Here is a 56,325-nt window from a genome sequence, read left to right as displayed (position 1 = left end):
CGACCGGCTCTCAGCCGACCTGCTCGTCGGTCGCCTGGACATGGTCGGCGATGCCGACGACGAGGACCCGGGTGCCCGGTTCGATGGGGCGCCACCGGTGGACGAGGCCGCCCGCGCAGTAGAGCGTGTCGCCCTGTTCGAGGCGGTAGAAGCTGCCGTCCGCCTCGACCTCGGCCGAGCCGTCGGCCACGTACAGGATCTCGTCGTTGCGGTGCCGGAACTCCCGGCCCCAGTCGTGGGCACCGGTGAACTCCAGGGCGTGCAGCCGTTGGTGGCCCCGGACCAGGGGGCGCATCCGGCCGTCGCTCTCGCCCTGTGCCCCGGTCTCGCGCACCGCGGCGGAGGTCCGGCGCACCACGTCGACGGGTCTCGGCGCCTCGGCCGTCGACAGCAGCTGGACCGCGCTGGTGTCGAGCGCGTCGGCGATCCGCTGGAGGGAGCCCATGCTCGGCCGGGAGCGGCCGTTCTCGATCTGGCTGAGGAAGGGGACCGAGAGCCCGGCCCGCCGCGCCACCTCCGCGAGGGTCATCTCCAGGGCCCGGCGCCGTCGGCGGATACCCGGGCCGACCAGCGGGGTGTCCGCCTCGCTCATCTCACTCACTCCGTGTCCTGAGTGCCGCACACCACAACCGGCGGGGCAGGGAGCAGCCTACCGGGCCGGTTAACCTCTTAAGTCCCACCTAAAAAAGTTAACCGGGAGGACCGACCCATGCCCCTCGTGGACCAGAACCAGCGACGACGCCGCGGCACGGGGCTCATGGCCCTGGACGAGGACGCCAGCTACGGCGGGTACACCCTGTTCGCCCCGCTGACCGGCAGCGGCGAGGTGTACCTCGTCGACATGCGCGGCACGGTCGTCCACCAGTGGAACCTCCCCTACCGCCCGGGGCGGCACGCCCGCATCCTGCCCAACGGGAACCTGGCGTACAGCGGCGTCCTCCCCGACGAGCCGGCCCTCTTCCCGATGTGGCACAAGTACCGCGGCGGGATCATGCAGGAGATCACGCCGGACGGCACGGTGGTGCGCGAGCACCGCGACCGCTACCAGCACCACGACGCGTACCACTACGGCGACGGCCGCCTCCTCTACTCCGCCCTGGAGCCACTGACCGGCGAGGCCGCCGCCGCGGTGCGGGGCGGGGTGCCCGGCTCGGAGCCCGGGGGCACGGTGTGGGCGGACACCATCGTGGAGGTGGACGCCGAGGGCAATACGGTGTGGGAGTGGAAGGTCTCCGAGCACCTGGACCGGGAGGCGTTCCCGCTCCACCCGGACTACTCCCGCGAGCACTACCCGCTGATCAACAGCGTGCTGCCGACCAGCGACGGCAACATCCTGGCGAGCTTCCGCTCCGTCTCGGCCGTCGTCGTCATCAGCCGTGCGACCGGCGAGATCATCTGGCGCAGCGAGCCGGGCACCGTCTCGCAGCAGCACTGCCCGACGGAGCTGGAGAACGGCAACTTCCTGGTCTTCGACAACGGCGTCTTCCGCCCGCACTGGGACGTCCCGTTCAGCCGCGTCATCGAGATCGAGCGCACGAGTGGCACCATTGTCTGGGAGTACCACGACCCGGCGCGCGAGTCGTTCTTCGCCCCGTTCATGGGCAGTGCCCAGCGCCTGCCCAACGGCAACACGCTCGTGACGGACTCCCCCGCCGGCCGCCTCTTCGAGGTGACCGCGGACGGCTATCTGTGCTGGGAGTACGTCGTGCCGTTCTTCGGCGGCTACCAGGAAGAAGAAGTGCGCAAGCTGTTCCCGTCGGAGCCCAACGCCGTGTTCCGGTCCTACCGCTACTCGGCCCAGGAGCTTCCCTGGCTCGACGTCCCGAAGGGCTGAGCCGGACCATGGCCTCCCCCGACACCGCCGCCCCCGTCGCACCGGTCGCGTCCGTCGCACCGGTCGACGAGCGGCTCCCCCTCCCCCGGCTGGCGCCCCTGGCGTTCCAGCATCTGCTCGCCGGGATCGCCGCCCCCGTCTCCTCGGTGATCCTGATCGGCACCACGCTCTCGCTGTCGGCGGCCCGGACGGCCTCGCTGCTCAGCGCGACGCTGGTGCTGTGCGGTGTCGGGGCGCTGCTCCAGTCGCTGGGGATCAGGGCGCTGCGCATCGGTGCCCGGCTCCCGTTCCTGATGCTGCCGGGCGGCGCGGCGGTGGCGATCTTCCTCCAGGTGGCGAAGGAGCACGGTCCGGCCACCGCCTCCGGTTCGGTGCTGATCGCCGCGGTCTTCCTGATCCTCGTGCTGCCGCTCTACGGGCGTCTGGTGCGGTTCTTCCCGCCGCTCGTGATGGGCACGACGGTGGTCCTGATCGGCATCAACATGATCAAGATCACCGCGCCGATGATCGCCTCGGGGCCGGGGCTCGGCTTCGCGACGCTCGGCATCACCGCACTGTTCTTCCTCGTGCTGCGCGGTGTGTGGCGTCAGATGTCGGTGCTCTTCGGCCTGGCCGGGGGCACGGTCGTCGCCGCGGTCGGCGGAACGGCGTTCCACATGGCGCACGGCAGCACCTTCGCGCTGCCCGAGCCGTTCCCGTACGGCACCCCGCGTTTCGACCTGCTGGCCGCCGTGCCGCTGCTGGTCTTCGCGCTCGCCTCGCTCGCGGAGGCCACCGGCCAGACCGTGCTCAACAGCGAGGCCGTGGGCCGGACGCCGGACGCCGCCCGTGACGTTCCGCGGATCTCGCGGGCCGACGCGGTGGCCTCGCTGGGCGCCGGGGTCTTCGGCACCTCGCTGATGGTGACGAGCGCCGAGAACATCGGCATCGTCCAGCTGACCCGGGTGCGCAGCCGGTTCGTCACGGCGGGGGCGGGGGTGCTGCTGATCGTGTGCGGTCTGATCACACCGCTCACCCGGCTGCTCGCCGCGATTCCGGAGCCGGTGGTCGGCGCCGCCGGGCTGATCATCTACGCGGTGATCGCCACGATGGGCTTCGGCATGCTCAGCCGGGAGAACCTGGGCCAGGGCACCAACGGCATCGTGGTCGCGCTCGCGCTCTGCGTCGGCCTGCTGCCGGTCTTCGCCCCGGAGATGTACGCGGGTCTGCCGGTGTGGGCCCGTACGGTCTTCGGCAGCGGCGTCGCGGCCGGGGCGCTGGCCGCGGTGGTCCTCGCCGCCGTGTTCGGCCGGCTCGGGCCGAAGGGGGAGAAGGCCGGTCCGGAGAAGGCCGGTCCGGAGAAGGCCGGTCCGGAGGAGGCCGGGGCGGGGGCGGCCCGGTAGGCCGCCGCTCGCCGCACGGTCGGACGCCCCCTCGCACGGATGGTCGTGCGAGGGGGCACGTGTATCCCGTCCACCTCTCATTGAAAGTTCACACACCGGTAGGATGACGGGATGGACGGAGTGGGCGGACGGATACGGCGGGGCGGGCGGGGTCTTCGCGCGTCGGCGGTGCTCGGCCCGCTCTTCGTCCTGCTCGCCATGGTCTCGTGCTGTTCGATCACGATTCCGGCCGCGCACGCCTCCGACGGCCTCACGACGACCGTCGTCCGGACGTTCACGCCCGCTCATGAGGCGCTCCCCCGGGTCGTGGTGGCCGACGCCCCCGACGACCGGGGGCCGGGCAGTTCCTGCCACGGGACCTCCGAGCACGCGGCCCCGGTCGTACTGCCCGGCCAGAGCGCGCCCGCGGCCCTTCCCGGTACGACCGCCACCGCGCCCGTCGCCCCGCTCACCGGCGCCGCCGCGATCCGCGGCCCGTCCAACGACGCCGTGCGGGAAGTCGACCGTCTCCGTCTGCAGGTTCAGCGGATCTAGAGGCAGGCCCCGTTCCCCGGAACACACCGGGGGACGGACTCCGCATGCCTCGAACCCGTCCGTCCTGATCTCCTGATCGAACCGAAGGACTCCCCCATGGCTTCCGCCAAGCAACAGAACACCCCTGCCTCCGCACGCCGCGCCAAGCTGGAGGAGGCCCGCCGCAAGGAGCGGGCCCGCGAGCGGCGCAGCCGCGTCATCACCCTCACCGCCGCCGTCGCCGTGGTCGCCGCGCTCGTCGCGGGCGGCGGCTATCTGATGTCCGCCGCCGACGACAAGGAGAAGGCCGAGACCGAGGCCAAGTCCTCGCCCGTGAAGGGCGAGCGGACCTGGGACAAGCTCACCCAGAACCATGTCGAGAAGAAGGTCGACTACCCGATGAACCCGCCGGTCGGCGGCGATCACAACCCGGTCTGGATGAACTGCGACGCCGATGTCTACACCAAGGCGATACCGAAGGAGAACGCCGTCCACTCCCTCGAACACGGCGCGGTCTGGGTCACGTACACCAGCAAGGCGAAGCCGGCCGACCTCGACGCTCTCCGTGAGCGCGTCAAGTCGACGCCGTACTCCCTGATGAGCCCGGTCGAGGACCAGGCCGCCCCGCTGATGCTCAGCGCCTGGGGCAAGCAGCTGACGGTGGACGGTGCCGCCGACGCGCGCGTCGGACAGTTCTTCACCAAGTACGTGCAGGGCCCGCAGACCCCGGAGCCCGGCGCGGCCTGCACGGGCGGGGTGGCCCAGTGACGTCCTCGGTCCGCTCCTCGCGGCCGATGGTGTGGGCGGGCGGCGCCGTGCTGCTGCTCGCGGTGGGCCTGCTCGCGCTCATGCTCGTGCGGCCGTCCTCCTCCGCGGGGCCCGCGTCAGCCGCGGCGGCTCCCTCGGACACCTCGGCCGACGTCGGATTCGCCCGTGACATGTCGGTCCACCACCAGCAGGCGGTCGAGATGTCGTTCATCGTCCGGGACCGCACGTCGGACGAGGCGGTGCGCCGGCTCGCGTACGACATCATCAACACCCAGGCCAATCAGCGCGGCATGATGCTCGGCTGGCTGGAGCTGTGGGGCCGTGCGAAGTCCTCGGACGCCCCTCCGATGAAGTGGATGGGGCACACCTTCACGCCGAGGGGGGACGGTTCGCTGATGCCCGGCATGGCGACCGACACCGAACTCGACGCGCTGCGGGCGGCGAAGGGCAGGGCCGCCGAGGTGCTGTTCCTGAAGCTGATGACCTCGCACCACCGGGCCGGGGCCGAGATGGCCCGGTCGGCGGCGGGCTCCGCGGGGACGGACGCGATCAGGAACCTGGCGGCGGGCATGGTGCGGGGCCAGGAGTCGGAGATCGCGCTCATGGCGGACATGCTGAAGGAGCGCGGCGCGAGGGCCTGATTGCCGCGGGCCCGGCCCGCCGGTGGTCCGTTCGCCGGGTCCTCCCCGGGAACGGACCACCGGTGCCCGGCCCGGCACCGCCGGGATGTCCGGACCGCCGGGCTCGCACAGGGGATCGCATAGGCTCGGCTCCGACATGAAGAGCAACGTCACACCGCTGGGGCCCAAGGCCGACAAGGACACCGTGCGCCGGAGCAACCTCAGCCTGGTGCTGAGGGCCGTCCGCGACGAGGCCGCGGGCGGGGCGACCAGGGCCACGGTCGCCGCGCGGGTGGGGCTGACCCGGGCCGCGGTGTCCTCGCTCGTCGAGCAGTTGCTCGGCCTCGGGTTCCTCACCGAGTCCGGCAAGACCTTCAGCGGACAGGCGGGCCGCCCGGGGACCGCGCTCAAGGTGGCCCGCACCGGGCCCGCCGGGCTCGGCGTGGAGGTCAACATCGACTACGTCTCGGTGTGCGTCGTCGACCTCGCGGGCACCGGGCGGGTGCGGCTCACCGAACACCTCGACAACCGTGGCGCACCGGCCGCGCGGGTCCTGGCGCGGGCGGCCGGGATCGCCGCGCGCACCCTGGAGTCGGCGCGCGAGCAGGAGCTGTTCCCGGTGGGCGTGGCGCTCGCGCTGCCCGGCCTGGTCTCCGGCGGCGCGGTGCGGCAGGCGCCCAACCTGGGCTGGAACCGGGTTCCGGCCGACCGCCTCTTCGCCGCCGCCCTCGCCGCCGAGCGCCCCGGCCGTACGGAACTGCCGGTGCGCGCGGAGAACGAGGCCAATCTGGCGGCGCTCGCCGAGCTGTGGTTCGGCGGGCTCGGCCCGGTGCGCAGCTTCCTCCACCTCACGGGCGAGACCGGTGTCGGAGGCGCCCTGGTCATCGACGGCGCTCTGCTGCGCGGGGCGCACGGATTCGCCGGGGAGATCGGCCATGTGGTGGTGGACGCCGAAGGACCGGAGTGCCGGTGCGGCTCGCGCGGCTGCCTGGAGCAGTACGCGGGACAGGCGGCGCTCCTGCGGGCCGCCGGGATCGAGGAGTCCGGCGGCGGGGCCGGGGTGGCCGAGCTGGAACGGCGTGTCCGGGCGGGGGACGAACGGGCGGTGGCCGCGGTCGCGGAGGCCGGCCGGATGCTGGGGCGGGTGCTGTCCGGGGCGGTGAACCTGCTCGACCCGGACGCGGTGGTGCTCGGCGGGATCTACCGGAACCTGATGCCGTGGCTGTCACCGCCCGCCGACGCGGAACTGACCGGCCGTGTGGTCTCGGGCCTCTGGTCCCCGGGGAGCGGGCGGCTGCGTGCCGCGTCCGTCGCGGGCGACGCGGCACGGGGCGCCGCGGCGCTGGTGCTGACGGAGGTGCTGGCCGACCCCCTGGCGTACGCGGACCACGCGGCCGGCGGACCCGGGTGAGCCGACCGATCCGGGTGAACGGGGAGGGGCAGCCGGGCCCGTGGCCGCCCCCCTGCCCCGCCCCGGGGGCCGAAACCGCCCCCTCGCACCTTCCGGTGACACGGGGCAGCAGCACGCCTGCGGCAGCGGGGCCCGCGCCCGTGGACGGCGGCACACGATAGGGCCGCGCGTGCGGCAACGAGACCCGCGCATGCGGACGGCGTCACCCGGCGAGGCCGCGCGCGGCAACGGACCCGCGCCCGTGGACGGCGGCACACGATAGGGCCGCACGTGCGGCGACAAGACCCGCGCATGCGGACGGCGTCACCCGGCGAGGCCGCGCGCGGCAACGGACCCGCGCCCGTGGACGGCGGCACCCGGTGAGGCCGCGCCTGCGGCAACAAGACCCGCGCATGGGGACGGCGTCACCCGGTTACACCCGGTGAGGCCGCGCCTGCGGCGACGGGGCCCGCGCGTGGGCCGCGTCGGCGGGAGGCCGGGCCCGTACGCGCGGACGTGCCCCGGAGGTGCGTGCCGGGCTCAGCGGACCCCGAGCAGGTGGTCCATCGCCAGCTGGTCCAGGGCCTCGAACGCCATGCCCCGTTCCGCCGCCGCGTCCACGTCGAAGTCCTCGAACGCCGACCGGTCGGCCAGCAGCCCGGCCGGGCCGTCCGCCGCGGTGGGGCGGGCCAGCTCGTCGAGCCGGGACGCGCGCAGCGCTTCGCGCACGGCGGGGTCGGCGCGGAACGCGGCGGCCCGCTCCTTGAGGATCAGGTAGTTGCGCATGCAGCCCGCGGCCGACGCCCAGACCCCGTCGTTGTCCTCGGTCCGCGGCGGCTTGAAGTCGAAGTGCCGCGGGCCCGCGTAGCCGCCCGTCTCCAGCAGGTCGACGAGCCAGAACGCCTGGCGCAGATCGCCCGCGCCGAAGCGCAGGTCCTGGTCGTACTTGATGCCCGACTGGCCGTTCAGGTCGATGTGGAAGAGCTTGCCCGCCCACAGCGCCTGCGCGATGCCGTGCGGGAAGTTGAGCCCGGCCATCTGCTCGTGCCCGGTCTCCGGGTTGACGCCGACCAGCTCCGGGCGCTCCAGGCGCTCGATGAAGGCGAGTGCGTGACCGATGGTCGGCAGCAGGATGTCGCCGCGCGGCTCGTTCGGCTTGGGCTCGATGGCGAACCGGAGGTCGTAGCCCTGCTCGGTGACGTAGGCGCCGAGCAGGTCGAAGGCTTCCTTCATACGGTCCAGGGCGGCCCGGACGTCCTTGGCGGCGCCGGACTCGGAGCCCTCTCGGCCGCCCCAGGCGACATAGGTCGTGGCGCCCAGCTCCACGGCGAGGTCGATGTTGCGGAGCGTCTTGCGCAGCGCGTAGCGGCGTACGTCGCGGTCGTTGGCGGTGAACGCGCCGTCCTTGAACACCGGGTGGGTGAACAGGTTGGTCGTCGCCATGGGGACGACCAGCCCGGCCGCGTCCAGCGCCTGCCGGAACCGCTTCACGATCCCCTCGCGCTCCGTCTCCGTCGAGCCGAACGGGATCAGGTCGTCGTCGTGGAAGGTGACACCGTACGCGCCCAGCTCCGCGAGGCGCCGCACGGATTCCACCGGGTCGAGCGGCGCGCGGGTCGCGTCGCCGAACGGGTCGCGCCCCTGCCAGCCCACCGTCCAGAGTCCGAAGGTGAACCGGTCGTCGGGGGTGGGCGTGAAGCGTTCCGTCATCGTCTGGCCGCCTTCTGTGCCATGGGGCCCAGGGCCGGTCGAGGCGTCCGGGCGATATTTGTTCAGTGACATGACTAATGATGCACGGGCCGCCCCTGGCGCGTAACCCCTCGCCACCGCAGACTGTTGGGCGCACCCCCGGTCCCGTAATTTGTTCCGGGCGCGATCGAATCCCGTTCCGCATCCCGCAGAGGAAGTGAGGGCCCATGCCGCCGCGTACCGTCGTCATCGGTGTGGACAGTTCCACCCAGTCCACCAAGGCGGTCTTCGTCGACGCCGCGAGCGGCCGGCTGCTCGCCGTCGGTCGCGCGCCGCATGTCGTGAGCGGCACTGCCGGGGCCCGGGAGAGCGACCCGGAGCTGTGGTGGCGGGCGCTGCGCGCCGCCGTCGCCGCCGGGCTGGAGGAGTCCGGGGCGGCCGCCTCGTCCGTGGCCGGCATCGCCGTCGCCGGGCAGCAGCACGGGCTGGTCGTCCTCGACCGTTCGGGCCGCCCGCTGCGCCCCGCGATGCTCTGGAACGACACCCGCTCCGCCCCGCAGGCCGCCGCGCTCACCGAGGAGCTGGGCGGCCCGGACGCCTGGACCGCGCGGACCGGCTCGGTGCCGGTGGCCGCCGTCACCGCGTCGAAGTGGCGGTGGCTGCGGGAGAACGAGCCGGACACCACCGCCTCGGCGGCGGCCGTGCGTCTGCCGCACGACTTCCTGACCGAACGGCTCGCGGGCGTCGCCGTCACCGACCCCGGCGACGCCTCGGGCACCGGCTGGTACTCCACCGCGACCGGGGCCTACGACCCCGTGCTCCTCGAACTCCTCGGCCTGGACGCCGCGTTGCTGCCCGAGGTGGCCGGAACCGGCGGGACGCTCGTCGGCCCGTTGACCGCCGAGGCGGCCGAGGCGCTCGGGCTGCCCGCCACGACCGCCGTGGCCGCGGGCACCGGGGACAACATGAGCGCCGCCGTCGGCCTCGGTCTGGGCGGCGCCGGGCTCCTCGACCATCCCGTCCTCAGCCTCGGCACCTCGGGCACGGTCTTCGCCGCCTCCCGGGCCCGGCCCGCGTCACCGGCGCTCTCCGGCTTCGCCGCGACGGACGGCACGTATCTCCCGCTGGCCTGCACCCTCAACTGCACGCTCGCCGTGGACAAGGTCGCGGCGCTGCTCGGGCTGGACCGCGACGACGCCTCCCCCGGCGGCGAGGCCGTGCTCCTCCCCTATCTCGACGGCGAGCGCACCCCCGACCTGCCCGCCGCCGCGGGGCTGCTCACCGGGCTCCGGCACGACACCACGCCCCGTCAGCTCCTCGGGGCCGCCTACGAGGGCGCGGTCGTCACCGTGCTGCGCGCCCTCGACGAACTGCTGCGGGCGTGCGGCCTCGACCCGGCCGATCCCCGGGTGGCCGCCCGGCCGCTGCGCCTGATCGGCGGCGGGGCGCGGGGGCGGGCCTGGGTGGAGACGGTACGGCGGCTCTCCGGCCGCCCCGTGATCGTGCCCGGCGGCGGCGAACCGGTGGCGCTGGGTGCCGCCGCGCTGGCCGCGGCCGCGGCCACCGGCGCCGACCCGGTCGCGGTCGCCACCGGCTGGCGCACCGGCGAGGAGACCCAACTGCCCGCGGTGCCAAGGGACTCGACCACCTGGGACCGGATCGGATCAGTTCTGGAACGCGCCTCGGTCCCGTTGCTCGGCGGTTTCTGACGGTTCCACTGCTGGTTCCCGACCGGTTTGGGGTACCGAACCGATCTTCACTACTATCCGGCGATGATCATAAGTAAAAGGCTGACGGTCGGGGTGGGCATTCTGCTCGCCACCCTGACCGCCGGGCTCGGTTCGGCGCTCCCCGCGGCCGCCGACGAGGCCCCCGCCAAACCCTCTCCCAAGGTCGAGCTGGTGCTCGACGTCAGCGGCTCCATGCGGACCCGTGACATCGACGGCCAGTCCCGGATGACAGCCGCCAAGCAGGCGTTCAACGAGGTCCTGGACGCGGTGCCGGAGCAGGTGGAACTCGGCATCCGCACGCTCGGCGCCGACTATCCGGGCAACGACCGCAAGGTCGGCTGCAAGGACACCAAGCAGCTCTACCCGGTCGGCCCGCTGGACCGCACGGAGGCCAAGACCGCGGTCGCCACCCTCGCCCCCACCGGCTGGACCCCGATCGGCCCGGCCCTGCTGGGCGCCGCCGACGACCTGAAGGGCGGCGACTCCACCCGCCGGATCGTCCTGATCAGTGACGGCGAGGACACCTGCGGTCCGCTCGACCCGTGCGAGGTCGCCCGCGACATCGCGGCCCGCGGCATCCACCTCGTCATCGACACCCTTGGCCTGGTGCCCAACGCGAAGATCCGCGAGCAGCTGACCTGCATCGCCGAGGCCACCGGCGGCACCTACACCGCGGTCCAGCACACCGACGAACTCTCCGGCCGTGTTAAGCAGTTGGTCGACCGCGCCGCCGAGCCCGTCGTCACCCCCGTGGCGACCGAGGGTGCGAACGCCTGCTCCGACGCACCGCAGCTCAAGCCCGGCCTCTACACCGACCGCGAGACGTTCGGCCAGCACCGCTGGTACCGGGTGGACGTGCTGCCCGGTCAGGAACTGCGCGCCTCGGTCAGTGTCTTCGCCGACCGTGCCGTGAACAACGACTACGGCGTACTGCTGCGGGCGCTGACCGTGCACGGCAGGGAGATCGTGCGGGGATCGGAGTCGGGCACCGGCCGCACGGACGCCATCTCCTCCGGTCTGCGCTATCCGAAGCCCGAGCAGGACGGCACGGACGGCGACGACAAGCCGGCCGCCGAGACCGTGTGCCTCCAGGTCGGCAACTCCTTCTCGGCCCCCGCCTCGGTGAAGACCTCGCCCGGCATGCCGGTCGAGCTGACCGTGGACCTGGTGGACGCCCCGGACGATGCGGCCGATGTCGCCGCGTTCGGCCTGGGCCGCGGCTGGTGGCTGCTGGGCGTGCTGATCCTCACCGGTCTGATCGCGGGCCTGCTCTTCGGCTGGATCTCGCGCTGGCGCGTCGCCGTCTGGAGGACCAACTGATGATGCGTACGACACGTGTACTCGCCGGTGCGCTGCTCACCGGGATCGCCCTGCTGACGTCGGCGGGCGCCGCGGCGGCCGACGACCCCTCGGCGAGCCCGAGCCCGAGCGCCTCCGAGGACGGGTCCGGCCCCACCGAGGCCGGCACCACCTTCCGTACGGCGACGGCCCTCCAGCAGGACCAGCGGGCCACCGCCGGGGCCTCCACGGGTGACTACCTGTACTGGGTGTTCCCCGCCGACGCGGGCCAGCGCGCCACCGTCAAGGCGAAGATCACCCTGCCCGAGAGCGCCACCCGGCACGGCGCGTCGACCTGGCAGGTCGACGTGTACGACGGACTGCGGCGCCGCCAGGCCTGCATGTACGGGCGCCAGACCGGCAAGGCCGGGGCCGACGCGTCGGCGGTCGAGCTGACCTGCGTGCTGCGGACCGTCCGCGCCTGGGCCGAGCCGTGGGCCAACGACCCGCTGCCGGGCAGCTACTACGTACGCCTCACGGTCGTCGACCTGCCCTCGGCCGATCTCGGCCTGCCGGTGCAGACCGAGGTCGAGGTCACGGCGGTCGACAAGGGCGGCGCCGGGGACGTGGACGGCACGCTCGCCCAGCCGCTGGTCCCCGGTGTGTCCTCCGTCGCGCAGACCTCGGACGATTCCTCGGACGACGGCGACAGCGCGGCCCCCAAGGTCTCGCTCGGCAGCGAGCCCGAGGACGGCTGGGCCTCGGGCTGGTGGACGGACCGCTGGCTGTGGACGGTCGGCGGCGGAATCCTGGGGGCGCTCGCGGGCGTCTTCGGCTACTCCCTCACCCGCGGCAGCGGCCGCCCGTCCCGGGTCCCGCCGGGCGTCTGACACCACCGCGCCGCAGGGCGGGCCCGCTCCCGGGCCCGCCCTGCGGCGTCTCCCGAACCGCCCCCGGGACGGCATCGCGCGGCTACGCTCGACAACTCACCTACCGCAGACGGCCGATGGGGTGTCACCACGGCGGGCGGCAGCGCTGAAACCAGGTCGCCGCGCACCGCACCGGGTGCGCCACGAGGGAGCGGAGACTTTCATGTCCACGGAGACCGGCCCGGCCATCGACGCCGAGCCGCGCGGCCACCGGATCGCGCCGGGCCCGAAGGGGCTGCCGTTCCTCGGGAACCTGCCGCAGTTCGGCAGGAACCCCCTCGCCTTCTTCGAGCGGCTGCGCTCCCACGGGGACATGGTGGGCTGGCGATTCGGCCCCAACTCCTGTGTGTACGTGGCCGATCCGCGGTGCATAGGCGAGCTGCTCACCGAGACGGAACGCTCCTTCGACCAGCCTGCGCTGGGCATCGCCTTCCGCACCGTGATGGGCAACGGCGTGGTGGTCGCCCGCGGCACGGACTGGCGCCGGAAACGGTCGCTGGTGCAGCCCTCCGTACGCCCCAAGCAGGTGCGGTCCTACGCGGCGACGATGGCGAGCAGCGCGGTGGAGCTGGCGGACACCTGGTCGGACGGTGAACGCGTCGACGTCAGAAGGGAGATGGCGGCGCTGACGCAGCGGATCGCGGTGCGCACCATCTTCGGTGTCGACACGCCGGCCGACGCCGAGGCGATGGGCCGGGCGATGGATGTGGCACAGCAGGAGATCGGCAAGGAGTTCGCCGGTGTCGGCGCGTTGCTGCCGGACTGGGTGCCGACCCCCGGACGGGCCAGGATCAAGAAGGCCGCGGCGGTCATCGACGCGGAGGTGGGCCGGGTCGTCGCCCGGCACCGCGACGGCGGGGACGAGCGCCCCGACCTGCTGAGCCGGCTGCTGACCGCGGTCGACGAGAGCGGCGCGCACCTCACCGACCGGGAGATCCGCGACGAGACGGTCACGCTCTACATCGGCGGGCACGAGACGACCAGTTCCACTCTGGTGTGGGCGTGGTACCTGCTGTCCCGCAGCCCCCGGGTGCGTACCGCCCTCGCCGAGGAGCTCGACCGGGTCCTCGGCGACCGGGAGCCGGGGTTCGACGACTACGCGCGGCTGACGTACACCCGGTCGGTGGTCCAGGAGACCTTGCGGCTCTACCCGACGATCTGGCTGGTCACCGGGGTCGCGAAGGAGGGTGCGCGGATCGGCGGGGTGCCGATGCCGGAGGGCACCCGGGTGTGGACCAGCCAGTGGGTGACGCACCGCGACGCGCGGTGGTTTCCCGAGCCGGAGGAGTTCCGTCCCGAGCGCTGGGACCCGGAGACGGGCGACGACATCGCGGAGTACGCCTGGTTCCCGTTCGGCGGGGGTCCCCGGGTCTGCCTGGGCACGCGGTTCGCGATGGTGGAGGCGGTGCTGGTCCTGGCCGTGCTGGCCCGTCGCTTCGAACTGGACGTGGACCCGGGCGTCATCGGTCCGGTGCCGTCGCTGACGCTGCAACCGGACCGGGACGTGCTGGCGACGCTCCGGGCGCGGTGAGGCGACGCGGGCGGGGCCGGGCGTCGATGCCGGGTGCCGAGTGCCCGGAGCCGGAGCGGATATATCGAAGCGATATGTCTGATCTGTCGCGGAGGTCAGGTCATTCGGTTCACAATGTCCATGTCGGCCCCACCGTCCGGCGGGCCGCCGTCGCAGGCTGTCGATCCAAGGGGAGAAACACCATGCGCCTCCGTTCCGCTCTCGCCCCCGCGCTCTCCGTCGCGGCCGCCCTGGCCCTGACCAGCGCCTTCACCGCGCCGGCCACGGCCGCCACCGCGCCCGCCGGGGCCACGAGCCGCCTGGCGACCTGCCAGGAGAAGGCCCTCGACGTGCGGGCCTCGCCCGGCGCACAGCGGAACGTCGCGCGCGTCAGCGTCACCAACAACGGCGGCGCGGCCTGCGTGGTCGACCGGATCCCCACGGTCACCTTCCGGGGCCTCGACGGCTCGGCCGAGCCCGTACCGCCCGCCGGGAGCGCGCCGTACACGCTCTCCGCCGGGGAGCGGGCGTACGCCGCCGTGCGCACCGCCGACCCGGCGGCCACCGAGGGCCATGTCGTCGGCAGCCTCTCCGTGGCGGCGGACCCCTCGCACGCGGGCGTCACCTTCCGCGCGGGCGCCGTGGGCATGCCCCAGGGGGTCCATGTGTGGGAGCCGGTGACCACGCTGTGGCAGCGGACGCAGGCCGCGGCGGACAGCGCGCTGGCGGGCGCGGGGCGCTGACGGGCGGCCGCGGACCGCGGGACGCGCCGCCGGGGCCCCGGGCGGCCCCGGCGCGCCTCAGCCGTGCAGCAGGACGGGGAAGGCCGCCATGTCGTTCTGGGTCATCACCGGCAGCTTGCGGATCTCGTCGTCCGCGACGGCCGCCCGCAGTCCGGGGAAGCGCCCGAAGAGCGCGGGCAGGGCGATCCCGGCCTCGACGCGGGAGAGTGCCGCCCCGGGGCAGATGTGGGGGCCGTGGCCGAAGGTCATGTGGCGGATCGGGGCCGGCCGGGTGATGTCGAAGGCGTCGGCGTCCGTCCCGTGCTGCTCGGTGTCCCGGCCGATCGCGCGATAGGAGATCACCACGCCCTCGCCCTTCGCGATCACCTCGTCGCCGACGGGGATGTCCTCGGTGGCGAACCGCATCAGCAGATGGGTGGTGGGGGTGTCCCAGCGCAGGGTCTCCTCGATCACCGCCTCCCACGGGATCTCGCCGTCGAGCACCTTGCGCAGCTGGTCGGGGTGGGTGAGCAGGGCCCGTACGGCGTTCAGGATCAGGCCGATGGTGGTCTCGTGACCGGCGGCCACCATCGCCTTGAGGTTGCCCACCACCTCTTCCTCGGTGAGCGGTTCCCCGCCTTCCTCGGCGAGGATCAGCGCGCTGGTGAGGTCGTCGGTGGGGCGTGCGGTCTTCTCGCGCACGAGGGCGGCGTAGAAGACGTCCAGCTCGGCCAGGAGCGCGAGGCGTTCCTCCTGCGGGGTGAGCATGGAGAAGAACGCCTTGTACCGCTGCGTCAGCATGGGGTACTCGGCCTCGTCCACCCCCATCAGCATGCCGACGACCCGCATCGGCAGCGGCTGGGCGAACACGGCCTTGAGGTCGACCACCCCGTCCTCGCTCCGCTCGCTCTGTTCGGCGAGGGCGTCGAGCAGTTCCCCGGTGAACTTCTCGATCTGCGGGCGTATCTCCTCCAGCCTGCGCGGCGTCAGCGCCTGGGAGGTCTTGGCGCGCAGTCGCCGGTGCTCGGCCCCGTCCACGGTGAACATGGAACGTCCGGCATCGATCATGCCGATCAGGGGCCACTCGTGGGTGACCTCGCCGCGCTGCCAGAGCCCCCAGGCGCCGATGTCCTTCACCAGCCGTGGATCGACGAGCAGTTGACGGGCCTGCGCGTGGCGGGTGACGGTCAGGGCCGGTACGCCGAGCAGTTCGATCCTGGCGAGCGGACCGGCTTCGCACAGCCGCTCCGTCTCTCCGTCCAGGTCCTGGACCATCGGGTCGATGACGACGGGTCCGCCGTTCGGGGCGGCGTCCCGGGCAGCGGCGTGCGGACAGTTCACGACGGATCTCCTGTCGGACGTACGGGGGCGAACCGGACGGGCAGGGCGGTCATTCCCCGCAGGAAGGCGGACTGCCTGCGGACCAGCTCGGGCGCGGGAACCGCGAGTTCCAGGTCGGGCAGCCGGTCGAGCAGCACCTCGATCCCGGTGCGGGCGATGATCTCGGCGATCTCCTGGGCCGGGAAGGGACAGCGGTACTCGCCATGGCTGAACGCCAGGTGCGCGCTGTTGCCGCGCCGCCCCGAGGGGCCCGCCGAGGTGGAGAGGTGCCGGCCGATGTGCGGATCGGTGTTGGCGGCGCCCAGGCCCAGCAGCAGCATGTCGCCTGCGCGGATGTCGCGGTCCGCCAGCCGGGTGTCGCGGGCGGCCCAGCGACCGGCGAGGATCTGCGTCGGGCACTCCTCCCAGAGCACCTCGTTCATGGCCTCCGCGACGCTGTGCCGACCGCCGGAGAGCGCCACGGCGAACTGGTCGTCGGTGAGCATCAGCCGGAGCGAGTTGCCGATCCAGTCGGCCGTGGTGAGGTGCCCGGCGGCCGTGATCGCCATCAGGTCGAGCACGTACTCCTCGTCGGTGAACTCACCGGCGTACGCCAGCATGCGGGAGGCCACGTCGTTCCCGGGCGCGGCCCGGCGGGCCGCCAGCAGTCGCCGCATGTGTTCGCCGAACCGCAGATGGGCCTCCTGCGCGCCCGGTCCGCCGTCGGCCAGGGCCCCGAGCACCTCGGCGATCCGGGGCCCGTCCGCGTCGGGGAATCCGACCAGCCGGGCGAGGACGAGGACCGGCAGCGGCACGGCGAAGCCGGCGATCAGGTCCGCCGTACCGCGGTCGCAGAACCCGTCGATGAGCCGGTCCGCCAACTCCTCGCAGTTGCGCCGGAGTTCGAAGTGCTCGACCTCCTCCAGGGCCTGCCCGACCATCGCGGCGTGGCGCCGGTGCTCGGCTCCCGCGGTGAAGTAGATGGACGGCATCGGGCGGCCGACCATCGGCAGCAGCGGCCAGTCCTCGGGGATGCTCCCCCACTGGTTCCACAGCGCCACGTCCCGGGGGAACAACTCGCCGTCGCTGGTGACCTGGTGGAGTTCGCGGTAGCCGACGACCAGCCAGGCCGGGACCCCGCCGGGCAGCTCCACGGGCACGACGGGGCCGTGTTCGTTCCGCATGGCGCGGTAGACGACATGGGGTTCGGTGTGGAACCGGGGGCCGCTGAGGGGCACGGCGGACGTGCCGCCACCGGCGGGGCAGCCTCCCACCGGGGACGGCGGGGGCGGCGAGGACGGGGCAGGGCGCTCGGGCACCGCTGACGCGGGCGTCGTCATCGTACGGAATCTCCTGTGACGAAGGCTTCGCTCGTTGCGGTGGTCGGTTGATCAACGCGGCTTCACTATAGGGAAATTCAGTGAGTCTTTCGGCACTATTCACAACCATTCTCGCCACTCTTCCGATTCAAGAAGACCGTTTTCTGAGCATCACTGATCAAAAGAGGTGGGATGTGACACGCCTCCCCGACGAACTCCCGCCCGGATCGAGCCACTTCGCCGCAGGGCGGCATTCGGGCACGGTCAGGAATGGGCAGGCATGGACCATGGGCCGGAACATTGACATGCACCGGTCGCACGGTGAATTCTGATGCTCGAATCTCCAGAGTTTCAATCATGTCTGCGCAGGCATCGCCTACTTCACTGTTCGGTACGAACGGAGAACACTCCTTGCGGATCCTTCAGAACCGTTCCGGCCAGGCGGCGGCCGGCACGCTGTCGGTGATCGTCCTCGCGCTCACCGCGCTGACCGCCCCGGCCCCGCGGGCCCACGCCGCAGCCACGCCCTCGGGCACCCTGGACGGCACCACGAAGAACGTGACGTGGCAGAGCCCGGTCTACCCGAAGGGCACCGTCGACTCGCCCACGAAGTGCGGCACGGCCGCCGAGGACCCGGACAACGCGGTCTGCGCCCGGTTCGACCTCACCGTCGACCCGCCCGCGGGCCAGTGGGACGACAACCCCGAGGGCGGAGTCCCCGTCTCCATCCAGTGGGAGACGCCCACCGACGACTTCGACATGTACATCTACGACTCGGCCGGCAAGCAGGTGGCGTCCAGCGCGGGCACCGCCGACCCCGAGTCCACGGTCGTCCCGAAGGCCTCCGGGACGTACCACGTGGTCGTCGTCCCCTACGACGTGCACGACAACTCGTTCACCGGAACGGCCTATCTCCCGGAGGCCACCGACGCCGGGAACCTCACCGGCTTCGGCGGCGCGCACGGCAGGTACGAGATCCGGGCCGGTGCGCTCAAGGCGCGCGCCGAGTTCTTCACCGACGACACCCTGCGGCTCCAGGCATCCCCGGACGGCGTGCTCGCCGACCCGAAGGACAGCCACATGATCCGGCGGCAGCCCACCGCCCAGCCACGCACCAGCACCTTCGACGCGGGCGGCTACTACGGCATCCGCTCCAAGGGCGTGGTCCTGCGCGTCTACAAGAAGCCGCTGCGCTTCGGCCTCTACAAGGCCGACAACCGCACGGCCATCTGGCAGGAGGCCGATCCGCTGCGCTGGACCGGCGGCGGCATGCGGCAGAGCCTGAAGCGCGGCACCGACGAGCAGTTCTTCGGCGGGGGCGAGCAGAACGGCAGCTTCTCGCACCGCGGCCAGGTGATGAACGTCGGCAACAACACCAACTGGAACGAGGGCGGTTACAACAACTCCCAGCCGTTCTACCTCTCCACGGCGGGCTACGGCGTCTTCCGCAACACCATGACGCCCGGCATCTACGACTTCGGCGCACCGGTCCGCACCGGCCAGCAGGAACGGCGCCTGGACGCCTACTACTTCACCGGTGACACCAAGACGGTCATCGGCAAGTACACCTCCCTGGTGGGCAAGCCGTTCATGCCGCCGGTCTACGGGCTGGAGCCCGGCTCCGCCGACTGCTACCTCCACAACGCCAACCGGGGCGAGCGCCACACCCTCGACGCGCTGAAGGTCTCCGACAGCTACGTCGACAACGGGATGCCACTCGGCTGGATGCTCGTCAACGACGGCTACGGCTGCGGCTACGAGGACCTCGCCCAGGCGGGGACCGGCCTCAACAAGAACCACGCCCAGCTCGGCCTCTGGACGCAGAACGGCCTGCCCGACGAGGCCGCGGAGGCCAAGGCCGGGGTGCGCGTCCGCAAGCTGGACGTCGCCTGGGTCGGCGGCGGATACGGCTTCGCCCTGGACGCCTGCGACCAGGCCAAGGCCGGGATCGAGAACAACAGCGACGCCCGCGGCTTCGTCTGGCTGCCCGTGTCCTGGGCCGGTGCGCAGCGCTGCGGTGTGCTGTGGAGCGGCGACCAGAGCCTGTCCTGGGACTTCATCCGCTGGCAGATCCCGACCTATGCCGGCGCGACGATGTCCGGCATCGCGTACAACACGGGCGACGTCGGCAGCATCTACCGCCACGACCCCGAGATGTACACCCGTGACCTGCAGTGGAAGTCCTTCCTCCCGGCCATCATGACGATGGACGGCTGGGCCAGCGACATCACCACCAAGCAGCCGCACGACCAGCAGCCCTGGCTGGACGGCGAGCCGTACACCTCCATCAACCGCAAGTACCTCCAGCTGAAGGAACGGCTGCTGCCGTACATGTACACCCTGTCGAAGGAGGCCACGAAGACCGGTGTCGGCGCGGTCCGGCCGCTCGCCCTGGAGTACCCCGACGACCCGGCGGCGCTCGGTCCGGACGCCAGGTACGAGTTCCTCGCCGGACCCGACTTCCTGGTCGCGCCGGTGTACAGCGACACGGACGTCCGGGACGGCATCTACCTGCCGAAGGGCACCTGGACCGACTACTGGACGGGCAGGACGTACCAGGGCCCGACCACGGTCGACGGCTACAAGGCGCCGCTGGACACCCTGCCGCTCTTCGTCAAGGGCGGCTCCATCGTGCCGATGTGGCCGAAGGGCACCGTGTCCTGGGAGTCCCGGGACAGGACCCGGCTCGGCTACGACATCCACCCGCAGGGCACCACGGACTACACCCTCTACGAGGACGACGGCGTGACGCGGAAGTTCGCGGAGGGGGCCTCGGCCACCCAGCACGTGAAGGTCCGGGCACCCGCCCGGGGCAGGAAGGGCGGCACCACCGTCACGATCGGCGCGAGCGTGGGCCATTACGCGGGCAAGGTGTCCGCCCGCGCCTACGACCTCACCGTGCACGGCGGGAGCGCCCCGTCGCAGGTCGTCATGGGCCACACCCGGCTGCACCGGCTGAACTCGGCGGCCGGGCTCGCCGCGGCCGGCTCGGGCTGGTTCACCGATCCGGCGACCGGGATCACGGAGATCAAGACGCCGTCCGTCTCCACCGGGCGCGGCTTCACCGTCGAACTGCGGAAGTAGGCGACGCGCGCGGTCCCCGGCCGCGCGCCGGGACCCGGCCGGGGGCCGTCCGTGGACGGCCCCCGGTCCGTGCCCCGGGGCCCGGGGCCCGCTACGGCTTACGGGCGACCGCGCCGTAGATCGGCACCGGGCGGGTCTCCACCGGAAGGTCGCCGAGGCTGAGTTCCGGATGCCAGTCGACGACCTGGACCAGGCCCGGTTCCACCACTTCCAGCCCCTCGAAGAACCGGCCCACACCACGGCGCGACCTCGGCACGAGCGTCACACCGCCCGCCGCGTACGAGGCCACTCCCTTCTCCACGCTCTCGGGGTCGAAGTCGCCGGTGAGCTGCGACAGCACCAGGAAGCTCCCGGCGGGGAGCCGCTCCACCAGACGTTCCACCAGCGCGTACGCCCCCTCGCTCCTCCCCGCTCCGTGGCCGTCGCCGTCGCCGTCGCCGATGAAGTGCAGCAGCGCGACGAGGGAGAGCGCGACGGGCCGGTCGAAGTCGATCACGTCGGCGGCGAGCCGGAGGATTTTCTCCGGTTCCCGTACATCGGCGTCGAGGTAGGCCGTCGCCCCGTCGGGGGTCCCGCTCAGGAGTGCCTCGGCGTGGGCGAGGACGATGGGGTCGTTGTCCACGTACACGACCCGGGCGTCGGGGGCGGTGCTCCGGACGACCTGGTGGAGGTTGGGCTCGGTGGGGATGCCGGAACCGATGTCGAGGAACTGCCGTATCCCCGCCTCCCCCGCCAGCCAGCGCATCGCACGGTGCATGAACCACCGGTTGTGGCGCGCGATGCGCTTCGTGTCCGGCGAGAGCCCGGCGATCTGCCGGCCGAGCTCCTCGTCGACGGGATAGTTGTCCTTCCCGCCGAGGAACCAGTCGTACACCCGCGCGGGATGCGGCCTGGTGGTGTCGATGCGGTCCGGCTCCGGCCCGGTGGACGGGGCGGCGGGCGGCTGATGCGCACTCATGGAGACCTCCGGGCACGAAAGCGATCAAGCTATGGCCTCAACCTACCCGGGCGTCGCCGTAGTTGGGGCGGGATGCGCCACGGCGTGTGTCCTCCGGGCGCCGGGCCCGGGTCCGGGGGACACCCGGACCGCGTCCCCGTGATGGCCCCGGCGGCCGTCGTGCTGGTTGACTGTCGTGGCCGCTCGCGTGGGCGGCACGGCCCCCGCGAGGGGGCCGGGGCGGATGAGGGGCGTGCGGATGGGGTACGGGCGGGCCGACCGGGTGCGGGTGCCGGTGGGGGACGACGCGGCGCGGTGGGCGACGCGGGGGACGTGCCTGCGGGTGCTGGTCGTCGTGCACAACGTCACGTCCGCGACGCGGCTGCTCGATGTACTGCCGCTCTTCGACGACGACCTGCGCGTCCAGCTCCTGGTGACCTGCACGGGTTCCTCGGCATTCGCGGCCGGGACCGCCGAGCTGCTGGCCGACACGGGGATTCCGGTACTGCCGTGGGAGCAGGCGGCCGAGACGCGGGTGGACCTGGTGGTGTCCGCCAGCTTCGGCGGCCAACTGGATGTATTTTCAGGCAAGTTGACCATTCTTTCGCACGGCGTTGGATATACTAAGAGGCTGGCGACGCCGGACGCCGGACGCCGGACGCCGGACGCCGGACGCCGGACGCCGGACGCCGGACGCCGGACGCCGGACGCCGGGTCGGGGGCGAGGGCCGGGGCGGCGCCCGCGCCCGTGTTCGGGCTCGCGCCCGAGTGGCTGCTGACGCCCCGAGGCACTCCCCTCGCGGACGCGCTCGTGCTCTCCCACCCCGAACAGGCCGAGCGGCTGCGTGCCGCCTGCCCCGAGGCCGCGCCGACCGCCGTGCTCGCCGGGGACCCCTGCTACGACCGGATGCTCGCCGCACGGCCGTACCGCGCCCGCTTCCGCCGTGCGCTGGGGGTCCGGCCGGGACAGCGACTGGTGCTGCTCAACTCGACCTGGAACCCGCAGTCGCTCTTCGGTGACGGCGGAAGGCCCCCGGAGGGCGGTGATGTCATCGCCGCCCTGCTCGACCGGTTCGCCGACGAATTCCCCGTGGACGAATACCGGTTCGCGGCCGTACTGCACCCCAACATCTGGCACGGGCACGGTCCGGGCCAGATCCGTTCCTGGCTCGATCGGGCGCGGCGCGCCGGAATGGCGCTGATCGACCCGCTGGACGGCTGGCGGCAGGCGCTGCTGGCCGCCGACGCCGTCATCGGGGACCACGGCTCCGTGACCTACTACGCGGCCGCCCTCGGCACCCCGGTGCTCCTGGGCGCCGCACCGCTCGACGCCCTCGACCCCGACGCGCCGATCTCCTCGTTCATGCGGGAGGCGCCACGGCTCGTCCCCGAAGCGCCGCTGGCCCCCCAGATCGAGGAACTCATCGTGCGTCACCGGCCGTTGCCGGGCCCCGCCGCGTTCACCACCTCCGTGCCGGGCGAGTCGGCGGTCCGGCTCAGGAGGCTCTTCTACTCGATGATGGGGGCGCCGGAACCGGACCGGCCCGCGTCGCTGGAGCCGCTCCCGCTGCCCGGATACGAGGCGGCGACCGTCACCGTCCCCCTGCATGTCCTGTCCCGGGTGCTCGGGCCCGGGGAGGTGGCGATCAGCCGCTGGGCGGGCCGGAGCCCGGCGGACGGTGGCTCGGGCCCCGGCGGCGAACTGCACATCGCCGTCCACGAGGACACCCGTGACGCGGACCGGCTGGACCTGGCCGACCTCGTCTTCCGCGACGGTGCGCCCGACGATCCGCGCTTCGGCTCCCCGTCGCTCTGGACCGCCGAGGTGCTCCGCCGCCATCCGGGCTGTGCCCTGGCGGCCTACACCACCGGACCGTCCGCCTGCGTGGTCCGGGTACGCGGCCGGGCGCCGCTCCGGCTGGCGGCGGTGCCCGGGTCCGGTGCGCAGAACGGCCCCGCCGTGGACCCCGCCGTGTACGCCTCCGCCCTCCACGCCTGGCTGGCCGCGGGCGGCCACGATCCGGCGGAGACCGGCCGCAGGCTCGCCCGGGTCGTCGCCCACGGCCTCTCCGTACGGACGGGTACCGGGCTGCACCGCGTCCGGGTCGTTCCGTCGGCGGCCGCGGAGGCCGGGGGCTGAGCCGGGCGCGAAGGAGGGCTCACTCCGTGCCGCAGTCCTCCCGCATCCGCCGGAGGATCCGCAGCTGGTACTCGGCGTTCTGGCCGTCGAGCGTGGTGATCGCCGCCTCGATCAACGGCAGCGCCGCTCCGGTGTCCTCCTCGTCCAGCCAGGTCCCGGCCAGGTCCGTGAGCGTCCGGGCCGTGTTGTACGCATCGCCGCTCGTACGGAAGTACCGGAGCGCGGCCTCCAGCTTCTCCCGGGCCGCCGCCCGCTGCCCCGAACCGCGCAGCGCCCGTCCGCGATGACGCTCCAGCAGGGCGCGGGCGCGCGGCAGGTCCGCGGTCCCCTCGTCCTGATCGCCCAGCGTGTCCAGGATGGCGCCCGCCTCGTCGAAGCACGCGTACGCCTCCTCGTTCCGCCACTGGCGCAGTCTCAGCAGCCCCAGGAACTCGACGGCCGAGGCGTGGCCCCGCTTGTGGCCGGCCGCCTCCTCGGCCCTCGCCGCCGCCCGTGCCTCCGTCTCCGCCTCGTCCCAGCGCTTCAGCTCGGTGAGGGTGTGGGCGAGTTGTGCGTGCAGCGCTCCGGCGTCGGGGCTCAGGGGGTCCCGGGCGTCGGCGAGCCGCGCCCCGACGCGGAGGGCGGGCAGCAGCACCTCGTGGTGGCCCGCCTTGAGCTGGAGCGGCCACAGGGCCCGGCAGAGGCGTACGGCGGTGTCCGGGTCGCCGGACTCCTCGGCGCAGCGCACCGCCTCGACCAGGTTGCCCAGCTCGGCGAGGAGTGCGCCGAGGGCGGCGCCCTCGTCCTCGTGGCTCCGGCCGGTGCGTCCGCCGGTGGGTGCGGGGACGCGCCAGCTCCTGGGGAGCGCCTGGTGGGCGGCCGAGGCCGCCAGGTCCGCGTACCCGGTCAGGGAGAGGTGGAGGGCCGCCGAGCAGGCCGCGATGCCGTCCTCCCGGATCGCGGCGGCCTCGGCGTGTGCGCGGATTCCCGGGCGGTAGTGGTAGCGGCCGTCGGCGGTCCCGCGCTCCAGGAGCATCCGGTCGGCGAGTCCGTCCAGGAGTTCCGCCGCCTCGTCGTGGTCCCGGCCGGTGGTCCGGGCGGCCGCGGCGGCGTCGAACGCGGGCCAGGGGCGCAGGGCCATCAGCCGGTACAGCCGCGCGGACTGCGGCGTCAGAAGGCGGTAGTTGTCCTCGGCGGCGCCGCGCACCGGGTCGCCGTCCGCCCCGGCGGGGCGCGGCGGGAGCGTGGGAGCGGAGAGCTGGTGGGCCGCGGCGCGCAGGGCGTACGGGGATCCGCCGCAGCGCTGGAGCAGCGAGGGCAGCGTGGCACGCGCGGCATTGATCGTGGACTTGTCGGTGATGTCGGTGAGCAGGCGCACCGCGTCCCGGTCCGAGAGCGGGCCGACGGGCACGCGCACGGCGTCGATGCCGGGGAACGGGTTCCGGGCGACCAGGATCGTGAACACCCCGGGCGCCGGGGTCAGGAAGGGCCTCACCTGCCCGGCGGAGTACGCGTGGTCGAGCACCACCAGGAGCCCGCGGTCCGCCACACGGTCACGGTAGAACGCGCCCAGCTCGTCGGTCCCGGTCGGCATCTCCTCGTCCGGCACGCGCAGTTGACGCAGGAGGGCGCGGAGCACGGTCCCGGTGTCGCGGGCGCCGCCGGAGCCTCCCGCGCCGAGGTCGGCGTAGATCTGGCCGTCCGGGAAGAGGCGGGTCGGCTGCGCTCCGAAGTGCACGGCGAGCGTGCTGGACCCCATGCCGTCCGGGCCGTGCACCAGGGCGATCCGGGGCCGTCCGTCCGGGCGGCGGGACGCCTCCCGCCGGAGTTGCCTCATCGCCTCCTTGCGGTCCGTGAAGAACCTGATGGAGGAGGGCAGGTCGGACCGTACGGCCCCGGTCGCGGCGGGGGCCCTGCGCACCCGTGCCGCGAACGCGGTCCAGGAGGCGGCGGCCCGGGGATCGGACCGGATGTGGTCGTGGACCATGCGGGCCACCTCGTCCCGCTCGTCCTGGGCCACGGGGGCGGGGACCTCGCGGCCCACGATCCTTCGGACCGCGCCGCCGGTGGACTCCCAGGCCCATTTGCCGGCCTCGTTGGCCATCCCCGAGCCGACCGCGCCGAGTACCGCCGAAATCGCCGCCACCGAAGTGGGATCCAGCATGTCGCGCACTCCTCGTTCCCGGTGTTCCGCGCGGTGCGCCCTCCCCGGCACCGTCGCTGCCACCGTGCGGAGCCACGTTAGCGCCAGACGGGTCCCGGTTCCCCGGACTTCGCGGTGGTGTTCTTCCGTGCCGGGCGCGGTCCGGCCGTTCGTCCGTCCTGGAACAGGTGTACCGGCGGCGCCCGGACGGGCCGGGCGGTCCGGTGCCGCCGGCGTGTGCGCCGAACCGGCGGGGCGGGCGCCGGACATATTCACCGGCCGTCGGGCCGTGTTGGATATCCTGGCGGTTGTTCCAGGTCGTCACGGCGAGCCCCGTCGGCCGTCGGCGCGCGGGCCGGGGGCCCGTCGAGGGGAGTAACTGTGCAGGGAGCAGCCGCACACCGGGGTTCGGCCAGGAAGGCGGAGCAGGCCTGGCAGCAGGCGATGGTCCTGTTCCAGCAGGGCGATCAGGCGGCCGCTGCCGAGCGGTTCTCGTTCGCCGCGGCACACGATCCGCAGGCCGCCGATGCCTGGCTGGGGCTGCACGCGACCGGGCAGCGTCAGAAGGAGGCGCTGGACGGCATGGTCCGGGCCTCCGGTTCGTTCGGCGCGCTGCGTGCGAAGTTCGGGATGCCGCTCCGCTCCCGGTTCCAGCTCGGCCACTACGTCACCTTCCGGCTCGAAAGCGCCCGTGACCTCTGGGTCGCGGCCATGACCTCGCTGCTGGACACCGGGCAGCTCGACGACGCCTGGGCCGGGCTCTCCACGGCGCAACTGGACTGCGACGAGACCCGGTTCGTCTGCACCCGGTACGCCTTCCTCAAGGAGGACTGGTCCCTGGTCCTGCGTTTCGCCCCGGGGATCCGCGACGCGTTCCTGCACGACGAGGCGCAGTTGTACGTGGGTGCGGCGCTGTTCGCGCAGGGTGTGTGCCACGAGGCGCTGAACGTACTGGCCGAGCTGCCGGGAAAGCTGGAGTCCGGAAGCCGTTTCGACGCCGAGGTCAAGTACTTCATGGGCCGCTCGCTGGAGTCGTTGGGCCGCCCGGAGGAGGCGCTGAAGCGGTATCAGTACGCGTTCCGGTGCGCGCCCGGCCTCTTCGACGTGGACGTACGGGCGCAGGCGCGCTCGGCGGCTCCGACGGCCTCGTCGGTGGCAGGGGCGCCCCCGGCCGCCTCCCCCGCGCCTTCCGCGCCGCCCTCCGCGGGTGTCCCCGGGGCCCGTACCGCCGCGCCGGGCTCCGGGCCCACGGCCCCCGCGGCCGGTCCGGGCCCCGAGGAGGGCGCGGGGGACGGGCTCTCCCCGCAGGAGATGGCGCGGCTGCTCGCGGAGGCCCAGGAGGCGCTGGACGGCATGATCGGCCTGGAGCCGGTGAAGCGGCAGGTCCTCACGCTGATCGCGCAACTGCGCATGGCGGCGCTCCGGGAGGAACAGGGACTGCCCAGCGGCGCCCGGCCCCGGCACTTCGTCTTCGCGGGTCCGCCCGGCACCGGCAAGACCACCGTCGCCCGCATCATCGGCAAGGTCTTCGCCGGTCTGGGGCTGCTGCGTTCCGGCCATGTCGTCGAGGCCCAGCGCGTCGATCTCGTCGGGCAGCACCTCGGGTCCACCGCCATCAAGACCAGCAAGGTCATCGACTCCGCCCTGAACGGCGTGCTGTTCATCGACGAGGCGTACGCCCTGTCCAACAGCGGGTACAGCGGTGGCGACGCGTTCGGCGACGAGGCGCTCCAGGTGCTCCTGAAGCGGGCCGAGGACGACCGGGACCGGCTCGTCGTCGTACTCGCCGGGTACCGCGAGGAGATGACGGGGCTGCTCGCCGCCAACCCGGGGCTGGTGTCCCGGTTCAACACCCGCGTCGACTTCCCTTCGTACTCCGCCCGGGAGCTGCTGCTGATCGCCCGGTCCGTCCTGGCGGGCCAGGGCGACGAACCCGACGAGGGGGCCGCGGCGGCGCTCGGCGCGCTCTTCGAGTCGGCGGTGGACGGAGGCATGGCCGACACCCTGGGCAATGCCCGCTTCGCCCGCGAGCTCTGCCAGAAGGCCACCGCGCAGCGGGATCTGCGGCTGTACGCCGAGCACGCGGGCGGCACGACGCCCAGCAGGCAGGAAATGATCACGGTGCTCCCCGAGGACGTGCTGGCGGCCCACCAGGAGCTCATGGAGTCCCACGGGGACGCGGCGCGCTGATCGGGGAGCCGCGGCCCCGGGCCGGGGCGTCGTAGGGGCCGGTGCGGCCGGGCGCCGCCCGACGAGGGGGCGCGTCCATGCGTTCCGGTCGCGGCCAGACGGAGGGCATCCGATGTCTACCCACGGGTAACTCCCGCTGCTTTGATGGGCGGCACCACCTTCCGCCCCCTCTCGCACCAGGAGAACCCGTGCCGAATCCCGCGATCCGCCGCATCTCCGGCGCAACCCTGGCCGCCGCACTGGCCGCCGCGACCCTGGCCGTCGGCGCACCGCAGGCGTCGGCGGAGCCGACCCCGTCCTTGCGCGTCCTCTCGTACAACACCTTCCTCATGAGCAAGAACTTGTACCCGAACTGGGGGCAGGACCACCGGGCCGCCGAGATCGCGAAGGCGCCCTTCTTCCAGGGCAATGACGTCGTCGTGCTCCAGGAGGCGTTCGACAACTCCGCGTCCGACGCGCTGCTGCGCGACGCCGCCGCCCGGTATCCGTACCGGACACCGGTGGTGGGCCGGAGCAGGAGCGGCTGGGACGCGACCGGCGGGGCCTACTCGGCGCTCACTCCGGAGGACGGCGGTGTCACGATACTGAGCAAGTGGCCCGCCGTCCGCAAGGAACAGCACATCTACAAGGACGCCTGCGGCAGCGACAGCTGGTCCAACAAGGGCTTCGCCTACGTGGAACTGGACGTCCGGGGCGTCCGGGTCCATGTGGTGGGCACCCACACGCAGTCCACCGACCCGGGCTGCAAGGCGGGCGAGGCCGCCGCCAAGCGCCGTCTTCAGTTCCGGCAGATCGACGCCTTCCTCGACGCCAAGAACATCCCGGCCTCCGAACAGGTCGTCGTGGCGGGGGACTTCAATGTCGACTCGCGCTCCGCCGAGTTCGCGTCGATGCTCGACGACGCCGGACTGACCGCGGCCGACGCCCGCACCGGTCACCCGTACTCCTTCGACACCCGGGAGAACTCGATCGCCGCCGACCGCTACCCCGACGACCCCCGCGAGGACCTCGACCACGTACTGCACCGCGTCGGGCACGCCCGGCCGCAGGGGTGGACGAACGAGGTGGTCAAGGAGGAGACCGTGCCCTGGACCGTGAGCAGCTGGGGTACCGACTACACGTACACGAACCTCTCCGACCACTACCCGCTGGTCGCGTCGGTCCGGTAGCGCTCCCGCTCCACGGGCCGGGTCCGCGCGGTCCTCTACGATCGTCCGCGTGTGCGCAAACGTCATGGTCGCCGAAGACGACGAGAAACAGGCCGAGCTCGTACGCCGCTACCTCGAACACGAGGGGCACGCGGTCACGGTCGTGGGCGACGGCCTCGCGGCTCTCGCCCAGGTCCGGCACCGGGAGCCCGATCTCCTGGTGCTCGACGTGATGATGCCGCGCGCGGACGGTCTGGACGTGGTGCGGGTGCTCCGTGCCGAGCACCGGGAACTGCCGGTGCTGATGCTGACGGCCCGCAGCACCGAGGACGATCTGCTGCTGGGGCTCGACCTCGGCGCGGACGACTACATGACCAAGCCGTACAGCCCCCGCGAGCTGATGGCCCGGGTCCGGACCCTGCTGCGGCGCAGCCGACGCGGCGCGCAGGGTGCCGAGCCCGTCGCGGACCAGGCGCTCAGGTGCGGTGCGCTGGTCGTCGACCCGGACCGGCACGAGGTGTCCGTCGGGGGCCGGTCCGTGGACTGCACCCCCGGTGAGTTCCGGATCCTCGCGGCCATGGCGACCGAGCCGGACCGCGTCTTCACCCGCCAGCGGCTCCTGGAGGAGCTGCACGGCTTCGACCGCTACATCAGCTTCCGCACGGTCGATGTGCACATCATGAACCTGCGCAAGAAGATCGAGCCCTCCCCGCGCCGCCCCGCCCGGCTGCTCACCGTCTTCGGGGTCGGCTACAAGCTGACGGATCCGGAGAGGACCGCTTCGCGTGCGTGCTGAACGGCCACGTACGCGGCTCCCGCTCCGCAGAAGCCTGTTCGGCCGGCTGCTGGCGGTGTCCGCGCTGGTGGCCGCCTGTTCGGTGGCCGCCACCGCCTGGATCGCCGTACAGACCACCTCCGGTGCCATCAGGCAGGAGCAGGGCCAGAACCTCACCGCCGACGCCCGGATCTACAACACCCTGCTCGGCTACGCGGCGGTCCACTCCACCTGGGACGGGGTCGACGGCACCGTGCGCGACCTCGCACACCGGTCCGGGCGACGCATCGCGCTCACCACGGAGCAGCGCCGGCCCCTCGCCGACTCCGCGGCCCTGCCGTCACCGCCCGCGCTGCCGCCCCAGGCATCCGCGATCGTCGACCCGCTGTCCGTGGACACCGCGCTGTCCCGGACGACCGAGCGGGAGGGCGGCGCGGCCGACCGGGTCGACCCGCGCGCGGTCGGTCCGTTCCGGCTGCCCGCCGCCGAACGTGAGGCGTTGCAGCGCGCCGCCGACCGGAACGCGGCCTGTCTGAACCGCGTGGGGATCGCGGCGGACGTGGTGCGCGGCGCGAGCGGACGCCCGCGCATCCAGGTGGTGGGCAATGATCCGGACCGCGTCCAGGACACGCGGTGCGCCTCCGACGAACTGGACACCCCGACCAGGACCGAACGCAAGGCGCTGGGCACGCTCAACGGGCTGGCCAACGCCTGTCTGAAGCGGCAGAGCCGCACGGGCATACTTCTCAATCCGGACCTGTCCTGGAGCAGTGCCGCCCAGCCCAGGAAGGCACCCGCTGCCGCCCCCGAAGTCGCCACCCCCGTACCGAGCGTCCGGAACGGCGAGGACGACCGGGCCGCCGCCTCCTGCGTGGACACCGCCCGCAGGGAACAGCTCAGTTCCTACGTCGCCTCGCCCGCGCTGCTGTTCATCGGCGACGAGGGCGGCACGACCGTGCCCGGCTTCGACCTCTCCCCCGCGAACACCGCGAAGATCGCGGGCGCCGCGGCGCTCGTCCTGGCGCTCACCGTCGGGGCCACGGTGCTCGCCGGGTCCCGGCTCGTGCGGCCGCTGCACGCTCTGACGGGTGCGGCGCAGCGGATGCGGGACGGTGAGGACTCCGCGCCCGTACGGGTCGCCGGCGACAACGAGATCGGCCGGCTCGCCGCGGCCTTCAACGACATGGCCGACCACCGCGCACGCCTGGAGTCCCAGCGCAAGGACATGGTCAGCGATGTCGCCCACGAACTGCGCACCCCGCTGAGCAACATCCGGGGCTGGCTGGAGGCCGCCCAGGACGGACTGGCGGAGCCCGATCCGGTGTTCATCGCCTCGCTGCACACGGAGGCCGTGCAGTTGCAGCACATCATCGACGATCTCCAGGACCTCGCCGCGGCCGACGCGGGTGTACTGCGGCTGCATCCCGAGCCGATACGCGTCGAGGACGTGCTGGCACAGGTCGCCGCGGCGCACCAGGCGCGGGCCGACACGGCGGGGGTCACGCTCCTCGCGCTGCCGTGGGCGGACGGGGCGCCCGCGCCCGAGCTGTGGGCCGATCCGGTCCGGCTGCGCCAGGCCGTCGGCAACCTGGTCTCCAACGCCGTACGCCACACCCCGTCCGGCGGCCGGGTGACGGTGCGCGCGTACGGCTCCGAGCCGTCGGCGGGCGGGGCGGCGGACGGCGGCGAGGTGCTGGTCGAGGTCGCGGACACGGGCAGCGGCATCTCGGCGGCTCATCTGCCGCATGTCTTCGACCGCTTCTGGCGCGCCGAGAAGTCACGCAGCCGTCGCACCGGGGGCAGCGGGCTGGGGCTGGCGATCGTACGGAAGCTCGTGGAGGCGCACGGGGGCTCGGTGGGCGCGACGAGCGTCGAGGGACAGGGCTCGGTGTTCACGCTGCGGCTGCCGCGATCCGGGCCCCGGGAGACGGACGGCACGGTCCCGCGGGCCACGGACCGGAGCTGATGCGATGGCCACAACGTCCTGACAGCTTCTTCATAACTTCACGCCAGCCTGTCGCCATGCCTCGCGCCCGGTGCGCACCGGACACCGGGCACCACCGAGGCCGACCTGGAATGGAGCCATCCCCATGCCCAACCGTCTCCTGCGCACCGCCGTCCTCGCCGCTGTCGCGGCGGGCGCGGTGCTCGTACCGTCCGCCGCGGCCTTCGCCGACTCCTCGGCCCCCTCGGTCGAGCCGTCCGCCGCCCCGGCGCGTGACAAGGGCGGCGCCACCGCCGAGCCCTCCGCGCGGCCCTCCGTGCAGCCGTCGGCGGTGCCGCGCGGTGGCGTCGCGGCGGGCGAGCGCCCGGCCGGTACCTCCGGCGACAGCACCACCATGATCGCCGGCTCGGCCGCGGGGGCGCTGCTGCTCGCCGGGGCGGGCACCGTCGTCCTGCGCCGCCGCTCGGCCGCCCAGCGCAACGGCTGACCAGTCCGACCCCACGGCCGCCCCCGGGCGCCGGCCGGCTGCCGAGGCAGCCGCGGCGTCCGCCGGGGCGGCCGGTCCTCGTGGCGCCGTCCGGTACCGGGCGGCGCCACTGCCGATCTCCGCCCAGACCTGGAGCCCCCATGCCCCGTCCCTCGTCCTCGCTCCGGCGCGCCGTACTGCCGTTGCTCGTCTGCCTGTTCCTCGCCGGCTGCTCCTCCGACGTCACGGACGGCTCGTCCGCGCCCGCGCCCCACGGGGGTACGAGCAGCGCTCCGGAGCGGACCGGTGCGAAGGGGGCCGGGAAGCCGGAGGGCGACCGGCCCCCGGCGGCCGTCCCCGTCCACGTCGCCATCCCGTCGCTGGGCATCGACAGCGAGCTGATGCGCCTGGGCCTCAACCAGGACGGCACCGTCGAGGTCCCGCCGGCCGAGAAGGGCATGACCGCCGGCTGGTACACCGGCGGTGTCGCGCCCGGGGAGCCCGGCGCGGCGGTCATCATCGGACACAACGACACCCGCTTCGGGAAGGCCGTCTTCCATGATCTGAAGAAGATCGCGGCGGGAGCGGACATCGCCGTCCGCAACGACCGGGGCGCGGAACTCCACTTCCGGGTCACCGGCACCGAGACCGTCAGCAAGAAGGCGTTCCCGACCGAGAAGGTCTACGGCGCCACCCGCGCGCGCAGCCTCCGTCTCATCACCTGCGACGGCTCCTTCGACGCCCAGGGCCACCCGGTGGACAACCTCATCGTGTACGCGACCCGCAGCTGACGGCGCCACCGGCGTCCGGGGCACCCCGGACCGCCCCGGACCCCTCGGGCGGCGGACCCTGGCCGGGACGTCGCAGCGCCAGGGCCGCCAGCGCCTCCGGGGCGCCCTTCTGGCCACGGATCCCCGGGAAGGCGTTGACGTCGACGACGACGGGACCGCCCTCGCGGTCCAGCAGGTCGACACCGTAGACGTCCAGGCCGAACATGTCCCCCGCGCGCAGGGCGAGCCGGGTCCAGGCCGCGGGCAGGTCGCGGATCAGCGGCGCGGGCCGCGTGCCGTCCGGCGGCGCGCCCACCGCCGCGGGCCGCACCCCCGCGAACACCTCTCCCGCGATCACCCACAGCTTGTGGTCCCAGCCGCTGTTCGCGATGAACTCCTGGAGGACGACGGGCTCGTCGGGCCACGCGGCCGCGAGATCCCGGAGCCCGTCCGGCCCGTCCACCCGGGCGACCAGGTCGCCGCGTCGGCTGTGGCGGCTCTTGACCATCAACGGGCGGCCGCGCTCCGGCAGCCCCGCTCCGTGCAGGGCCCCGGAGAGCGCGTCCAGGGTCCAGGTCCGGGGCATCGGCAGACCGGCGGCCTCCGCCACGGCGGCGATCCGGCTCCTGTCCTGGCACAGCTCCGTCGCGGCGGCGGAGTTCACCACCCGGGCACCGTGCGCTTCGAGGGAACGGGCCAGCTCCAGGGCCCTCGGGGTGTGGGCCTTGAGGAGGTAGACATCGGCGAGGGCGCCCGGGTCCACCAGATGCGACACGGGCCCGGTCCCGGCGTCCGGGTCCAGGAACGTGACCCGGTGCCCCGCCCCGGCCAGCGTGGCCGAGGCGGCGGCGAGCAGCGGGTGGTCCGGCTTGTCGGTCAGCAGGCACACCCTCATATCTGGGCGCCCTCCGGCACGGTCGCCGCCCTGCCCGCTTCGGGGCCGGTGCCGGCGAGGGGGCGGGGCTGGGGCACCCCGTAGGCGATCCGGGGCTGCGCGGGGACGCGCGGGGCGGCGGGTACGGCCTGCCGGTCGCCGCCGGTCCTGGCCAGTTCCAGGACGGCTCCGGCCAGCCGGGCCGCGGCGTCGGGTACCTGACGGAAGCTCGGGAAGTCGTTGATGTCGACGATCACCGGGCCGTCGGGGCCGAGCACCACATCGATGCCGTACAGATCGAGGCCGAAGACCGCGCCCACCCTCGCCGCCGCCGCTGCCACCTCGGCGGGCAACGGGACGGCCCGCTCGTCGACGGACGCGTCCGGGTGGAGCGGGGAGCGGCGCACCGTCGCGTGGAACTCGCCCGCGAGACAGTAGACCTTCAGGTCGGAGCCCGGATTGGCCACGTAGGGCTGGGCGACGAGCTGGCCCTCGTCCGTCCGCTCCGCCCCCGTGAGCTGTCCGGGGTCCGAGACGAGCCGTACGCCGCGCCCGGAGCTGCCGTCGGCGGGCTTGACCACGAGCGGGAAGAGTTCGGCGGGGACGTCCGCGAACAGGGCGGCCCTCGGTGCCGAGTACGTCACGGGGACCGGCAGCCCGTGCTGTCGCGCGATGACCGAGGTGAGGACCTTGTCCCGCACCGCGCGGATCGACCGGGCGTCGTTCACCGTGGTCAGGCCCACCGCCGCCGCGGCCTCCAGGAGGGTGAGCCCGGGACCGCCGGACACGGTCTTGAGTACCCAGGCGTCGTGGGTCCCTGCCCGCACCTCCTCCGAGATCCGCAGCAGCGAGCCGCCCGGCCGCACCACGTCCACCTGGTGTCCCCACGACGTCAGTTGCCGGACCACGTCAAGCGGCATGCCGTCATGCCGGTACAGCTCTTCGACGAGGAAGCAGAGCTTCATCCAAAACCCCTCGGTGCCCCATGGCTGATGGGCCACAACGGTGCCTCGCGGTGCTCCGTCGAGCACCACCAAAGGGGCAACGCTACGTCACGCACACCCCAAGGCAACCCCAGCCATGGGTTACTGATGGTGCGTCGCCCGTACCGGCCGCCCCGTCAGAAGAAGACCCCGCACCGCAGCAGCACGTTCGCGTACGGCCGGGCCTCCCCCGTCCGCACCACCAGCCGGGCACCCGCCGAGAGTGTCTTCAGCTCCTCGTGCGGTACGTGGGAGAGTCCCGGGAGGCGGTCCTCCAGAAGGCGCGCGGTCTCCGGGTTGGCGTCCAGTACCTCGTCCGCCGCCGTCGCGCCCTCCACCACGAGTTCGTCCAGGAGTCCGTCGAGCACCTCGGCGAAGGAGGGGACGCCCGCCCGGAAGGCCAGGTCGACGACGCGGGGACCGGCCGGGACGGGCATCCCCACGTCGCAGATCAGCACGCCGTCGCCGTGGCCCAGCTCGGCCAGGGCCCCGGCGAGGTGGCGGTTGAGGATTCCTGCCTTCTTCACGGGGCCGGGACTTCCGCCGCGTCCGGCAGATCGCCCGGGGCCGGGACTTCCGCCGCGTCCGGGAGATCGTCCGGGGCCGGGACTTCCGCCGCGTCCGGGAGGTCCCCCGGGGCCGGGAAGGACGCCTGCGCGCCCCGGCCGGTGACGGCCGCCGCGCCCACCCGCACGGCGTACCCGGCGGCTTCGGCGAGTCCCTCGCCCCGGCCGAGCCGCCAGGCCAGCGCGGCGGTGAACGCGTCGCCCGCCCCGGTCGTGTCCACGGCCTCGACCTCGGGGCTGGGTACGCGTACGGCGCCGCCGGAGTCCGCGACGAGTGCGCCCGCCGCCCCGAGTGTGACCACGACCGAGCGCGGGCCGAGCTCCAGGAGGGCGCGCGCCCACTCCTGCGGGGTGGTGCCCGCCGCCGCGCCCAGCAGGGAGCGGGCTTCGTGCTCGTTGACCACCAGCGGGTCGCAGACGGCCAGCACGCGCTCGGGCAAGGGCGCGGGCGGGGACGGGTTCAGTACCAGCCGGGTGCCGGGCGCCAGCGCAGCGGCCACCTCGGCAACGGTCTCCAGCGGGATCTCCAGCTGCACGGAGACGATCCGCGCCGCACCGAACAGGGCTCCGGCCGCCCGGACGTCCTGCGGCGTGAGGCGGGCGTTGGCCCCCGGCGACACCACGATGCTGTTGTCGCCCGAGGGGTCCACGGTGATCAGCGCGACACCGGTGGGCGCCCCGCCCACGAGCACCCCGGCGGTGTCGACGCCCGCCGCCCTCTGGGAGTCCAGCAGCAGGCGGCCGTGGGCGTCGTCGCCGACCCGGGCCAGCAGGGCCGTGCGGGCTCCCAGGCGGGCGGCGGCGACCGCCTGGTTCCCGCCCTTGCCGCCCGGGTGGACGGCCAGGTCGGAGCCGAGCACGGTCTCCCCCGGCGCGGGGCGGCGTTCGACCCCGACGACCAGGTCGGCGTTGGCGGAGCCGACGACCAGCAGGTCGTACCGGTCGTGGTCGTTGACGTGCATGGTTCCTGCTTTCCGAGGTCGGGCGCTGGGCGAGGGGCGCTGTTCGGGTTTCCGGGGTCCGGCGCCGTGCGAGAGGCAACGCTCCGGTTTCCGGGGCCCGGGCGAAGGGCGCCGGTCAGGCGAAGTCGGCGACATTGCTCCGGGTGACGACCTTGACCGGCACCTTCACCATGCTGTCGACCTTCTTGCCCTCCGCCGCCTTCACGGCGTTCTGCACGGCGATCCTGCCCAGCTCCTTGGGCTGCTGCGCCACGGACGCGTAGAGCGTGCCCGCGGCCACCGCCTTCAGGCCGTCGGGGGTCCCGTCGAATCCGACGACGGACACCGTCCTGCCCGCCTTGCCGCCGAGCGCCTTGACCGCGCCGAGCGCCATCTCGTCGTTCTCGGCGAAGACTCCGGTGATCCCGGGGTGGGACTGGAGCAGGTTGGTCATGACGTCCAGGCCCTTGGTGCGGTCGAAGTCCGCCGGCTGCCGGGCCACGACCTTGATGCCCGGGTACGCCTTCAGGCCCTGGGCGAAGCCCGCGCCGCGCTCGCGGCTGGCCGAGGTACCGGCGGTTCCCTGGAGGACGGCGATGCTGCCCTTGCCGCCGAGCTTCTCGGCCAGTGCCTTGGCGGCGAGCCTGCCGCCGGCGACGTTGTCGGAGGCGACCAGCGTCGCGGTCCGTGCGTTGTTGACGCCCCGGTCGGCGGCGATCACCGGGATGTCCGCCTTGTCGGCGCCCCGGACGGCGGGGCCCGCCGCATCCGAGTCCACCGGGTTCACGATGATCGACTTCATGCCCGAACTCGTGAAGTTCTCCAGCTGGTTGGCCTGCTGGGAGGCGTCGTTCTGCGCGTCGGTGACGGTGAGGCCGACCCCGGCCTTCCGCGCCTCGGCCTGCGCGCCCGCCTTCATCTGGACGAAGAAGGGGTTGTTGAGCGTGGAGAGCGACATGCCCACCTTGGTGGTGCCACCGGAGGAGCCGGAGTTGAGGTACGAGACCCCGCCCACGACGACGGCGACGCACAGTGCGGCGATGCCGAACTTGACCGCGCCCCTGCGGCCCTGTCCCGGTGACCCCGGCGCGGCGGACGAACCGCCCGGTGCGGCCGCCTTGGATCCGGCCCTGCGGCGGAGCGTGTCCAGCAGCACCGCGAGGGCGATGACGACACCGATCACGACCTGCTGCCAGAACGCCGAGACGGAGAGGAGGTTGAGCCCGTTGCGGAGCACGGCGAGGATCAGCGCGCCGATCAGGGTCCCGGACGCCTTGCCGACGCCGCCCGCCAGGCTGGCGCCGCCGATGACCACCGCGGCGATCGCGTCGAGTTCGTACCCCTGCGCGGCCTGCGGCTGCGCGGAGGTCAGCCGGGAGGCGAGGACGATGCCCGCGACCGCGGCGAAGAGCCCGGACAGGGCGTAGATGGCCAGCTTCTGCCGCTTGACCCGCAGCCCGGAGAGCCGGGCCGCTTCCTCGTTGCCGCCGATCGCGTACATCGAGCGGCCGATGTAGGTACGGGCCAGGATCAGCGCCGCGACCAGTCCCATCGCGATCATCACGAGGACCGGGACGGGCAGCCAGCCGCCGAGCGTGTCGCCGAGCACGGAGACCGAGCCGGGGAAGTCGATCGGCTTGCCCTGCGAGATGACCAGCGACAGACCGCGCGCGATCGACAGCATCGCGAGTGTCGCGATGAACGGCGGCAGCTTGCCGTACGAGACGAGCGCCCCGTTGACGAACCCGCACGCGATGCCGGTGGCGACGGCGAGGACGACCGCCAGCCAGACCGGCAGTCCCTCCGAGGTCGCCGTCCAGGCCAGGACGGTCGCCGAGAGCGCGGCGACCGAGCCCACGGAGAGGTCGATGCCCGCGGAGACGATGACGAAGGTGACACCGAAGGCGAGAATCGCGGTGACGGCTGCCTGGACGCCGATGTTCAGCAGGTTCTGGGTGGTCAGGAAGTCTCCGGACAGCAGCGACATCGCCACCAGCAGGACGACCAGGGCGCTGAGGGCTCCGTTGTCGAGCAGCAGTCGGCGGACCGTGTGCCCCGCGGCGCCACCGGCGCCCGAGTCGCTCTTGAGCGTGTCAGTGGCCACGGGGGTTCTCCTCTTCGTTCGCGGCCGGATCCGCGGTCGCGGCAGTGGGGGTGGGGGGTGCGCCGACGGCGAGGGCCATCACGGCGTCCTGGGTCGCCTCGTGCGCGGGGAGTTCTCCGGCGATCCGGCCCTGGGACATGACCAGCACCCGGTCGCTCATGCCGAGGACCTCGGGCAGGTCGCTGGAGATCATCAGGACCGCGTGGCCCGAGGCCGTCAGTTCGTTGATGAGCTGGTAGATCTCGACCTTGGCACCGACGTCGATGCCGCGGGTCGGTTCGTCGAGGATCAGCACCCTGGTGTCGGCGAGCAGCCACTTGCCGATGACGACCTTCTGCTGGTTGCCCCCGGAGAGCGTACGGACGTGCTGGCCGAGACCCGCCATCCGTACGCCGAGCTGTTCGGCGATCCGGGCGGCGGCCACGCGCTGCCCCTTGAGGTCCACGAGACCGGAGCGGCTCGCCGAGCGCAGGGTCACCAGGCCGAGGTTCTCCTGCACCGAGGCGTCGAGCACCAGGCCCTGCCCCTTGCGGTCCTCGGGCACCAGGCCGATTCCGACGCCCATCGCCGCGGTGACGTCGTGCTTGGCCAGCGGCTCGCCGAGCACGTCGACGGTGCCGCCGTCGTAGGGGTCGGCGCCGAAGACGGCGCGGGCGACCTCGGTGCGTCCGGCGCCGACGAGACCGGCGAGGCCGACCACCTCTCCGGCCCGCACGTCGAAGGTGATGTCGTGGAACACGCCGTCGCGGGTGAGACCGCGCACGGACAGCAGCGGATCGCCGGTCTCCGGGCGTTCACGGGGGTACTGCTGGTCGATGCTGCGCCCCACCATCAGCTGCACGAGCTCCGCCTCGGGCGTCGAGGCGGGCACCTGGTCGATGCTCCGGCCGTCGCGCAGCACCGTGACCCGGTCGCCGAGTGCCGCGATCTCTTCGAGGTGGTGGGTGATGAAGACGATCCCGACCCCGTCCGCACGCAGTCGGCGCACGATCCCGAACAGCTTCTCGACCTCTTCCGAGGTGAGGACCGCGGTCGGCTCGTCCATGATCAGAACGCGGGCGTCCAGGCTGAGCGCCTTGGCGATCTCCACCATCTGCAGCCGGGCGATGCCCAGTTCGCGTACTTTCGCCTTCGGCGAGACATGCAGGCCGACGCGGCGCAGCAGCACCTCGGCGTCCGCCTCCATGCGCCGCCGGTCGATCATCCCGAAGCGGCGCGGCTGCCGTCCGAGGAAGATGTTCTCGGCGACGGTGAGGTCGGGTACGAGGTTGAACTCCTGGTAGATCGTGGCGATTCCGAGCCGTTCGGCGTCCTGCGCGCCATGGATGCGGACCTCGCGCCCCTGGGCGAAGATCCGGCCGCTGTCGGGGCGGTAGGCGCCGGAGAGCATCTTGATGAGCGTGCTCTTGCCCGCGCCGTTCTCGCCGAGCAGGACATGGACTTCGCCGCCGCGCAGGTCGAAGTCGACGCTGTCCAGGGCGACCACGCCGGGAAAGGTCTTGCGTACGCCTTCGACGCGCAGCAACTCGTGGGAAGGGTTCACCGGTTGCTCCTCGGGTCCGGAGCGGGCTCGCCGCAGGAACGGCGTACGACGAGACGGGCGGGGAGGGTGACGGACTGCGGGGACCGGCCCTCGACGATGTCGACCAGCGCGCGGACGGCGGCGCGGCCGAGTTCACCGGTCGGCTGGGCGATCGCCGTGATGGGCGGGTCGGTGTGCACGAACCACGGGATGTCGTCGAAGGCGGCGAGCCCGATGTCCTGCGGCACGCGGAGACCGGCCGCGCGGATGGCGTCCAGCGCGCCGAGCGCCATCAGGTTGTCGGCGGCGAAGACGACCTCGGGCGGTTCGGGGAGCGCCAGGAAGCGCTCGGTGACGCGCCGGCCGCTGTCGGCCTGGAAGTCGCCCTGGCCGATGTGGGTGTCGGGCAGGGTGAGTTCGTGCGCGCGCAGCGCCTCGCGGAAGGCCTCGACGCGTTCGTCGCCCGTGGTGGTGGCCGCGGGGCCGGCGATGATGGCGAGCCGGCGACGGCCCAGCGCGTACAGATGGGCGACCAGGTCCCGGATCGCGTCGCGGCCGTCGGCCCGTACGACGGGGACGTCGACGCCGGGCATCCAGCGGTCCACGAAGACCATCGGGACACCGTCCCGCGCCACGTCCGCCATCAGCGCGGAGTCGCCGTCCGCCGGGGAGACCAGCAGCCCGTCGATCCTGCGGTCGAGGAGCGTGCGGACGTGGTGGTCCTGGAGCTCGGGCCGCTCGTCGGCGTTGCCGATGATGACGCTGTAGCCGAGGGCCCGCGCCTCCTCCTCGACGAAGCGGGCCAGCTCGGTGAAGTACGGATTGAGCACATCGCTGATGACCAGACCGAGGGTGCGCGTCTGGTCGGTGCGCAGTGAGCGGGCGACGGCGTTGGGCCGGTAGCCGAGGGCGTCGACGGCGGCCCGGACCCGGGTCCGGGCGTCCGGGCTGACGGAGGGATGACTGTTGAGGACGCGGGAGACCGTGGCGACAGAGACTCCCGCCTGGGCCGCGACATCCTTGATGCTCGCCATGTACGGACCACCTCCTTGTGGTTTCCGTGAGCCTCGAAACCAGCGGACCGGAGTCATGGAATCGATTACACAGAAGATTGGAAACGATTACATGGCTGGAAACAAGACCCCACCCGCTGTCCGAGACCGGATCGTGACGCGGACCCGTGCGGGCGCCCCCGGAAGCCGAAGCGCCGTCCGGCGCGGGGGTCCCTGCCACGGGAGGCGGGATGGCCGGGTCGCTGGTTGGCTGGATGGGTCGGCCCGTTCCCGGAGAAGCACGGGGTGGGGCCCGGGAAAGGCACGGGCCCGGGGGCGGAACCGCGCGGGAGGCAGCGGATGCGCTGCCGACGGGCACCGGCGACCGGCCGCTTCCCGGCACCTGGGCCGGGGGGCGACGCCCGCGGCGGGCCGGGAGCGCCGGGGGTGCGTACGGCCCGCCATCCAGAAGTACCGCAGTGAGGAGGAGACACCATGCGTGCACTCACCTGGCAAGGACGCAGGGACGTACGGGTGGAGACCGTCCCCGATCCACGGATCGAGGATCCCACCGACATCGTCGTACGCATCACCTCCACCGGGATCTGCGGCTCCGACCTGCATCTGTACGAGGTGCTCGGGCCGTACCTGGACCCGGGTGATGTCCTCGGCCACGAACCCATGGGGGTGGTGGAGGAGGCGGGCCGCGACGTCACGGCGGTGCGGGTGGGCGACCGTGTCGTGGTCCCGTTCAACGTCTCCTGCGGGACCTGCTTCATGTGCCGGGGCGGCCTCCATTCGCAGTGCGAGACCACCCAGGTGCGCGCACAGGGCACCGGTGCCGCGCTGTTCGGGTACACGAAGCTGTACGGGCAGGTGCCCGGCGGGCAGGCGGAGCTGCTCCGGGTGCCGTTCGGGAACACGCTGCCGATCCCGGTCCCCGACGGGCCGCCCGACGACCGCTACGTCTATCTGTCCGACGTGCTCCCCACCGCCTGGCAGGCGGTCGCGTACGCGTCCATACCTCCCGGGGGCAGCGTCACCGTGCTGGGCCTCGGCCCCATCGGGGACATGGCCGCCAGGGTGGCCCGGCATCTCGGCGCCGCACTGGTGATCGGCGTCGACCTGGTGCCCGAACGCCTCGCCAGGGCGGCCGCGCGCGGCGTCCAGGTCTTCGACGCGAAGCGCCTCGGCAAGGACCTTCCGGACGCGATCCGGGAGCTCACCCACGGACGGGGAACCGATGCCGTGATCGACGCGGTGGGAATGGAGGCGCACGGCGCGCCGTTCGCGAAGACGGCGCAGTGGGCCACCGGCCTGCTGCCCGACATGGTCGCCCGGAGCCTGATGGAACACGCGGGGGTGGACCGCCTCGCCGCCCTGTATACGGCGATCGACGTGGTGCGGCGCGGCGGGACCGTTTCCATCTCCGGTGTCTACGGAGGCGCGGCGGACCCGCTGCCTCTGCTGACCCTGTTCGACAAGCAGATCCAGCTGCGGATGGGCCAGGCCAACGTAAGGCACTGGGTACCGGAGCTTCTTCCGCTGCTCGACGACGAGGACGTGCTCGGGGTGGACGGGTTCGCCACTCACCACCTGCCCCTGTCGGACGCCCCCAAGGCGTACGCGATGTTCCAGGACAAGGAGGACGGGATGGTCAAGACCCTCCTGCATCCGTAGTGCATCCGTAGCCGCGCCGGTCGGCCTCAGTCCCGTGAACGATCACAACGTGTTTCGCTGAACGCTTTCATGCCCTTTCACTGTTGCCGCGGTGTGCCGCTCACTGTTGCCGCGGTGTGCCGCCGCAGCGAACCCTCTCCAGATCACTCCTGGTGACTCCCCTGCGCACAGCAGGTCGCGGGCCGCCCCGGCGTGCCTGCCCGCGCGTTCCCGCACCGTGAATGGTCGGCCCATGCCGACTACCATGGAATGGCGTCTTGTGAAATGGGCGCGGGCAGCATGTCGTCTCCGAAATCCGGAGAGGGAACATGGCCGAAGGCGAAGAGGAAAAGACGGAGCGTGTCCGGCGCCCGTCCCGCAGGAAGACCGCCGGGAAGAGCGACGCCGACCGCGCCGAGAGCCGTACGAGCGGCACCGGGCGCGCGCCGCGCCGGGTCTCGGCGCCGCAGGCCATGCGGTACGCCGCCGAGCAGCTTCAGGAACTCCTCGGCCGGGGCCCCGAATCCGTCTCCGCGCTGAAACCCACCGAGGACGGCTGGCAGGCGGACGTGGAAGTCCTGGAGCTGGAACGCGTTCCTGGCACGACCAGCGTGATGGCCAGCTATCGGGTGCTGCTGGACAAGGGCGGCGAACTGGTGTCGTACGAACGGACACGGCGTTACACCCGAGGCCAGATCGACCGGGGTTGAGGCCGCCGACCGTGTGCCACCGCGCCGACGTGCCGTTCGCCGCCCGGACGAGAGGGCCGCGCCGGAACCGGGCGCGAGCCGTTGAAAGGGGGCACCATGACTATGGTGCCGCAGGCCGGAGGATCCGTTGCCAGGGGCGGTGGAGGAGGGGCCGCCAACCTCTACGACATCCTCGATCTGATCCTGGACCGGGGCCTGGTCATCGATGTCTTCGTCCGAGTCTCGCTGGTGGGCATCGAGATCCTCAAGATCGATGCCCGCATCGTCGTGGCGAGTGTGGACACCTACCTCCGCTTCGCCGAGGCGTGCAACCGCCTCGACCTGGAGCAGGGCCGCAAGGCTCCCTCCCAGCTGACCGATCTGGTCGGCGAGGTCACCGAGGGCGGAGCGCACGGCAAGGCCAAGGGAGCCCTGGGCGGGGCCGCGGAGGTGCTGACGGATGCCCTCAAGGGAGGCGATGACGACGAGGAGTCCGGGAAGGGTCGCAAGGAACCCGAGGAGAGGCGGGAGCGGCCGCGGCGTCGGCCCGCTGCCCGGCGCCGCGAGGAGTGAGCCATGGCCGTGTACGTCTACTCCGTCGTCCTGAGCAGCCATCCGCAGCGCCTGGACGGTCTCGACGGGGTGGGGGATCCCCCGGCGGCCCTGCGCACCGTGCGCAGCGGAATACTGTCCGCCGTCGTCAGCGACGCGCCCGAGGAACTGAGGCCCAAACGCCGGGACCTCGGCGCGCACCAGGCTGTCCAGGAGAGGCTGATGGCCGACGGCACGGTTCTGCCGATGCAGTTCGGTTTCACCGCCGCGGACGACGATGCCGTACGAGAAGTCCTGGAGGGCCGCTCGGACGAGCTCACCGAACGGCTGCGAGCGTTGGAGGACTGCATCGAGTACCACCTGAAGGCCGCCCAGGACGAGAACGCCCTGCTGCGGCGGATACTTCAGGATTCCGACGAGGCCCGCGAGCTCAACGAGGCGATCAGGAGTGGCGACAGCAGCCCCGAGCTTCCTCTCGCCCTCGGTGAGCTGGTCTCGCAGGAAGTGCAGGCGCGGCAGGACCGACTCGCGGCAGGGGTGCTCGATGCGTTGCGCGGTTTCGCACGGGAGGAGCGCTCGTCGCAGGCGACCGGGAACGACTTCCTGAACGTGTCCTTCCTCGTGGCGCGGGACAGGGAGAAGAGCTTCCTCGACGAAGAACGCGGCCTCGCCAAGGAATTGGGCGAGGACTTCGATCTGAGGCTGCTCGGTCCGCTGCCCGCGTACAGCTTCGTCTAGGGAGTCTCCATGGGACTGCTGACTCAGCTCGCGACCCTTCCGCTGGCTCCGGTGCGCGGCGTGACCTGGGTCATGGAGCGCGTGATCGAGGCCGCGGAGAACGAGTACTACGATCCGGCGCCCGTCGAGCAGGAACTCGCCCGGCTGGAACGGCAGCTCCTGGCCGGGGAGATCGACGAGGAGACGTTCGACCGGCGCGAGGACGCGCTGCTGGACCGGCTGGACGAGATCAGGGAGCACTTCCGGGGCACCCCCACCTGATCGCCACGCTTCACGCAGCGAAGCCGCGACTGTCTCGATGAAGTCGCCGTTCACGCAGTGAAGAGCACGGCCGTGCGATGCCGGTGAGGCATCGCGAGAGCAGGGAATCGAGGTGCAGGGTCCGTGTCCGACTCCGTCGCCAGGAGGCTGGGCGATCTTCCGTCCAGGTCCGCCCCGTACGGCCAGGGCTCCTCGGCCAATCTCGCCGACATCCTGGAACGGGTCCTGGACAAAGGCATAGTCATCGCCGGTGACATCCAGATCAACCTCCTGGACATCGAACTGCTCACCATCAAGCTGCGCCTTCTTGTCGCTTCGGTGGACAAGGCGAAGGAAATGGGCATCGACTGGTGGGAGCACGACCCGGCCCTGTCCTCCGGCGCCAACGACGACTACCGGTCGCTCGCCGAGGAGAACAAACGGCTGAATGCCGAGATCGCCGCCCTGCACGAGGATCGCGGGCTGCCACCGCCGGCGGAGCGGAGCCGTCCCGCGGCTCCCCGCCGCACCTCACGCACCGCGCGTACGGACACCCGAGCCCGCGGCGAGGAGCGGGAGGAACCATGACCGAGGAGGTCTCCTACGCGTACGCCGTCGCACGGGACGCCGACGGATCACTGGCGGAGGTGCTCGCCGGGCTCCAGGGGGTGTCGGAGGCGCCGGTGCGTCTGGTGCGTGCGCGAGAAGGCCACGACGTGGTGGCCGCCGTGAGCCCGGTGCCCGAACCGGATTTTCGGGAAGACGCGCTGCGCGCCCATCTGGAGGACCTGGACTGGCTCTCCTCGGTCGCCCGCTCCCACCACGAGGTCATCGCGGCACTGGCCGTCCGCACCACTGTGCTACCGCTCCGTCTGGCGACGGTCTACCTGGACGACGAGCGGGTACGCGCCATGCTCCGTGCCCACGACGAGACGTTCGACCGCCGGCTGACCGAGCTGGCGGCGCAGGTGGAGTGGGGCGTCAAGCTCTACGTCGAGGTGGCCGCCCCGAGCGGGAGCCCGGCGGCCGAGGCGGACGAGGCGTCGGGCCTGAGTCCCGGCCGGGCCTATCTCAGCCGGCGCAGGGCGCAGCGGCACGCCCGCGAGGACGCCTTTCAGGACGCCGAACGAGCAGCGGAGCGGGTACGGGTCGCCGCCTGCGCCCACGCGGTGGATCGCGTGCAGCACCGGTTGCAGCAAGGCGAACTCGCCCTGCGGCCGGGAGAGAACGTCGTCAACGACGCCTACCTCGTGCCGCTGGGCCGGACCGAAGAGTTCCGTGCCGCCGTGACGCGTGCGGCGGAGGGCTTTGAGGGGGTGCGCGTCGAGATCACCGGGCCGTGGCCCCCGTACTCCTTCGCCGCCGAGGTCGAACCGCTGAGGGGGGCCGCCCCATGAGGCCGGTGGCCGGCGTGCCGGACAGCTCGCAGGAGCCCCTGCCGGAGCGGCAGATCGCACTGATCGACCTGCTGGACCGGCTCCTCAGCGGGGGCGTGGTCCTCACCGGGGACGTCGTGCTGTCCATCGCGGACATCGACCTGGTGCGCATCTCGCTGCGCGCTCTGATCGTGTCCATCAGCGAGCAGAACCCCTCCCCCTGGCATGTCCTCCCGGCACCCGCAGGAGAGGGCCATGACCCCTGAGGAGCGTCGACCCGGCGGTCGCCTGGACGAGGTCGCCGACGCCGCCGTCCGCGCCTTCCGCACGCTGCCCGCCAAGCCACAGGACGTCCAGCCGGAGGACGGGGCGGGGAGGCGACGGCCGGCCCGCCGGATCACCACGGACCCGGACACGGTGGAGCGAGATCTGATGAAGCTCGTCCTCACCCTCGTCGAGTTGCTGCGACAGCTCATGGAACGCCAAGCCCTGCACCGGGTCGACGCGGGAGATCTCACCGAGGAACAGGAGGAACGTCTGGGAGCGACTCTGATGATTCTGCACAGTCGCATGACCGAGCTCTGCGCCCGGTACGGCCTTTCCATGGAAGATCTCAATCTCGATCTCGGGCCTCTCGGGCCGCTTCTCCCACCACCGGAATGACCCGCACCGGCGCTCCCGGAGGCCGGTTCACCGCCGCCGCGACGCCGTCCGCCCCCTCTCCTCGTCCTCGTCCTCGTCCTCGTCCTCGTCTCCGTGCTCGCGGTCGTATTCGTCTTCCTCGTCTTCCTCGTCGTCGTATTCGTCGTCCTGATCGCCATCCTGTTCACGGTCGTCGTACTCGTCCTGCTCACGGTCGTCGTACTCGTCCCGATCGCCTTCGTACGCGTCGTCCTGATCGCCGTACTCGCCGCCCTCGTCGTACTCGTCGTCGTACTCACGGTCGTCGGAATTCGCGGCTTCCTCTTCTTCGAGGGCCTCTTCGTGGGTCTGTACGACCTCTCCGTCGCGGATTTCTCCGCGCCAGCCGTCGGGTTCTTCGTCGGTGAGCGTGACGTGACGCTGGAAGTGCTTCAGGTCCAGCCGAAGTCTCCGCCCCTGAGCACGCCACAGGTTTCCGGTCTTCTCGAAGAGACCCGAAGCGTAATATTCAACAACGAGGACGATTCTCGTCAGCCCTGGTGCCAGCTCGTGAAAGCTGACCGCCCCGCGCGTCGATCCTTTGGAGCCCTCGGACGTCCAGACGATCCTTTCGTCCGGCACCTGCTCTTGAACGGTCGCTTTCCAGCCCCGGGTCGAAGGACCGACCTTCGCCTTCCAGTCGCTCTCCGTCTCACCGGTCCGAGAGACATCCCGAACGCCTTTGGTGAAGCTGCTGAACTTCTCGTACTGCGTCCAGTGGTCGTACGCGGTACGCAACGGCACACCGACATCGATGACCTCGATGATATTGGTGACCTTTTTGTCGCCCGATTTCCTCCCCTTCCCTCCGCCGAGGACACCCTTCGCTTTCTCCGAAATGGTCTCCTTGACGTTCTGTGCAGCTCCGGAGAAAACAGCCTTGAGTGGGGAATCCCCACTGAGGAGGTTCGCGCCAATCTTGGAGAGCGATCCGCCGTTCTGGGCGACATCGGCGAGCTGGTCCGTCGCATCGATCAGCTTGTCGCCAGCCTTCTCCGCCAGGTCTCCGACTCGGGCCGTGAGATAGTCACCGAGCTCTTCGCGCAGTCGGTCCAGCCCTGAGTACGCATTGCTCTCGTCCGACTTCGACATGGTCCATTACCTCCGGCGCTCGACGCGCGATGACGTCTTCTTGACGCTCTTGCGGGCGGTCTTCTTCGCAGCGGGAGCGGTCTTCTTCTTCCCTGCCGCAGCCTTCTTCGCGGGCGCCTTCTTCGCTGAAGTCTTCTTGGCGGGCGCCTTCTTGGCTGATGCCTTCTTCGCGGGCGCGGTCTTGGCTGCGGCTCCGTGGGGCGCTGTCTTCTTCGCCGCTTTCTTCGCCGTCTTCTTCGCCGTCTTCTTCCCGGCAGTTTTCTTGGAAGGCGCTGACTTCTCTGCGGCAGCTCTCCCGCCCGGCGGCGACTTCTTGGCCGCGGCCCTGCCGGAGGTCGCCTTCTTCTGGGCCACCTTCTTCCGGGCGGCCTTCTTGGCGACCGGCTTCTTCTCGTCCCTCCCGGCAGGAGGCTTCCGCCTCGGCGCTTCGTGTCGACCGGCGGCGGTTCTACGCCTCCGCGGCGCGGTCTCCCCATCTGCGCGTCGAGCGCGGCGACGGGGTCGCTCCTCCTCGTATTCTTCTTCGGGCTCCTCTTCCTCTTCCGGCTCCTCTTCGTATGCGTCCTCCGGTCCTTCTCCATCGTCGTAGCCGTACTCTTCTCCACGCCCCTCTTCTCTCTCCTCCCCTCCTTCCTCCCCTTCCTCGCCTCCCCCGTCCCTCTCCCGCTCTTTCCCGCCGTTCTCCAACTGGGCCGTTCGCTCATGGAGCGAATCGGCAAGGGTCTCCATCCGGCGATTGAACGAAGCGGTGACGGCCTCCCGACCGGCATCCATGACTTCTCCACGCAGCTGCTCGCCCAAGTCCGCCACCTGGGGAATCTCTCCGAGTCTGCGCATTCCTTGGGCCACGAGCTGTTTCGGTTCGAGTCCGAATTGGCGTCCAGCGATATAGGACGCCATCGTGAGAGCGAATCGCCCTTTCTTTGTGCGACCCAGGACATATCCGCCGACCAAGGCAGTGGCCAGCAGGATCTTGTTTCCTTCGTTCATGAGTGCGTTACCTCTTCACGGAAGATTTCAGCCGGTCATCCGGTCGGCATGTGCGCAGGAGGCGGCCTCACGAGCACAGCCCCGCTTGTATCTCCACAGTGATCGGTGTCGGGTTCCACGCATCCCGAGAGAGCGGCGTTCCCCCGCCGGGAAACGCCCAGCGGTCCCGCCGGGACGGTGTTCAGCGCGCACCGGGGAGCCCGGAGGGGTGGTCATCCGGGCAACCCGCCATTGGGGTCACAGCCGCCGCTCAGGCCCGTCTCGACGTCCCGCGGGCCATGGCGCGGAAGCGGAATCGGAATCGTCCCTCAGGGGTCCAGTCCCTCGCTCGACGCGGCGGAAACACATCACGGTCGGTATGGGCACACATATCGAATGCGCTGGTCGCCGACGCGACGCCACCGCCTGACGCGACACCGCCGACGTACGACTCAAAGTCGCGTGCAACCCCCGCCCGGTCGTGCTGGGATCGACGGACGAGGGCGGCCTTGGTGACGGCTCGGATGGACCAAGGAACGGGCCGACTCGCCGCAGGGCCCTGAAGGCGGTCATGAGCAGTGGGTCAGTACGTTCAGCGACCGCGTGGATTCCTCGGACGAGCGGGTTGCACTGCTACTGAACCGCGGCGAGCGTGCCGCCCTTGAGCTCTTCAGTCAGGGGCTTCACACCGTTCTTCGGCAGGGTACGAAGATCAGACGGCCGCTCGGTAACAAACACCGGTCCACCACGCATCATGAGCAGCGCAGAAGGAGAAAGGACTCAACGGGTCTCGTGGACTTCGACATCCTTCAACGCGAGGTTCGGCAAGCCGCCCGCGACGCATTCGTCGAGCTCACCGAGCAGTACCCCGATCACGTATGCGGCTACGCGCTCTACTCCGACGCGGATGCCATAACCATCTGTTGCGGCCTGGGACACCCGAGATCATCTGGCTCGCATGCGGGCGCGCGACCCCGCCGACGCCGATCTGTACGTCTGGAGCATCGAAGCGCAGCGGTTCGACGAGTTCCGCACGCAGCTCCGCGAGCATGAGCCGGACCTGCCGGAAGCGAGACGACTTCGACCCTGGAGCCTTCAGGAATCAGTTGTACGAGACGTGCGTGGCCGCTCTGGATTCGCTCGCCCACGACGGATTCTTCGATGGCCCCGACCGCGAAAGCGTCGCCGCCTTCACCATCAGCGACGACGAGGAGTCGAAACGTGACAGACGTTGGATCCGTGGGCTCCACCCGCCTCACCTAGTACTCCAGTGCGACTTCGTGATCTTGCGCCTGGGTGCTGACAGAATCGTCGCCATGACGGACGACATTCGAGAGATATTCGAACGGGCTGGCTGTGAAGGCGCATTATGCGTCCAGCCGCTTGAAGGCGACGCCGAGTTCGGCCTGCATGCTGATGAGCCTGTGGTCCCGGCCTCGGTGGTCAAGGTGCAGGTCGCTCTGGAGGTGGAGACCTCGTTCGCCGATGGCCGGTTGGACCCGTGCGAGCGGGTGACGCTGAGTGCCGTCGGCCGGACTCCCGGCCCGGTCGGGATCTCGCTCTTCAATGACGATGCCGTGCTCTCATGGCGGGACATGGTCGTCCTGATGCTCACCATCAGCGACAACCACACGACCGACGCGCTGCTGCGGCGGGTCGGCGTTGACGCGCTCAACGCGACAGCAACGCGGCTCGGGCTGACCGGCACTGTGATCGAGTCGGACCTGCAGACCATGCTCGACTCCATCGGCCAGGACCTCGGCTGTGCCAGTTGGAAGGACGCGCTGACCTGGGCAGCCGGCGCGTCGGCAGACGAGATGGCGCAGGCCGACAAAAGGCTCCTTGCCTCCCGTGCCTTGGACCCGTCGCAGGGGACCCGAACCACCCCTCGTGACATGGTCGAGCTGCTGCGGCTGATCTGGACGGACCGGGCGGGCCCAGCCGCCGCGTGCGAACGTGTGCGCGCCGTAATGGCGAGGCAGTTGACCCGGCACCGGATCGCGAGCGGGTTCCGGCTGCCAGTTCGGGTCGCCGCCAAGAGCGGCAGCCTGGTCGGTGTGATCCGCAACGAGATCGGCGTGATCTCCTATCCCGACGGCCGCCGATATGCCGCCGCTGTGTTCACTCGATCCCGGCCTGGCTCGGACGACGCCGCGATCAGCCGCGCCATCGGCGCCGTTACCGCGCAGGCCATCACCGCACTACAGGACACGGGTGCCTGAAGTCCCTCTGGCACCAGCTACAGGTACCTGGGCTCCAACCAGCAAGCGGGTGGACGGCATAGGGCTGAGCGCATTCACCCGTGCGCGACAGCGCTGGAGCCGGGTGACAGCGGCAACGGCCACCGCGTGATCATCAAGGGTTGTGTGGACTCCTGAAGATCGTGCGGTGGCTGCGGGCCACAGCATAGACGCGGCCCGCTGGCGGGCGGTGTTCGACCAGGCCATGGCCCGGATCGCGGGCCGGTTCAAGCGGGTGGAGCCCCGTGCCACAGCCCGCGCGTTCGTGCTCGGCCTGCTGTCCGGCGCCGAGCGGAAGAACTGCTGGCGGCTGGCCGAACAGGCCGGCCACGCCCGCCCCGGACCGATGCAGCGACTCCTGCGAACCGCCAGCTGGGACGCAGACGCAGTCCGCGACGACATCCGCGCTTACGTCCTCGAACACCTCGGCGCCGACGACGGCGTCCTGATCGTGGACGATACCGGCTTCCTGAAGAAGGGCATCACGTCGGCCGGCGTCCAACGGCAGTACACCGGCACCGCGGGCAGGATCGAGAACACGCAGGTCGGTGTCTTCCTCGCCTACACCTCTCGCAGAGGACTGGCGTTGATCGACCGTCGGCTCTACCTGCCCGACGCCTCGTGGTGCCAGGACGCCGAGCGCCGCACCCGCGCTGGGGTGCCCGACCAGGCGCAGTTCGCGACCAAGCCCACACTGGCCGGGCAGATGATCGCCGCAGCACTGGATGCCGGGATCAGCGCCTCCTGGGTGACCGGCGACGAGGCCTACGGCCAAGATCCCCACCTGCGCGCCCTGTTGGAGTCCCGTGGCATCGGCTACGTCCTGGCCGTCGCGTGCAGCGCGCGGGTGCGGATCAACCAGGGGCGGACCGCTGCCCGCGCGGATGCCGTCGCCGACCGCTTGCCCGCCTCGGCCTGGCACCGACAGAGCGCCGGCGCCGGAGCGAAGGGGCCGCGCTACTACGACTGGGCCTGGAGCGAGATCGGCACCGACGGACATCGGCACCTGCTGATCCGCCGCAACCCGAGCAGCGGCGAGCTCGCCTTCTATGTGTGCTGGTCCCCCACACAAGTGCCGCTGTCCGAACTGGTCCGGGTCGCCGGGACCAGATGGTGCATCGAGGAGTGCTTCCAGGCCGCGAAAGGCCAGGTCGGACTGGACCACTACCAGGTCCGCCACTGGACCGCCTGGCATCGCCACATCACCCTGGCCAAGCTCGCGCTGGCCTTCCTGGCCGCCGACGCGACGCCGGCCAGGACCGCCGATCCGAACCGGCCTGCCCGCAGCACCGACCCGATCGACCTGACCTTCCCGGAGATTCGCCACCTATTCGGCGCCCTACTGATCCCGGCCAACGCACCCCCACGCAGACTGCTGCACTGGTCAAACTGGCGCAGACGCCACCAGGCCGGTGCCCGCCGCAGCCACTACCAGCAACGGCTCGCCAGCTCCTCAACCGGATAGATCACGAAGTCGCACTGGAGTACTAGCACACCAATACGACGGCCTCCTTTCACAGCGCTGACAGTAGACACCGTTTCCGGCCTAGCGGTTGTCTTGCTCGGGTGCGGCAGCGCCGGGCCCCGAACTGCGTCGATCGGCAATAGCCGCAGCCGTACGCAAGCCCGGTAAGCGGGGGCACGTAGAGGGGGGTCATGGGGCAGACGTAAGACCGCAACCTCTCACCAGTCCTCGGCCCTTCAAGCCCCTGGGGCAGATCAGCGTCGACTTCCTGACGGATCGTCTACCTTCTGACGGATCGGCACGATGCCCGAAGCTGCGCCGGTGTTGTTCCGCCTCGAACACGACCACCCAGCCCTCTCGTCGCACAGCGCGATGACCGATGACCGGAAAAGGCCCACTGACCATGAATGATCTTTTCGCCGATGAAGCCGATGTGATGGACAGGATGGAACGGAATCTGGCGGAACACGCCTGTCACCTGCACCGGAGCATGGCTGGTGCGACCGTCACGGAGACCGGTGACCTCCTGGTCGCCGACAGCGGCCTGGACGACGACACTTTCAACATCGTCGCCGCGGCCGGCTTCACCGTCACCGACGCCGCGGCACGCATCACCGAGACCGCCGGAACTCTGGCCCGCACCGGCCGTCGTTTCTCCTGGTGGGTGGGGCCCGCCTCGACACCACCGGACCTCGCCGCCCGCTTGACGGCGGCCGGTCTGCCCGTATCCGAACGCGAGACGGCGATGTGGGCCGAACTGGACAACACCCTGCCCCTGCCCGCCGTACAGGCGCTGGACATCCAGCGGGCGACCACTCCCGAACAGCTTGCCGACTACGCCTCGGTCCTCGCCGCAAACTGGGAGCCGCCTTCCGACACCGTCCGCGACTTCTTCTCCCAGGCCGCCCCGAACGCACTGGCCGCAGACAGCCCGGCCCGGTATCTGGTGGGCTACGTGGAGGGCCGTCCCGTCTGTTCCGCCGAGGTGTTCCAGCACGCGGGGGTCGCCGGTATCTTCAACATCTCCACGCTGGCCACCCACCGTCGACGGGGCTACGGCGGTGCCATCACGCTCGCCGCCCTCCACACGGCCCGCGCCCTGGACCACCGCATCGCGGTCCTGCAGGCGTCGGCCGACGGCGAGCCCGTCTACCGCCGCCTGGGGTTCCGCCCCTGCGGCCACTTCACCGAACACGCCATCACTCACTGAACCACCAGGACAAGGCGCAAGCAATTGGGGGGCGTCAGCCAGTGTGATCGGTCAACACACAGCCGTCCACAAGGGCTGACTCCTCCCAAAAGCCGCCACCCACGGTGGCTGACGCCTGTGCCTACGGATCACGGCGGCCTGTCCCTGGAGACACGAACGGCTCAGGAGGCAGAGGGCTCGATCTCCCCCGCGAAGACGATGATCTGGTCGATGAGGCTCCGTCGCAGATGGACGACATCCGTTCCCGCCAGGCGGGGGCCTCCATCAGGCGTGGTGAAGACCCACTGGTACCGAGCCCACTCGTCAGGCACGTCCACCGCCGAACAGCGCACCATCGTGCCGGCCCCCGCCGGGTGGCGTCGGATGTCCAGGACGAACTGCTCGACCGCCCCGATCCCTTCGCTGCGCCCCAACGGCCCCCAGAAGACCACGTCTGAGGTCAGGGCCTGGGAGAGCAGGGCAGTCACATAACTGTCGTCCGAGGCGTTGAACGCGGAAATGAACATGTCGATCGCGGAGCGTGCGGTCTCTTCCTGCATGCCCCAGTGATATCAGACGTTTCGCGTGCGCTCGACCCACGTGCCGCCTTCCGATCACGGTGAACCTTCCCGGTCACAGCACCAGGCGCGGAACTCCTCGAACTCCGCGTGGTCAGGGAAGTCCGATGGGTGCCGGTCGTAGCTGACGGAAAGAGTCCACATGCTCAAGGTGGTCGAGGTTGTCGGCTCCAGGGCCTAGGTCGGCCTCGGCAAGTGGCTCTGAATCCCCTTCGGGTTCCCACACCAGCTCATCTCTGTCTGCTCCGAGATGAGCGCGCCATCCGCCAGCATCGCCGCCGCTGCATAGCGCGTCGGCAACAGTTTCCAAGTAGGCCGCCAAGCTCGGCCGGCAGCCGTTCCCGCCCGGGTTGAAGTTGCCGGGTCGGCCGCAGGCGCTGCCGAGTGGTCCCTGCTGGGGACCAGGACGCGTATCGACCACCTGGTGCGGATGCTCCCGAATCGCCCAAGGGATCCACAACGAGTGCCAATGGGGCTCGCCCTCTCCCTCGTTCGGTTCAAACACGTCGAAGAGTTCGGCGTTCTCCATGACTATTCGCCGAGTCCGAGCGATCTCGGATGCCGACAGCAGATCCGCACCAGATAAGACGCTCGCTCCCCGAGCAAGGGCGTCTTCAGTCGCCCCGTTGTGACACCGCAACGATTCGACCAAGTCGGCCGGGAGTTGCAAGCTCATTGCCCGCTCGGCTTCAGCGATCCCGGCGGGTCGGCAGGGTCAGCAGGGTCAGCAGGGTCGTTCAAGCCGGATACGCTCTGCGGCGCATGCGCAGCCAACCACACATCGAGGCACGCCCAAGACCGCGCTACCGCACCGGGCAACAGATTCTTGAGCAGTACTCATCTCCCCAACGCTGAGGGCTGTCCCGTAAATGGTCTCGGGCGGCCTCGGACATGGCGGCTGCCGCGTGGTCCGTTACGGTGTCCGGCGAACGGCAGGCCCGCAACGACGACCATGCGGCCGTCGGCATCGATGACGACCTGGTGGTGGGTGGAGTACCGGTAGTTCTTGGACTGCTCGGCCACTGAGTGGTCGCGGATGGGGACCAGGGTGCCGTCCACGATGAGCACGGTGCCCTTGGCGTCCGCTTGCGGAGCTGGAGAGCAAGCATCGGCCCGAGGCAGTCGGTGATCCGGTCCGCCGCCGACTTGAACCCCCCGAACAACGGCGCGAGCCGGCGCATGGACAGGTTCGCGCGCCAGTACGCGGCAACCAGCAGGGCCCGGTCCCCCAACGGCAGGCCCCACGGCCGTCCCTCGCGGACCGCGTCCGCACCCTCGCGCCGCAGAACTGTCACCAGCTTTCCGAACTGCCGCGCGCTCAGCCCGGTGAACGGGGCTGCCCAGGACGGCTCGGACGCCGCGATCACACCAGCCACAGCGAGATCGTCCCAGAGATCGACGGCATGGCACGATGACCGGCATGTCAGGTCAGGTCTGGGTGTCACTCATATCGCTGGGCGGCGTTGTCCTCGGCGGCTCGTTGTCCTACCTCGTCCAGCACAGAACTCAACTCTCGGCGGAACGCGCTGAACAGCAACGCCAGCAGCTCGCCTTGTCGGAGGCCCGGCGCGGGGAACGGCTGGCGCTGCTGGAGCGATTCGTCGAGGTGGGGGCCGAGGCCGAACGTTCCGCCTTCAGTCGGCCTTCCGAGTGGGAGGACACGGACGCCTGGTTCCTCACGACCCGGGATGTCATGAACAGGCTGTGGGTTGCGGAGCGGCTCATCCGCATCCAGTTCCCTCTGCCGGTGCACGACGCGGCCCGCGCGTACTTCCTCGACCTCAACCGGACGGTATGGGAAGGCTTGCCCGACGGTGAAAGCGTGCGGGACTACCTGGAGGACAACCGGCTGGTGTTTCTGGACGCAGCTCGCGCGGTCATGGGGTAGCACCGCCGTCCCCCGGAGATCTTTTACGGGACAGCCCTTGGCCTCGCTGTTCGAGCGGGAGGTCGACCATCCCGCCGAGCCAGTGCCGGACAATTGGTTGTTCGAGCGGAAGTTCGCATGGGAGCAACTGGCCATTGTGCTCCGGGCCGGGTGGTGCCAGCACCTCCCCGAGCTCGACGATCCGTAGGGGCATCAGCGGCACCGGCCCATGAACGGCCAAGGCCCTGCGGGGCGTTTCCCAGCAGGGCCTCTCCCACCAGCACACGACGAACCGACGAGCGATCTCGGTCAGCAGCTCGCGTGATCCGGCGGACAGTGCCTAGTCCTCCCCCTCCGTCCAGGCGTGGACCCACGCCTGGAGTTCGGGTTCCGCCAGGGTACGCAGCCACAGGTCGGCCCGATCGAC

Annotated in this window: 50 protein-coding genes and 2 pseudogenes (1 of these 52 running past the window's edge); 32 read left to right on the top strand and 20 right to left on the bottom strand. The window is 71.6% G+C overall.

Annotated features, from left to right (window positions below; all coding sequences use genetic code 11):
* Positions 1-10: 10 nt before the first annotated feature.
* Positions 11-592: a helix-turn-helix domain-containing protein gene (locus ACFVFH_RS21920; RefSeq protein WP_383771549.1), complete on the bottom strand. Its 582-nt coding sequence runs from the start codon at positions 590-592 to the stop codon at positions 11-13.
* 117 nt (positions 593-709) lie between these two features.
* On the opposite strand from ACFVFH_RS21920, the gene ACFVFH_RS21915 reads away from it, so the two are divergent.
* The 6 genes from ACFVFH_RS21915 (at position 710) to ACFVFH_RS21890 (ending at position 6,528) form a co-directional block, all read left to right on the top strand.
* Positions 710-1,834 carry an aryl-sulfate sulfotransferase gene (locus ACFVFH_RS21915; protein WP_383771278.1) on the top strand — a complete coding sequence of 375 codons (1,125 nt, stop codon included), beginning with the start codon at positions 710-712 and terminating at the stop codon, positions 1,832-1,834.
* Between the two features lie 8 nt (positions 1,835-1,842).
* The gene (locus tag ACFVFH_RS21910) at positions 1,843-3,216 is read left to right on the top strand and encodes a uracil-xanthine permease family protein (protein ID WP_383771275.1); all 1,374 of its coding nucleotides are present in this window, start codon (positions 1,843-1,845) and stop codon (positions 3,214-3,216) included.
* 111 nt (positions 3,217-3,327) lie between these two features.
* On the top strand, positions 3,328-3,750 hold the full coding sequence (locus ACFVFH_RS21905) for a hypothetical protein (protein WP_383771273.1): 423 nt from the start codon (positions 3,328-3,330) through the stop codon (positions 3,748-3,750).
* A 96-nt stretch (positions 3,751-3,846) separates the two neighbouring features.
* A complete protein-coding gene (locus tag ACFVFH_RS21900; protein ID WP_383771270.1) occupies positions 3,847-4,497 on the top strand; it encodes a DUF3105 domain-containing protein in 651 nt (216 codons plus the stop codon).
* A 26-nt stretch (positions 4,498-4,523) separates the two neighbouring features.
* Positions 4,524-5,138 (top strand): DUF305 domain-containing protein, encoded by a 615-nt coding sequence (locus ACFVFH_RS21895; protein ID WP_383771546.1) that lies wholly within the window; start codon positions 4,524-4,526, stop codon positions 5,136-5,138.
* Between the two features lie 136 nt (positions 5,139-5,274).
* Positions 5,275-6,528, top strand: a complete 1,254-nt coding sequence (locus ACFVFH_RS21890) for an ROK family protein (protein ID WP_383771267.1) — start codon at positions 5,275-5,277, stop codon at positions 6,526-6,528.
* Between the two features lie 519 nt (positions 6,529-7,047).
* On the opposite strand, the gene xylA is transcribed toward ACFVFH_RS21890, so the two are convergent.
* Positions 7,048-8,217, bottom strand: coding sequence for a xylose isomerase (gene xylA / locus ACFVFH_RS21885; RefSeq protein WP_383771265.1), 1,170 nt, complete (start codon positions 8,215-8,217; stop codon positions 7,048-7,050).
* 206 nt (positions 8,218-8,423) lie between these two features.
* On the opposite strand from xylA, the gene xylB reads away from it, so the two are divergent.
* From xylB to ACFVFH_RS21860, 5 genes are all read left to right on the top strand, one after another.
* On the top strand, positions 8,424-9,905 hold the full coding sequence (xylB, locus tag ACFVFH_RS21880) for a xylulokinase (RefSeq protein WP_383771263.1): 1,482 nt from the start codon (positions 8,424-8,426) through the stop codon (positions 9,903-9,905).
* A 63-nt stretch (positions 9,906-9,968) separates the two neighbouring features.
* Positions 9,969-11,246, top strand: coding sequence for a VWA domain-containing protein (locus tag ACFVFH_RS21875; protein WP_383771261.1), 1,278 nt, complete (start codon positions 9,969-9,971; stop codon positions 11,244-11,246).
* Between the two features lie 2 nt (positions 11,247-11,248).
* Positions 11,249-12,094 carry a hypothetical protein gene (locus tag ACFVFH_RS21870; RefSeq protein ID WP_383771259.1) on the top strand — a complete coding sequence of 282 codons (846 nt, stop codon included), beginning with the start codon at positions 11,249-11,251 and terminating at the stop codon, positions 12,092-12,094.
* A 202-nt stretch (positions 12,095-12,296) separates the two neighbouring features.
* Positions 12,297-13,664 carry a cytochrome P450 gene (locus tag ACFVFH_RS21865; protein WP_383771256.1) on the top strand — a complete coding sequence of 456 codons (1,368 nt, stop codon included), beginning with the start codon at positions 12,297-12,299 and terminating at the stop codon, positions 13,662-13,664.
* Positions 13,665-13,846: 182 nt separating this feature from the next.
* A complete protein-coding gene (locus tag ACFVFH_RS21860) occupies positions 13,847-14,386 on the top strand; it encodes a DUF4232 domain-containing protein (RefSeq protein WP_383771253.1) in 540 nt (179 codons plus the stop codon).
* A 57-nt stretch (positions 14,387-14,443) separates the two neighbouring features.
* On the opposite strand, the gene ACFVFH_RS21855 is transcribed toward ACFVFH_RS21860, so the two are convergent.
* On the bottom strand, positions 14,444-15,706 hold the full coding sequence (locus tag ACFVFH_RS21855) for a cytochrome P450 (protein WP_383771250.1): 1,263 nt from the start codon (positions 15,704-15,706) through the stop codon (positions 14,444-14,446).
* On the bottom strand, positions 15,703-17,025 hold the full coding sequence (locus tag ACFVFH_RS21850; protein WP_383771247.1) for a cytochrome P450: 1,323 nt from the start codon (positions 17,023-17,025) through the stop codon (positions 15,703-15,705). The genes ACFVFH_RS21855 and ACFVFH_RS21850 overlap by 4 nt, the downstream gene beginning before the upstream one ends.
* Positions 17,026-17,361: 336 nt before the next feature.
* Between ACFVFH_RS21850 and ACFVFH_RS21845 the strand changes: the two genes are divergently transcribed.
* On the top strand, positions 17,362-20,088 hold the full coding sequence (locus ACFVFH_RS21845; RefSeq protein ID WP_383771244.1) for a TIM-barrel domain-containing protein: 2,727 nt from the start codon (positions 17,362-17,364) through the stop codon (positions 20,086-20,088).
* Between the two features lie 91 nt (positions 20,089-20,179).
* Here the strand turns inward: ACFVFH_RS21845 and ACFVFH_RS21840 are convergent, their stop codons facing one another.
* Complete coding sequence (locus tag ACFVFH_RS21840) at positions 20,180-21,046, bottom strand: SAM-dependent methyltransferase (RefSeq protein WP_383771241.1); 867 nt, start codon at positions 21,044-21,046, stop codon at positions 20,180-20,182.
* 223 nt (positions 21,047-21,269) lie between these two features.
* Between ACFVFH_RS21840 and ACFVFH_RS21835 the strand changes: the two genes are divergently transcribed.
* Positions 21,270-23,165, top strand: coding sequence for a hypothetical protein (locus tag ACFVFH_RS21835; RefSeq protein ID WP_383771238.1), 1,896 nt, complete (start codon positions 21,270-21,272; stop codon positions 23,163-23,165).
* Between the two features lie 19 nt (positions 23,166-23,184).
* Here ACFVFH_RS21835 and ACFVFH_RS21830 read toward each other — a convergent pair whose 3' ends face one another.
* Positions 23,185-25,308 carry a tetratricopeptide repeat protein gene (locus tag ACFVFH_RS21830; RefSeq protein WP_383771234.1) on the bottom strand — a complete coding sequence of 708 codons (2,124 nt, stop codon included), beginning with the start codon at positions 25,306-25,308 and terminating at the stop codon, positions 23,185-23,187.
* Positions 25,309-25,668: 360 nt separating this feature from the next.
* On the opposite strand from ACFVFH_RS21830, the gene ACFVFH_RS21825 reads away from it, so the two are divergent.
* The 6 genes from ACFVFH_RS21825 to ACFVFH_RS21800 all read left to right on the top strand — a co-directional run bounded on the left by ACFVFH_RS21825 (position 25,669) and on the right by ACFVFH_RS21800 (position 32,602).
* On the top strand, positions 25,669-27,477 hold the full coding sequence (locus tag ACFVFH_RS21825) for an AAA family ATPase (RefSeq protein WP_383771231.1): 1,809 nt from the start codon (positions 25,669-25,671) through the stop codon (positions 27,475-27,477).
* A gap of 188 nt (positions 27,478-27,665) precedes the next feature.
* On the top strand, positions 27,666-28,646 hold the full coding sequence (sph, locus tag ACFVFH_RS21820) for a sphingomyelin phosphodiesterase (protein WP_383771228.1): 981 nt from the start codon (positions 27,666-27,668) through the stop codon (positions 28,644-28,646).
* A 64-nt stretch (positions 28,647-28,710) separates the two neighbouring features.
* Positions 28,711-29,421 (top strand): response regulator transcription factor, encoded by a 711-nt coding sequence (locus ACFVFH_RS21815; RefSeq protein WP_383771544.1) that lies wholly within the window; start codon positions 28,711-28,713, stop codon positions 29,419-29,421.
* Positions 29,411-31,366, top strand: a complete 1,956-nt coding sequence (locus ACFVFH_RS21810) for a sensor histidine kinase (protein WP_383771225.1) — start codon at positions 29,411-29,413, stop codon at positions 31,364-31,366. The genes ACFVFH_RS21815 and ACFVFH_RS21810 overlap by 11 nt, the downstream gene beginning before the upstream one ends.
* A 124-nt stretch (positions 31,367-31,490) precedes the next feature.
* Entirely contained in the window at positions 31,491-31,832 is a 342-nt protein-coding gene (locus tag ACFVFH_RS21805; RefSeq protein WP_383771223.1) for a sortase-dependent protein, read from the top strand.
* A gap of 140 nt (positions 31,833-31,972) precedes the next feature.
* The gene (locus tag ACFVFH_RS21800) at positions 31,973-32,602 is read left to right on the top strand and encodes a class F sortase (protein ID WP_383771220.1); all 630 of its coding nucleotides are present in this window, start codon (positions 31,973-31,975) and stop codon (positions 32,600-32,602) included.
* Here the strand turns inward: ACFVFH_RS21800 and ACFVFH_RS21795 are convergent.
* The 7 genes from ACFVFH_RS21795 to ACFVFH_RS21765 form a co-directional block, all read right to left on the bottom strand.
* Positions 32,577-33,476, bottom strand: a complete 900-nt coding sequence (locus ACFVFH_RS21795; protein ID WP_383771218.1) for a RimK family alpha-L-glutamate ligase — start codon at positions 33,474-33,476, stop codon at positions 32,577-32,579. The two genes, ACFVFH_RS21800 and ACFVFH_RS21795, sit on opposite strands and share 26 nt — an antisense overlap.
* Entirely contained in the window at positions 33,473-34,420 is a 948-nt protein-coding gene (locus tag ACFVFH_RS21790) for a RimK family alpha-L-glutamate ligase (protein WP_383771215.1), read from the bottom strand. The genes ACFVFH_RS21795 and ACFVFH_RS21790 overlap by 4 nt, the downstream gene beginning before the upstream one ends.
* Before the next feature lie 155 nt (positions 34,421-34,575).
* Entirely contained in the window at positions 34,576-34,965 is a 390-nt protein-coding gene (rbsD, locus tag ACFVFH_RS21785; protein ID WP_383771212.1) for a D-ribose pyranase, read from the bottom strand.
* The gene (locus tag ACFVFH_RS21780; protein ID WP_383771209.1) at positions 34,962-35,966 is read right to left on the bottom strand and encodes a ribokinase; all 1,005 of its coding nucleotides are present in this window, start codon (positions 35,964-35,966) and stop codon (positions 34,962-34,964) included. The genes rbsD and ACFVFH_RS21780 overlap by 4 nt, the downstream gene beginning before the upstream one ends.
* Before the next feature lie 115 nt (positions 35,967-36,081).
* Complete coding sequence (locus ACFVFH_RS21775) at positions 36,082-38,049, bottom strand: substrate-binding domain-containing protein (protein WP_383771206.1); 1,968 nt, start codon at positions 38,047-38,049, stop codon at positions 36,082-36,084.
* A complete protein-coding gene (locus ACFVFH_RS21770; protein ID WP_383771203.1) occupies positions 38,039-39,592 on the bottom strand; it encodes a sugar ABC transporter ATP-binding protein in 1,554 nt (517 codons plus the stop codon). The genes ACFVFH_RS21775 and ACFVFH_RS21770 overlap by 11 nt, the downstream gene beginning before the upstream one ends.
* A complete protein-coding gene (locus ACFVFH_RS21765; RefSeq protein ID WP_383771201.1) occupies positions 39,589-40,605 on the bottom strand; it encodes a LacI family DNA-binding transcriptional regulator in 1,017 nt (338 codons plus the stop codon). The genes ACFVFH_RS21770 and ACFVFH_RS21765 overlap by 4 nt, the downstream gene beginning before the upstream one ends.
* A 453-nt stretch (positions 40,606-41,058) precedes the next feature.
* Here ACFVFH_RS21765 and ACFVFH_RS21760 point away from each other — a divergent pair, with 453 nt between their 5' ends.
* The 9 genes from ACFVFH_RS21760 (at position 41,059) to ACFVFH_RS21720 (ending at position 46,480) form a co-directional block, all read left to right on the top strand.
* On the top strand, positions 41,059-42,243 hold the full coding sequence (locus ACFVFH_RS21760; protein ID WP_383771198.1) for a zinc-dependent alcohol dehydrogenase: 1,185 nt from the start codon (positions 41,059-41,061) through the stop codon (positions 42,241-42,243).
* A gap of 308 nt (positions 42,244-42,551) precedes the next feature.
* Positions 42,552-42,932 carry a gas vesicle protein gene (locus tag ACFVFH_RS21755; protein ID WP_383771196.1) on the top strand — a complete coding sequence of 127 codons (381 nt, stop codon included), beginning with the start codon at positions 42,552-42,554 and terminating at the stop codon, positions 42,930-42,932.
* 96 nt (positions 42,933-43,028) lie between these two features.
* The gene (locus ACFVFH_RS21750) at positions 43,029-43,484 is read left to right on the top strand and encodes a gas vesicle structural protein GvpA (protein WP_383771193.1); all 456 of its coding nucleotides are present in this window, start codon (positions 43,029-43,031) and stop codon (positions 43,482-43,484) included.
* 3 nt (positions 43,485-43,487) lie between these two features.
* A complete protein-coding gene (locus ACFVFH_RS21745; protein WP_383771191.1) occupies positions 43,488-44,201 on the top strand; it encodes a GvpL/GvpF family gas vesicle protein in 714 nt (237 codons plus the stop codon).
* A 9-nt stretch (positions 44,202-44,210) separates the two neighbouring features.
* Positions 44,211-44,462: a gas vesicle protein GvpG gene (locus ACFVFH_RS21740; RefSeq protein ID WP_383771188.1), complete on the top strand. Its 252-nt coding sequence runs from the start codon at positions 44,211-44,213 to the stop codon at positions 44,460-44,462.
* A 123-nt stretch (positions 44,463-44,585) separates the two neighbouring features.
* The gene (locus ACFVFH_RS21735; RefSeq protein ID WP_383771185.1) at positions 44,586-45,029 is read left to right on the top strand and encodes a gas vesicle protein; all 444 of its coding nucleotides are present in this window, start codon (positions 44,586-44,588) and stop codon (positions 45,027-45,029) included.
* Positions 45,026-45,838, top strand: a complete 813-nt coding sequence (locus ACFVFH_RS21730; RefSeq protein WP_383771182.1) for a GvpL/GvpF family gas vesicle protein — start codon at positions 45,026-45,028, stop codon at positions 45,836-45,838. Before ACFVFH_RS21735 ends, ACFVFH_RS21730 begins: the two co-directional genes overlap by 4 nt.
* Positions 45,835-46,083 (top strand): gas vesicle protein, encoded by a 249-nt coding sequence (locus tag ACFVFH_RS21725; RefSeq protein ID WP_383771179.1) that lies wholly within the window; start codon positions 45,835-45,837, stop codon positions 46,081-46,083. Before ACFVFH_RS21730 ends, ACFVFH_RS21725 begins: the two co-directional genes overlap by 4 nt.
* Positions 46,073-46,480: a gas vesicle protein K gene (locus ACFVFH_RS21720; RefSeq protein ID WP_383771176.1), complete on the top strand. Its 408-nt coding sequence runs from the start codon at positions 46,073-46,075 to the stop codon at positions 46,478-46,480. Before ACFVFH_RS21725 ends, ACFVFH_RS21720 begins: the two co-directional genes overlap by 11 nt.
* 27 nt (positions 46,481-46,507) lie before the next feature.
* Here ACFVFH_RS21720 and ACFVFH_RS21715 read toward each other — a convergent pair whose 3' ends face one another.
* The 3 genes from ACFVFH_RS21715 to ACFVFH_RS21705 all read right to left on the bottom strand — a co-directional run bounded on the left by ACFVFH_RS21715 (position 46,508) and on the right by ACFVFH_RS21705 (position 49,498).
* Positions 46,508-47,590 (bottom strand): SRPBCC family protein, encoded by a 1,083-nt coding sequence (locus tag ACFVFH_RS21715; RefSeq protein WP_383771174.1) that lies wholly within the window; start codon positions 47,588-47,590, stop codon positions 46,508-46,510.
* Positions 47,591-47,596: 6 nt separating this feature from the next.
* Positions 47,597-48,580 (bottom strand): histone protein, encoded by a 984-nt coding sequence (locus ACFVFH_RS21710; RefSeq protein ID WP_383771171.1) that lies wholly within the window; start codon positions 48,578-48,580, stop codon positions 47,597-47,599.
* A 759-nt stretch (positions 48,581-49,339) separates the two neighbouring features.
* Positions 49,340-49,498 carry a hypothetical protein gene (locus ACFVFH_RS21705; protein WP_383771168.1) on the bottom strand — a complete coding sequence of 53 codons (159 nt, stop codon included), beginning with the start codon at positions 49,496-49,498 and terminating at the stop codon, positions 49,340-49,342.
* Positions 49,499-49,680: 182 nt separating this feature from the next.
* On the opposite strand from ACFVFH_RS21705, the gene ACFVFH_RS21700 reads away from it, so the two are divergent.
* The 3 genes from ACFVFH_RS21700 to ACFVFH_RS21690 all read left to right on the top strand — a co-directional run bounded on the left by ACFVFH_RS21700 (position 49,681) and on the right by ACFVFH_RS21690 (position 53,474).
* On the top strand, positions 49,681-50,781 hold the full coding sequence (locus tag ACFVFH_RS21700; RefSeq protein WP_383771165.1) for a serine hydrolase: 1,101 nt from the start codon (positions 49,681-49,683) through the stop codon (positions 50,779-50,781).
* Positions 50,782-51,004: 223 nt separating this feature from the next.
* Positions 51,005-52,264 carry an IS701 family transposase gene (locus ACFVFH_RS21695; protein ID WP_383771542.1) on the top strand — a complete coding sequence of 420 codons (1,260 nt, stop codon included), beginning with the start codon at positions 51,005-51,007 and terminating at the stop codon, positions 52,262-52,264.
* Between the two features lie 445 nt (positions 52,265-52,709).
* Complete coding sequence (locus ACFVFH_RS21690) at positions 52,710-53,474, top strand: GNAT family N-acetyltransferase (RefSeq protein ID WP_383771540.1); 765 nt, start codon at positions 52,710-52,712, stop codon at positions 53,472-53,474.
* Positions 53,475-53,635: 161 nt separating this feature from the next.
* Here ACFVFH_RS21690 and ACFVFH_RS21685 read toward each other — a convergent pair whose 3' ends face one another.
* The 3 genes and pseudogenes from ACFVFH_RS21685 to ACFVFH_RS21675 form a co-directional block, all read right to left on the bottom strand.
* Positions 53,636-54,013: a nuclear transport factor 2 family protein gene (locus ACFVFH_RS21685; protein WP_383771162.1), complete on the bottom strand. Its 378-nt coding sequence runs from the start codon at positions 54,011-54,013 to the stop codon at positions 53,636-53,638.
* Between the two features lie 112 nt (positions 54,014-54,125).
* Positions 54,126-54,734: pseudogene (locus ACFVFH_RS21680) on the bottom strand (hypothetical protein); the annotation flags it as partial.
* A 209-nt stretch (positions 54,735-54,943) separates the two neighbouring features.
* Positions 54,944-55,407, bottom strand: a pseudogene (locus ACFVFH_RS21675) (transposase family protein); the annotation flags it as partial.
* Positions 55,408-55,442: 35 nt separating this feature from the next.
* On the opposite strand from ACFVFH_RS21675, the gene ACFVFH_RS21670 reads away from it, so the two are divergent.
* The gene (locus ACFVFH_RS21670) at positions 55,443-55,919 is read left to right on the top strand and encodes a hypothetical protein (RefSeq protein ID WP_383771159.1); all 477 of its coding nucleotides are present in this window, start codon (positions 55,443-55,445) and stop codon (positions 55,917-55,919) included.
* A 319-nt stretch (positions 55,920-56,238) separates the two neighbouring features.
* Here the strand turns inward: ACFVFH_RS21670 and ACFVFH_RS21665 are convergent, their stop codons facing one another.
* Positions 56,239-56,325: the end of an HAD family hydrolase gene (locus ACFVFH_RS21665; protein ID WP_383771156.1), read on the bottom strand. 600 nt of this gene lie beyond the right edge of the window; the window shows 87 of its 687 coding nt (coding positions 601-687); its start codon lies beyond the right edge, outside the window — the gene reads right to left on this strand; the stop codon is at positions 56,239-56,241.

This window comes from Streptomyces sp. NPDC057697 (assembly GCF_042799335.1).
Lineage (GTDB): Bacteria > Actinomycetota > Actinomycetes > Streptomycetales > Streptomycetaceae > Streptomyces.
The sequence above is the reverse complement of the archived record's forward strand: the minus strand, read 5'-3'. Positions and strand labels throughout refer to the sequence as shown.

Bases quoted from the DNA above. Each gene is read 5' to 3' on its own strand.
- ACFVFH_RS21920 (WP_383771549.1), bottom strand. From the start codon at position 592: ATGAGCGAGGCGGACACCCCGCTGGTCGGCCCGGGTATCCGCCGACGG.
- ACFVFH_RS21915 (WP_383771278.1), top strand. From the start codon at position 710: ATGCCCCTCGTGGACCAGAACCAGCGACGACGCCGCGGCACGGGGCTC.
- ACFVFH_RS21910 (WP_383771275.1), top strand. From the start codon at position 1,843: ATGGCCTCCCCCGACACCGCCGCCCCCGTCGCACCGGTCGCGTCCGTC.
- ACFVFH_RS21905 (WP_383771273.1), top strand. From the start codon at position 3,328: ATGGACGGAGTGGGCGGACGGATACGGCGGGGCGGGCGGGGTCTTCGC.
- ACFVFH_RS21900 (WP_383771270.1), top strand. From the start codon at position 3,847: ATGGCTTCCGCCAAGCAACAGAACACCCCTGCCTCCGCACGCCGCGCC.
- ACFVFH_RS21895 (WP_383771546.1), top strand. From the start codon at position 4,524: ATGGTGTGGGCGGGCGGCGCCGTGCTGCTGCTCGCGGTGGGCCTGCTC.
- ACFVFH_RS21890 (WP_383771267.1), top strand. From the start codon at position 5,275: ATGAAGAGCAACGTCACACCGCTGGGGCCCAAGGCCGACAAGGACACC.
- xylA (WP_383771265.1), bottom strand. From the start codon at position 8,217: ATGACGGAACGCTTCACGCCCACCCCCGACGACCGGTTCACCTTCGGA.
- xylB (WP_383771263.1), top strand. From the start codon at position 8,424: ATGCCGCCGCGTACCGTCGTCATCGGTGTGGACAGTTCCACCCAGTCC.
- ACFVFH_RS21875 (WP_383771261.1), top strand. From the start codon at position 9,969: ATGATCATAAGTAAAAGGCTGACGGTCGGGGTGGGCATTCTGCTCGCC.
- ACFVFH_RS21870 (WP_383771259.1), top strand. From the start codon at position 11,249: ATGCGTACGACACGTGTACTCGCCGGTGCGCTGCTCACCGGGATCGCC.
- ACFVFH_RS21865 (WP_383771256.1), top strand. From the start codon at position 12,297: ATGTCCACGGAGACCGGCCCGGCCATCGACGCCGAGCCGCGCGGCCAC.
- ACFVFH_RS21860 (WP_383771253.1), top strand. From the start codon at position 13,847: ATGCGCCTCCGTTCCGCTCTCGCCCCCGCGCTCTCCGTCGCGGCCGCC.
- ACFVFH_RS21850 (WP_383771247.1), bottom strand. From the start codon at position 17,025: ATGACGACGCCCGCGTCAGCGGTGCCCGAGCGCCCTGCCCCGTCCTCG.
- ACFVFH_RS21845 (WP_383771244.1), top strand. From the start codon at position 17,362: ATGTCTGCGCAGGCATCGCCTACTTCACTGTTCGGTACGAACGGAGAA.
- ACFVFH_RS21840 (WP_383771241.1), bottom strand. From the start codon at position 21,046: ATGAGTGCGCATCAGCCGCCCGCCGCCCCGTCCACCGGGCCGGAGCCG.
- ACFVFH_RS21835 (WP_383771238.1), top strand. From the start codon at position 21,270: ATGAGGGGCGTGCGGATGGGGTACGGGCGGGCCGACCGGGTGCGGGTG.
- ACFVFH_RS21830 (WP_383771234.1), bottom strand. From the start codon at position 25,308: ATGCTGGATCCCACTTCGGTGGCGGCGATTTCGGCGGTACTCGGCGCG.
- ACFVFH_RS21815 (WP_383771544.1), top strand. From the start codon at position 28,711: ATGGTCGCCGAAGACGACGAGAAACAGGCCGAGCTCGTACGCCGCTAC.
- ACFVFH_RS21805 (WP_383771223.1), top strand. From the start codon at position 31,491: ATGCCCAACCGTCTCCTGCGCACCGCCGTCCTCGCCGCTGTCGCGGCG.
- ACFVFH_RS21800 (WP_383771220.1), top strand. From the start codon at position 31,973: ATGCCCCGTCCCTCGTCCTCGCTCCGGCGCGCCGTACTGCCGTTGCTC.
- ACFVFH_RS21795 (WP_383771218.1), bottom strand. From the start codon at position 33,476: ATGAGGGTGTGCCTGCTGACCGACAAGCCGGACCACCCGCTGCTCGCC.
- ACFVFH_RS21790 (WP_383771215.1), bottom strand. From the start codon at position 34,420: ATGAAGCTCTGCTTCCTCGTCGAAGAGCTGTACCGGCATGACGGCATG.
- ACFVFH_RS21780 (WP_383771209.1), bottom strand. From the start codon at position 35,966: ATGCACGTCAACGACCACGACCGGTACGACCTGCTGGTCGTCGGCTCC.
- ACFVFH_RS21765 (WP_383771201.1), bottom strand. From the start codon at position 40,605: ATGGCGAGCATCAAGGATGTCGCGGCCCAGGCGGGAGTCTCTGTCGCC.
- ACFVFH_RS21760 (WP_383771198.1), top strand. From the start codon at position 41,059: ATGCGTGCACTCACCTGGCAAGGACGCAGGGACGTACGGGTGGAGACC.
- ACFVFH_RS21755 (WP_383771196.1), top strand. From the start codon at position 42,552: ATGGCCGAAGGCGAAGAGGAAAAGACGGAGCGTGTCCGGCGCCCGTCC.
- ACFVFH_RS21750 (WP_383771193.1), top strand. From the start codon at position 43,029: ATGACTATGGTGCCGCAGGCCGGAGGATCCGTTGCCAGGGGCGGTGGA.
- ACFVFH_RS21745 (WP_383771191.1), top strand. From the start codon at position 43,488: ATGGCCGTGTACGTCTACTCCGTCGTCCTGAGCAGCCATCCGCAGCGC.
- ACFVFH_RS21740 (WP_383771188.1), top strand. From the start codon at position 44,211: ATGGGACTGCTGACTCAGCTCGCGACCCTTCCGCTGGCTCCGGTGCGC.
- ACFVFH_RS21730 (WP_383771182.1), top strand. From the start codon at position 45,026: ATGACCGAGGAGGTCTCCTACGCGTACGCCGTCGCACGGGACGCCGAC.
- ACFVFH_RS21725 (WP_383771179.1), top strand. From the start codon at position 45,835: ATGAGGCCGGTGGCCGGCGTGCCGGACAGCTCGCAGGAGCCCCTGCCG.
- ACFVFH_RS21720 (WP_383771176.1), top strand. From the start codon at position 46,073: ATGACCCCTGAGGAGCGTCGACCCGGCGGTCGCCTGGACGAGGTCGCC.
- ACFVFH_RS21715 (WP_383771174.1), bottom strand. From the start codon at position 47,590: ATGTCGAAGTCGGACGAGAGCAATGCGTACTCAGGGCTGGACCGACTG.
- ACFVFH_RS21710 (WP_383771171.1), bottom strand. From the start codon at position 48,580: ATGAACGAAGGAAACAAGATCCTGCTGGCCACTGCCTTGGTCGGCGGA.
- ACFVFH_RS21695 (WP_383771542.1), top strand. From the start codon at position 51,005: ATGGCCCGGATCGCGGGCCGGTTCAAGCGGGTGGAGCCCCGTGCCACA.
- ACFVFH_RS21690 (WP_383771540.1), top strand. From the start codon at position 52,710: ATGGAACGGAATCTGGCGGAACACGCCTGTCACCTGCACCGGAGCATG.
- ACFVFH_RS21685 (WP_383771162.1), bottom strand. From the start codon at position 54,013: ATGCAGGAAGAGACCGCACGCTCCGCGATCGACATGTTCATTTCCGCG.
- ACFVFH_RS21670 (WP_383771159.1), top strand. From the start codon at position 55,443: ATGACCGGCATGTCAGGTCAGGTCTGGGTGTCACTCATATCGCTGGGC.